Source organism: Flavimobilis rhizosphaerae (assembly GCF_014852685.1).
Taxonomy (GTDB): Bacteria; Actinomycetota; Actinomycetes; order Actinomycetales; family Cellulomonadaceae; genus Flavimobilis; species Flavimobilis rhizosphaerae.
Genome location: NZ_JACZDF010000002.1, coordinates 398,685 through 456,355, shown reverse-complemented (window position 1 = coordinate 456,355; position 57,671 = coordinate 398,685). Strand labels below are relative to the sequence as shown.

43 protein-coding genes, 1 pseudogene and 2 riboswitches (2 of these 46 cut by a window edge) are annotated in these 57,671 nt (G+C 70.5%); of the genes and pseudogenes, 15 read left to right on the top strand and 29 right to left on the bottom strand.

Annotated elements, in window-relative coordinates; all coding sequences use genetic code 11:
* The 3 genes from IGS67_RS05385 to IGS67_RS14310 all read right to left on the bottom strand — a co-directional run.
* Positions 1-193 carry the 5' portion of a DUF6541 family protein gene (locus IGS67_RS05385; protein WP_192278587.1) on the bottom strand. Its footprint begins 1,910 nt before the window's first position, so 193 of the gene's 2,103 nt are visible here — the first part of the coding sequence; its start codon is at positions 191-193; its stop codon lies beyond the left edge, outside the window.
* 25 nt (positions 194-218) lie between these two features.
* Positions 219-1,520 (bottom strand): nucleotide sugar dehydrogenase, encoded by a 1,302-nt coding sequence (locus tag IGS67_RS05380; RefSeq protein ID WP_192278585.1) that lies wholly within the window; start codon positions 1,518-1,520, stop codon positions 219-221.
* A 121-nt stretch (positions 1,521-1,641) separates the two neighbouring features.
* On the bottom strand, positions 1,642-2,709 hold the full coding sequence (locus IGS67_RS14310) for a glycosyltransferase (protein WP_192278583.1): 1,068 nt from the start codon (positions 2,707-2,709) through the stop codon (positions 1,642-1,644).
* A 36-nt stretch (positions 2,710-2,745) separates the two neighbouring features.
* Here IGS67_RS14310 and IGS67_RS14305 point away from each other — a divergent pair, with 36 nt between their 5' ends.
* From IGS67_RS14305 to rocD, 3 genes are all read left to right on the top strand, one after another.
* A complete protein-coding gene (locus tag IGS67_RS14305) occupies positions 2,746-3,750 on the top strand; it encodes a glycosyltransferase family protein (RefSeq protein WP_192278580.1) in 1,005 nt (334 codons plus the stop codon).
* A gap of 26 nt (positions 3,751-3,776) precedes the next feature.
* Positions 3,777-4,883, top strand: a complete 1,107-nt coding sequence (wecB, locus tag IGS67_RS05365; protein WP_192278578.1) for a non-hydrolyzing UDP-N-acetylglucosamine 2-epimerase — start codon at positions 3,777-3,779, stop codon at positions 4,881-4,883.
* 103 nt (positions 4,884-4,986) lie between these two features.
* Entirely contained in the window at positions 4,987-6,171 is a 1,185-nt protein-coding gene (gene rocD / locus IGS67_RS05360) for an ornithine--oxo-acid transaminase (RefSeq protein ID WP_192278576.1), read from the top strand.
* Positions 6,172-6,181: 10 nt separating this feature from the next.
* Here rocD and IGS67_RS05355 read toward each other — a convergent pair whose 3' ends face one another.
* From IGS67_RS05355 to IGS67_RS05330, 6 genes are all read right to left on the bottom strand, one after another.
* Positions 6,182-7,036 (bottom strand): exodeoxyribonuclease III, encoded by an 855-nt coding sequence (locus tag IGS67_RS05355; protein ID WP_192278574.1) that lies wholly within the window; start codon positions 7,034-7,036, stop codon positions 6,182-6,184.
* Between the two features lie 93 nt (positions 7,037-7,129).
* Positions 7,130-12,484 carry an ExeM/NucH family extracellular endonuclease gene (locus IGS67_RS05350; RefSeq protein WP_192278572.1) on the bottom strand — a complete coding sequence of 1,785 codons (5,355 nt, stop codon included), beginning with the start codon at positions 12,482-12,484 and terminating at the stop codon, positions 7,130-7,132.
* A 595-nt stretch (positions 12,485-13,079) separates the two neighbouring features.
* Complete coding sequence (locus IGS67_RS05345) at positions 13,080-13,961, bottom strand: bifunctional methylenetetrahydrofolate dehydrogenase/methenyltetrahydrofolate cyclohydrolase (protein WP_192278569.1); 882 nt, start codon at positions 13,959-13,961, stop codon at positions 13,080-13,082.
* A 59-nt stretch (positions 13,962-14,020) separates the two neighbouring features.
* Positions 14,021-15,301 carry a serine hydroxymethyltransferase gene (gene glyA, locus IGS67_RS05340; protein ID WP_192278567.1) on the bottom strand — a complete coding sequence of 427 codons (1,281 nt, stop codon included), beginning with the start codon at positions 15,299-15,301 and terminating at the stop codon, positions 14,021-14,023.
* Positions 15,302-15,385: 84 nt separating this feature from the next.
* Positions 15,386-15,477, bottom strand: a riboswitch (ZMP/ZTP riboswitch).
* Positions 15,478-15,943: 466 nt separating this feature from the next.
* A complete protein-coding gene (locus IGS67_RS05335) occupies positions 15,944-16,342 on the bottom strand; it encodes a hypothetical protein (RefSeq protein ID WP_192278565.1) in 399 nt (132 codons plus the stop codon).
* A gap of 31 nt (positions 16,343-16,373) precedes the next feature.
* A complete protein-coding gene (locus tag IGS67_RS05330; protein ID WP_192278563.1) occupies positions 16,374-17,057 on the bottom strand; it encodes a hypothetical protein in 684 nt (227 codons plus the stop codon).
* Positions 17,058-17,289: 232 nt separating this feature from the next.
* On the opposite strand from IGS67_RS05330, the gene IGS67_RS05325 reads away from it, so the two are divergent.
* On the top strand, positions 17,290-17,652 hold the full coding sequence (locus IGS67_RS05325; protein WP_192278561.1) for a hypothetical protein: 363 nt from the start codon (positions 17,290-17,292) through the stop codon (positions 17,650-17,652).
* 159 nt (positions 17,653-17,811) lie between these two features.
* On the opposite strand, the gene IGS67_RS05320 is transcribed toward IGS67_RS05325, so the two are convergent.
* On the bottom strand, positions 17,812-18,300 hold the full coding sequence (locus IGS67_RS05320; RefSeq protein WP_192278559.1) for a GNAT family N-acetyltransferase: 489 nt from the start codon (positions 18,298-18,300) through the stop codon (positions 17,812-17,814).
* 119 nt (positions 18,301-18,419) lie between these two features.
* Here IGS67_RS05320 and purU point away from each other — a divergent pair, with 119 nt between their 5' ends.
* The gene (gene purU / locus IGS67_RS05315; RefSeq protein ID WP_192278557.1) at positions 18,420-19,310 is read left to right on the top strand and encodes a formyltetrahydrofolate deformylase; all 891 of its coding nucleotides are present in this window, start codon (positions 18,420-18,422) and stop codon (positions 19,308-19,310) included.
* An 18-nt stretch (positions 19,311-19,328) separates the two neighbouring features.
* Here purU and IGS67_RS05310 read toward each other — a convergent pair whose 3' ends face one another.
* From IGS67_RS05310 to IGS67_RS05295, 4 genes are read right to left on the bottom strand one after another with little or no spacing between them, the layout of a single operon-like run.
* Complete coding sequence (locus IGS67_RS05310; protein WP_192278555.1) at positions 19,329-20,498, bottom strand: ABC transporter permease subunit; 1,170 nt, start codon at positions 20,496-20,498, stop codon at positions 19,329-19,331.
* Entirely contained in the window at positions 20,495-21,322 is an 828-nt protein-coding gene (locus IGS67_RS05305) for an ATP-binding cassette domain-containing protein (protein WP_192278553.1), read from the bottom strand. Before IGS67_RS05305 ends, IGS67_RS05310 begins: the two co-directional genes overlap by 4 nt.
* A complete protein-coding gene (locus IGS67_RS05300; protein WP_210767067.1) occupies positions 21,319-22,419 on the bottom strand; it encodes a substrate-binding domain-containing protein in 1,101 nt (366 codons plus the stop codon). The genes IGS67_RS05305 and IGS67_RS05300 overlap by 4 nt, the downstream gene beginning before the upstream one ends.
* Positions 22,416-23,594 (bottom strand): ROK family transcriptional regulator, encoded by a 1,179-nt coding sequence (locus tag IGS67_RS05295; RefSeq protein WP_192278551.1) that lies wholly within the window; start codon positions 23,592-23,594, stop codon positions 22,416-22,418. Before IGS67_RS05295 ends, IGS67_RS05300 begins: the two co-directional genes overlap by 4 nt.
* Positions 23,595-23,830: 236 nt before the next feature.
* Here IGS67_RS05295 and IGS67_RS05290 point away from each other — a divergent pair, with 236 nt between their 5' ends.
* The 3 genes from IGS67_RS05290 to IGS67_RS05280 all read left to right on the top strand — a co-directional run bounded on the left by IGS67_RS05290 (position 23,831) and on the right by IGS67_RS05280 (position 26,970).
* Positions 23,831-25,108 (top strand): ABC transporter substrate-binding protein, encoded by a 1,278-nt coding sequence (locus tag IGS67_RS05290; RefSeq protein WP_192278548.1) that lies wholly within the window; start codon positions 23,831-23,833, stop codon positions 25,106-25,108.
* Between the two features lie 84 nt (positions 25,109-25,192).
* Positions 25,193-26,092 (top strand): carbohydrate ABC transporter permease, encoded by a 900-nt coding sequence (locus IGS67_RS05285; RefSeq protein ID WP_192278546.1) that lies wholly within the window; start codon positions 25,193-25,195, stop codon positions 26,090-26,092.
* Positions 26,089-26,970: a carbohydrate ABC transporter permease gene (locus IGS67_RS05280; RefSeq protein ID WP_192278544.1), complete on the top strand. Its 882-nt coding sequence runs from the start codon at positions 26,089-26,091 to the stop codon at positions 26,968-26,970. The genes IGS67_RS05285 and IGS67_RS05280 overlap by 4 nt, the downstream gene beginning before the upstream one ends.
* A gap of 209 nt (positions 26,971-27,179) precedes the next feature.
* On the opposite strand, the gene pulA is transcribed toward IGS67_RS05280, so the two are convergent.
* From pulA to IGS67_RS05265, 3 genes are all read right to left on the bottom strand, one after another.
* Entirely contained in the window at positions 27,180-34,475 is a 7,296-nt protein-coding gene (gene pulA, locus IGS67_RS05275) for a pullulanase-type alpha-1,6-glucosidase (RefSeq protein ID WP_192278542.1), read from the bottom strand.
* A gap of 276 nt (positions 34,476-34,751) precedes the next feature.
* Positions 34,752-35,744 carry a malate dehydrogenase gene (locus IGS67_RS05270; RefSeq protein WP_192278540.1) on the bottom strand — a complete coding sequence of 331 codons (993 nt, stop codon included), beginning with the start codon at positions 35,742-35,744 and terminating at the stop codon, positions 34,752-34,754.
* Between the two features lie 140 nt (positions 35,745-35,884).
* On the bottom strand, positions 35,885-37,102 hold the full coding sequence (locus IGS67_RS05265) for an NADP-dependent isocitrate dehydrogenase (RefSeq protein WP_192278538.1): 1,218 nt from the start codon (positions 37,100-37,102) through the stop codon (positions 35,885-35,887).
* A gap of 233 nt (positions 37,103-37,335) precedes the next feature.
* Between IGS67_RS05265 and IGS67_RS05260 the strand changes: the two genes are divergently transcribed.
* The gene (locus IGS67_RS05260) at positions 37,336-38,301 is read left to right on the top strand and encodes an MIP/aquaporin family protein (RefSeq protein WP_192278536.1); all 966 of its coding nucleotides are present in this window, start codon (positions 37,336-37,338) and stop codon (positions 38,299-38,301) included.
* A 149-nt stretch (positions 38,302-38,450) separates the two neighbouring features.
* Here IGS67_RS05260 and IGS67_RS05255 read toward each other — a convergent pair whose 3' ends face one another.
* Entirely contained in the window at positions 38,451-38,843 is a 393-nt protein-coding gene (locus IGS67_RS05255) for a DDE-type integrase/transposase/recombinase (RefSeq protein WP_192278534.1), read from the bottom strand.
* Between the two features lie 217 nt (positions 38,844-39,060).
* Here IGS67_RS05255 and IGS67_RS05250 point away from each other — a divergent pair, with 217 nt between their 5' ends.
* The 3 genes from IGS67_RS05250 to IGS67_RS05240 all read left to right on the top strand — a co-directional run bounded on the left by IGS67_RS05250 (position 39,061) and on the right by IGS67_RS05240 (position 41,010).
* Positions 39,061-39,354, top strand: coding sequence for a hypothetical protein (locus tag IGS67_RS05250; RefSeq protein WP_192278532.1), 294 nt, complete (start codon positions 39,061-39,063; stop codon positions 39,352-39,354).
* 418 nt (positions 39,355-39,772) lie between these two features.
* The gene (locus tag IGS67_RS05245) at positions 39,773-40,558 is read left to right on the top strand and encodes a hypothetical protein (RefSeq protein ID WP_192278530.1); all 786 of its coding nucleotides are present in this window, start codon (positions 39,773-39,775) and stop codon (positions 40,556-40,558) included.
* 242 nt (positions 40,559-40,800) lie between these two features.
* Entirely contained in the window at positions 40,801-41,010 is a 210-nt protein-coding gene (locus IGS67_RS05240) for a hypothetical protein (RefSeq protein WP_192278944.1), read from the top strand.
* Positions 41,011-41,385: 375 nt separating this feature from the next.
* On the opposite strand, the gene IGS67_RS13640 is transcribed toward IGS67_RS05240, so the two are convergent.
* Both IGS67_RS13640 and IGS67_RS13635 read right to left on the bottom strand, forming a co-directional pair.
* Complete coding sequence (locus IGS67_RS13640) at positions 41,386-41,616, bottom strand: hypothetical protein (protein ID WP_210767065.1); 231 nt, start codon at positions 41,614-41,616, stop codon at positions 41,386-41,388.
* Positions 41,617-41,753: 137 nt separating this feature from the next.
* Positions 41,754-42,323, bottom strand: coding sequence for a helix-turn-helix domain-containing protein (locus IGS67_RS13635; RefSeq protein WP_210767064.1), 570 nt, complete (start codon positions 42,321-42,323; stop codon positions 41,754-41,756).
* A gap of 185 nt (positions 42,324-42,508) precedes the next feature.
* Here IGS67_RS13635 and IGS67_RS05230 point away from each other — a divergent pair.
* A pseudogene (locus IGS67_RS05230) lies at positions 42,509-43,615 on the top strand (IS110 family RNA-guided transposase).
* Positions 43,616-43,653: 38 nt separating this feature from the next.
* Here the strand turns inward: IGS67_RS05230 and IGS67_RS05225 are convergent.
* The gene (locus IGS67_RS05225) at positions 43,654-44,064 is read right to left on the bottom strand and encodes a DUF3017 domain-containing protein (RefSeq protein WP_192278528.1); all 411 of its coding nucleotides are present in this window, start codon (positions 44,062-44,064) and stop codon (positions 43,654-43,656) included.
* Positions 44,065-44,196: 132 nt separating this feature from the next.
* Between IGS67_RS05225 and IGS67_RS05220 the strand changes: the two genes are divergently transcribed.
* A complete protein-coding gene (locus IGS67_RS05220) occupies positions 44,197-45,666 on the top strand; it encodes an FAD-dependent oxidoreductase (protein ID WP_192278526.1) in 1,470 nt (489 codons plus the stop codon).
* 79 nt (positions 45,667-45,745) lie between these two features.
* On the opposite strand, the gene purH is transcribed toward IGS67_RS05220, so the two are convergent.
* The gene (purH, locus tag IGS67_RS05215) at positions 45,746-47,365 is read right to left on the bottom strand and encodes a bifunctional phosphoribosylaminoimidazolecarboxamide formyltransferase/IMP cyclohydrolase (protein ID WP_192278524.1); all 1,620 of its coding nucleotides are present in this window, start codon (positions 47,363-47,365) and stop codon (positions 45,746-45,748) included.
* A gap of 35 nt (positions 47,366-47,400) precedes the next feature.
* Positions 47,401-47,491, bottom strand: a riboswitch (ZMP/ZTP riboswitch).
* 110 nt (positions 47,492-47,601) lie between these two features.
* On the opposite strand from purH, the gene IGS67_RS05210 reads away from it, so the two are divergent.
* Positions 47,602-48,120: a ferritin gene (locus IGS67_RS05210; protein ID WP_192278522.1), complete on the top strand. Its 519-nt coding sequence runs from the start codon at positions 47,602-47,604 to the stop codon at positions 48,118-48,120.
* 154 nt (positions 48,121-48,274) lie between these two features.
* Here IGS67_RS05210 and IGS67_RS05205 read toward each other — a convergent pair whose 3' ends face one another.
* The 7 genes from IGS67_RS05205 to pcrA form a co-directional block, all read right to left on the bottom strand.
* On the bottom strand, positions 48,275-48,538 hold the full coding sequence (locus IGS67_RS05205) for a hypothetical protein (protein ID WP_192278520.1): 264 nt from the start codon (positions 48,536-48,538) through the stop codon (positions 48,275-48,277).
* Positions 48,539-48,639: 101 nt separating this feature from the next.
* The gene (gene purN / locus IGS67_RS13795; RefSeq protein WP_328741599.1) at positions 48,640-49,305 is read right to left on the bottom strand and encodes a phosphoribosylglycinamide formyltransferase; all 666 of its coding nucleotides are present in this window, start codon (positions 49,303-49,305) and stop codon (positions 48,640-48,642) included.
* A 125-nt stretch (positions 49,306-49,430) separates the two neighbouring features.
* Positions 49,431-50,897 carry a cell division protein PerM gene (locus IGS67_RS13790; RefSeq protein ID WP_235977741.1) on the bottom strand — a complete coding sequence of 489 codons (1,467 nt, stop codon included), beginning with the start codon at positions 50,895-50,897 and terminating at the stop codon, positions 49,431-49,433.
* Positions 50,898-51,045: 148 nt separating this feature from the next.
* Complete coding sequence (sucD, locus tag IGS67_RS05195) at positions 51,046-51,936, bottom strand: succinate--CoA ligase subunit alpha (RefSeq protein ID WP_192278518.1); 891 nt, start codon at positions 51,934-51,936, stop codon at positions 51,046-51,048.
* A gap of 33 nt (positions 51,937-51,969) precedes the next feature.
* Positions 51,970-53,148: an ADP-forming succinate--CoA ligase subunit beta gene (gene sucC, locus IGS67_RS05190; protein ID WP_192278516.1), complete on the bottom strand. Its 1,179-nt coding sequence runs from the start codon at positions 53,146-53,148 to the stop codon at positions 51,970-51,972.
* 337 nt (positions 53,149-53,485) lie between these two features.
* Positions 53,486-55,543: an acyltransferase family protein gene (locus tag IGS67_RS05185; RefSeq protein ID WP_328741595.1), complete on the bottom strand. Its 2,058-nt coding sequence runs from the start codon at positions 55,541-55,543 to the stop codon at positions 53,486-53,488.
* A gap of 164 nt (positions 55,544-55,707) precedes the next feature.
* Positions 55,708-57,671 carry the 3' portion of a DNA helicase PcrA gene (pcrA, locus tag IGS67_RS05180; protein WP_192278512.1) on the bottom strand. It continues 556 nt past the right edge of the window, so 1,964 of the gene's 2,520 nt are visible here — the last part of the coding sequence; its start codon lies off the right edge, out of view — the gene reads right to left on this strand; its stop codon occupies positions 55,708-55,710.

Genomic DNA, 57,671 nt, shown 5'->3' with positions numbered 1-57,671 from the left:
GGGCCCACCCCCACGGCACGCCGAGCATGCCGGCGAGGAAGGCGCTCACGCCGACGAGCGCGACGGAGACGGGCGCGGCCCCGCCGAGCGCGAGGAGCCCCCGCACCCCGGCACAACGCAGCAGCGTCCACCCGGGCACGACGAGAAGCGCCGCGAGCACACCCGCGGGGACGAGGGCGGCAGCCCAGCTCATGCGCGTCGTGGGCGCGCGGACGCGGTCACGAGGCCGTGCCCTGCCCGACGACGACGCGCGGCGTCCCCGTCCACAGCGCGGCGTCGGTGATCCGACGTCCGTCGACGAGGAGGCGGACGCCCGGCACGTCGGCCGGGGCCAGCGTGCGGTAATCGGCGTGGTCCGTCTGGACGACGACGAGGTCCGCACCGTCACCGAGGTGGTGGGCGGCGAGGCCGAGCGCGGCGAGCTCGTCGTCGGAGTAGAGCGGGTCATGGACCGTCACGGACGCGCCGCGCGCCTCGAGCGCGGCGACCGTCGCGAAGACGCCCGAGAACGCCGTCTCCTTGACGCCGCCGCGGTAGGCCGCACCGAGGACGACGGCGCGCAGGCCGTCGAGGCTGCCGAGGAGGTCCGCGGCACGGGCGACGGTGCGCTCGGGCATCGCGGCGTTGACCGCGCGCGCCTCGCGCACGACCGACGCGTCCGGGTCGACCGAGAGGTAGAGACGCGGGTAGACGGGGATGCAGTGCCCGCCGACGGCGATACCCGGCCGGTGAATGTGCGAGTACGGCTGGGAGTTGCACGCGTCGATGACCGCGTAGATGTCGATGCCCGCCTTCTCGGCGAACGCCCCGAACTGGTTGGCGAGGCCGATGTTGACGTCCCGGTACGTCGTCTCGGCGAGCTTGGCCATCTCCGAGGCCTCCGCGGAGCCGAGGTCCCACACGCCGTTGGGGCGCGGCAGGTCCGGGCGCTCGTCGAACGTGAGGACGGCCTCGTAGAAGGCCGTCGCGCACGCCGCACCCTCGGCCGAGAGCCCACCGACGAGCTTGGGGTACTTGCGCAGGTCCGCGAAGACACGTCCCGTGAGGACACGCTCAGGCGAGAAGACGAGGTGGAAGTCCACACCCTCCGTGAGGCCCGAGCCGGCCTCGAGCATGGGCTTCCAGCGACCACGCGTCGTACCGACCGGGAGCGTCGTCTCGTAGGAGACGAGCGTGCCGGGCGTGAGGTGCCGCGCGAGCTCGGTCGTCGCGGCGTCCATCCAGCCGAAGTCCGGCTGGGCCGTGGCCTCGTCGACGAAGAGCGGCACGACGAGCACGACCGCGTCCGCTCCCGGGACCGCGTCCGCGTAGTCGGTCGTCGCGCGCAGGCGGCCCGCGGGGACGAGCTCCGCGAGACGCTCCGCAAGCTCCGCCTCCCCCGGGAACGGCTCACGCCCCGCGTTGACCGCGTCGACCGTCGCCGGGTTGACGTCGACGCCGACGACGTCGTGCCCCATGCTCGCGAACTGCACCGCGAGCGGGAGTCCGATCTTGCCGAGGGCGATGACTGCGATGCGCATGGGGGTCCTTAGGACGAGGTCGCGGGGTGCGGGCGGCGCGTGGCCGGCCATCCCCGAGCATATCGACGCACCGCGGCCCGTGGAGCGGCGGCCGCGTCGTGTCCGGGCAGCGCCTGCGACCTCAGCGGACGAGGACCGACGCCGCCATGAGTCGTAGCGGAGCCTCGCGTGCGAGCGCGCAGCGGAGGTCGCGCGGCACGAGCGTCGCGGGCGTGCCGTGACGGCGGCGCCGGTCGGAGAGCCGGACGAGCTGCTCGGTCGTCGCGCCGGCGGCGATCGCGTCGAGGAGGTCGCGCTCGGCGCGCGAGAGCACGTCGAGCACGGTCGGAGCGAGCGCGACGACCGCGTCGGCCCCCTCCGCGAGCGCGGCCCGGTCCGCGTCGTCGAGGCCCGTCGTCCGACGGTTGTGGACCGCCGCGAGGATGTGGATCCGCACGAGCTTCGCGGCGACGGCGGCGCGCACGCGCGCGTCGGCGGCGCGCAGCGCGGGACGTGCGACGAGGTCGAGGACGGGCGCGAGGTCGTCGGCGACGGGCCGCACCGTGAGCGTCACGCGCTCGGCGGCGTCCGCGCCGATGACGTAGGCGGGACCTCGCCGGTCGAACGCGACGCCGCGCGCACCGGCCCACAGGAGCGTCGACGGGGCGAGGTCCTCCCCCGACGGCAGCCCCGGCGTCATGCGCAGCCCGAGCCGGTCGAGCGCTGCGCGCGAGAGCAGCCCGAGCGGGGCTGTGCGGTACGCGAGGCGGTCCCGCACGAGGTCGAGCCCGCGCGTCCGCCGGGGCCGGGCGGGCGGCGTCGGCACGACCGCGCCCTCGGCGTGCCGCAGCCGCGGCAGGACCGCCTCCGCGCCCGTGCGGGCCGCGAGAGCGAGCCACGAGTCGATCGCGCCGACCTCGAGGACGTCGTCCGAGCCGAGCACCGACACCCACGGGGCGGTCGCCGCGTCGAGCCCGGCGTTGAAGGGCCCTGCAGGGCTCGGCACACCGTCGACGTACGGCAGGAGGCGCACGCGCGGGTCCTCCGCGAGGACGCCGAGCCGCTCCGCGATCGGCTCGAGCGGCGTCCCGTGGCACACGACCGTCACCCGCACGGGGGCCTCGGTGAGGACGACGGAGAGGACGGCCCGCTCGACGCGCCGCTCGGGCGTGTGCACAGCGACGACGACATCGACCTCGGGCTCGTTCACGTCCCCAGGGTAGGGCGTGCGACTACGCTCGGGGGCGTGCCCGCCTCTCGTCCCGACGGTCCCGCCGACGCGGCCCGGCCCGTCGCCGGCCCTCGTGCGCTCCACGTCAACGACGTCGCGGGCGTCGCGACGACGCTCGTCTCGACGGCGCGGGCGCGCGGCCTCCCGTGGGACCTGCGGCGCATCCCCGCGGGGCGGGGCGCGCCCGCGCCGGTCGTCGCGGCGCGTCGTGCGCTCGACCTCGCCGGGGCCGTCCGGCCGCTCGCGCGCGCCGACGTCGCGCACCTCCACTACGGGGTCACCGGCTACTACGGCTGGGTGACGCGCCGCCCCGTCGTCCTCCACCTGCACGGCACGGATCTGCGGGTCGACGCGCGCTCGCGCTGGCTCGGTCCCGTCGTGCGCGCCGCGGTGCGCCGCGCGGACCTCGTCCTCGTCGCGACGCCCGACCTCCTCGACCTCGCGCGTGAGCTGCGTGACGACGCGATCTACCTGCCCAACCCCGTGCCCGATGCGCTCTTTGCGGCGCCCGCCCCGACTCCCGACCCCGCGGGGCCGCCGCGCGGCACGCGTGTCGTCCTCAACATGCGGTGGGACGACGCCAAGGGTGGTACGTCTCTCGTCACGGCGGCACGCGCGCTCGTCGCCGACGGGCTCGACGTCGTCGGCCTCGACTGGGGCACGTACGCGGCCGACGCTCGCGCGGCGGGCGTGCGGCTCGTGCCGCTCCAGGACGCGGCCGGGTTCCGGGCGCTCCTCGCGGGCGCCGACCTCGTCGTCGGGCAGCAGCGCGCGGGCGCGCTCGGCATCTCCGACCTCGAGGCGCTCGCGCTCGGGCGGCCGCTCGTCGCGCACGTGTGCGGCGACGAGCCCGTCGTCACCTCGGACGAGCGCACGCTCGTCGACGTCGTCCGCGCGACGCTCGCGGCGGGGCCCGACGACTCCGCCGCGGCTCGCGCCGCACGCACGGCGTGGGTGCGGGAGCAGCACGGGGCCGAGCGCGTCCTCGACCGGCTGCTCGGGCTCTACGCGACGCTCTGACCGGCTCGCGCCGGTAGGCTCGCGGCGTGAAGATCCTCTCGGTCGTCGGTGCCCGTCCGCAGTTCGTCAAGCTCGCGCCGGTCGCGCACGCGGCCGCCGCGGCGGGCGTCGAGCACGCGATCGTCCACACGGGTCAGCACTACGACCCGATGCTCTCCGACGTCTTCTTCCGCGACCTCGGCATCCCCGCCCCGGACCGTCACCTCGGCGTCGGCTCAGGCGGCCACGGCGCCCAGACCGGGCAGATCCTCGCCGCGATGGACGACGCGATCACGGAGCTCGCGCCCGACGTCGTCCTCGTCTACGGCGACACGAACTCGACGCTCGCGGGCGCCCTGTCCGCGGTGAAGCTCCACGTGCCCGTCGCGCACCTGGAGGCCGGGCTGCGCTCGTTCAACCGGGCGATGCCCGAGGAGATCAACCGCGTCCTCACCGACCACGCCGCCGACCTCTGCCTCGCGCCGACGGCCGTGGCCGTCGAGCACCTTGCCGCCGAGGGCCTCGCGGGCTCGACCGTGCTCGTCGGCGACGTCATGACCGACGTCCTCCTCGAGGTGCGCGAGCGCGCCCTCGCCGACACCACGGCGGTCGACGCCGTGCTCGCCGCGGCCGGGCTCGCCCGCGGCGAGTTCCTCGTTGCGACCCTCCACCGCGCCGAAAACACCGACGACCCCGCTCGGCTGCGCGCGATCGCCGCCGAGCTCATGGCGCTGCCCGTGCCCGTGCTGCTGCTCGCGCACCCGCGGCTCGTCGCACGCTCGGCCGAGGCCGGCGTCGAGTGGTCGGGCGCCGTGCGCCTCCACGCGCCGCTCGCCTACCCCGAGCTCGTCGGCGCGGTCCTCGCATCGCGCGGCGTCGTCACCGACTCGGGCGGCCTCCAGAAGGAGGCGTTCCTCCTGCGCGTGCCCTGCACGACGGTCCGCACCGAGACCGAGTGGGTCGAGACCGTCGAGCTCGGCTGGAACTGCCTCGTCGACCCGCGCGACCCGTCGGGCACGGCCGGCGGCACGTCGCTCGGCGCGGCCGCCGCGCGGCCCGCGCCCGCCCCGACCGAGGCGACCCCGTACGGCGACGGCCATGCCGCGCCCCGCACGATCGAGGCGCTGCGCGCGCTCGTCGCGCGACGCGCCTGACGTTCGGTCTGCTCGCCGACCCCTTCGGCTGCCCGCAGGGCTCGCGCTACGCTCGGGTGACCGGGCGTCGGTCCACCGGCTCCCCTGGTTCGGGAGGTCGACGATGTCCGCGCTGGTCCACAACTACGAGCCCCTGCACGTCGTCCTCTCCCGCGGCGAGGGGGCGTGGGTCCACGACACGTCGGGCCGCCGATACCTCGATCTGCTCGCCGGGTACTCCGCGCTGAACTTCGGCCACCGCCACCCGGCTCTCGTCGCCGCCGTGCACACGCAGCTCGACCGGCTCACGCTCACGTCGCGCGCGTTCGAGCACCCGCTGCTCGAGCCGTTTGCCGACGCGCTCACACGCCTCACAGGCACCGAGCGGTTCCTGCCGATGAACACGGGTGCCGAGGCCGTCGAGACCGCGATCAAGGCCGCGCGTCGCTGGGGATACCTCGTGCGCGGTGTGCCGGACGGCGAGGCGACGATCGTCGTCGCTGCGGGCAACTTCCACGGTCGCACGACGACGATCACCTCGTTCTCGACCGACCCGGACGCGCACGACCACTTCGGTCCGTACACGCCCGGCTTCCGCGTCGTCCCGTACGACGACATCGAGGCCGTGCGGGCCGCGATCGACGCGACGACCGTCGCGGTGCTCGTCGAACCGGTCCAGGGCGAGGCGGGCGTCGTCGTGCCGACGCCCGGCTACCTGCCCGCGCTGCGTGCGCTGTGCGACGTCACGGGCACGATGCTCGTGCTCGACGAGGTGCAGTCCGGGCTCGGGCGTACGGGCACGACGCTCGCCGCGCAGCTGAGCGACGTGCGCGCCGACCTCACGTGCCTCGGCAAGGCGCTCGGTGGCGGGATCCTGCCGGTGAGCGGCGTCGTCGGGCGGGCCGACGTCCTCGACCTCCTCACGCCCGGCACCCACGGCTCGACGTTCGGCGGCAATCCGCTCGCGTGCGCGGTCGGCCTCGCGGTCGTCGGGCTGCTCGAGCCGGGCGACCTCCAGGAGCGCGCACGCACCCTCGGCGCCCGCCTGCACGACGGCCTCGACGAGCTGCGCCGGGCGGGGCTGCTCGACGCCGTGCGGGGCGTCGGGCTGTGGGCCGGCGTCGACGTCCCGGACGCCTGGGGCGTCACCGGGCGAGCCGTGTGCGAGGCGATGGCCGGCCGCGGCGTGCTCGCCAAGGAGACTCACGGTCGCACGCTACGGCTCGCACCGCCCCTGACGATCCGCTCCGAGGACCTCGACCACGGGATCGCGATCCTCGGCGAGTCGCTCGAGTCGCTGCGGCCCTAGATCCTGCGACTCAGATGTCGTAGACCGCCGTGAGCGGGGCGTGGTCCGACCAACGGGTGTCGTAGCTCGCCGCACGACCCACCTCGATCGACCGTGCGGCGTCCGCGAGCGCGGGCGTCGTGAGGTGGTAGTCGATGCGCCAGCCCGCGTCGTTGTCGAAGGCCTGCCCGCGGTTGGACCACCACGTGTACGGGCCGGGCACGTCACCCGCGAAGCGTCGGCCGAGGTCAACGAAGCCGAGCTCGTCGAACCACACGTCGAGGTACGCGCGCTCCTCGGGGAGGAAGCCCGCGCTCTTGAGGTTGCCCTTCCAGTTCTTGATGTCGTTGTTGCGGTGCGCGATGTTGATGTCGCCCGCGACGACCGTGAACCCGCCCGCCGAGGCGAGCTCACGCATGCGCGCCGTGACCTTCTCGAGGTGCGCGTACTTCTCGTCCATCTTCGGGGTGCCTGCCGTACCCGAGTGGATGTACGTCGAGACGACCGTGAGGGTCCCGCCCGACGGCAGCTCGACGTCAGCCTCGACCCAGCGTCCCGTGTCGACGTCCGGCTCGACCTCGGCGAGACCGATGCGCGCGGCCGACAGCGGAAGGCGCGACGCGATCGCGACGCCTGCGCGCCCCTTGACGGTGCACGCCTGGTGGACGACGTGCCAGCCGTCGCCGATGAGCGACCGCACGATGTCGTCGGGCGCCCGCACCTCCTGGATGAGCACGACGTCCGGCTCCTCCGTCGCGAGCCACGCGTCCATGCCCTTGCGGTAGGCGGCACGGATTCCATTGACGTTGACCGTCGTGACCTTGATCGACACGGGTCCTCCTGCAGGTACGGACGGGCGAGGCCGGGGTCGCCCGGCGCCCACCATCCTCCCCCATGCCTCCGACATCCCGCACGAGCGCCCGGAGCAGCACGGCGGGGCCGTGCGCTCGCGCGCAGGACCCCGCCGTGGAGAGCGGCGTCAGCGGATGACGCGTGTCACCTTGACGGTCTTGCTTGCAGTGCCACTCGTGCCGAGGTACTTCACCGTGTACGTGTGCCGGCCAGGACGCGGCTTCGAGAGCTTGACCGTCGCGCTGCCCTTGCGGAGCGTGACGAGCTTCGAACCTCCCTTGTCGACCCGCACGGACACCTTGCCCGTCGGCGTGTAGCCCTTCGCGCTCACGCGCACCGTGAGGCTCCGACCGTCACGAGCCACGGTGACGGACACCTTCGGCTTCGCCTTGACGACCCGGAGCGTCGTGGCCTTCGACGTGCCCGCGAGCGTCGTCGAGGTTCCTCCGTAGCGAGCCGTGAGACGGTGCGTGCCGACCTTGAGGGTCTTCGGCAGGGTCACGGTGACCTTGCCCGTGCGGCCCGACACCTTGAGCGTGCCGCGCGCGATGCGCTTCGAGCCGTCGTAGATCCCGACGACGCCCCGGGGCGCCGAGGTCTTCCCGACGACCGTGACCGTGACCTTCGCCGCGCGGCCGTAGTCGACGCGTGACGGTGAGACCTTCGCCTTCACCGTGACCTTCGACTTCTCGACGGGCTTCGCGGCAATCGTCACGAGGCTCGTCGCGGACGTCGACCCGGCGTACGCCGTCGGGTCAGTCGGCACGAACCGCGCGGACAGCCGGTGGACGCCAGAGGTAAGGCTCGACGTGCGGTACGTCGCGGTGCCCGCGGCGACCGTGACGCGTCCGAGGACCCTCGTCCCGTCGAGGAGCTCGACCGTGCCGGCCGCGACCGGCGTCACGCGTGCCGTGAGCGTGAGCTCGCGACCCTCGACCCGGTCACCCGTGACGCTGAGCGACGTGCTCGTGCGCACCGGGTCGACGACGACGGGGGCCGTCACCGTGAGCGGGATCTCGACGACGGTGCCCGACGGCGCAACCGTGAGGCGGAGCGTCGTCGCACCTGCGGCCCCAGCGGGGACCGTGCCGGCGACCGTCGACGCACCCTCGGTGACGGCGAACGTGCCGAGGCCGAGGCCTGCCGTCGGGAGCGTGCCCCCGTGGAACGTCGCGGTGATCTCCGTGTTGCGCTTCGCGCCGAGGCTCGTGAGGTCGAGGCCGCTGACGTCGAAGGAGAGCGCCGTGCCCGCCTCGACGGTCGCCGGGTTGCCCGTGACCCCGACGGCCCGCTCCGCGAACGACGGGCTGAGGCCCGGGTTCGCCGTGAGGTAGGCCATCCATGCGTCACGGTCGATGAGACCCGAGTCGACCGTGCCCGTGCCCTGAGTGAAGACGCGGAAGTTGTCGCCTCCGGTCGCGAGGAACGAGAACGTCCCGACGCGGAAGGAGTCCGACGCCGTGACGAACGCGCCGTTCACCGTGATCGACGTGATGCGGTCGCCGAGCGGACGCGACTCGTCGAACGTGTACGAGACGTTGTCCGACAGTCCGAGCTGCAGGTAGGACCGCGACGGGATCGTGCCGTCGGGGTTGGTCTGCCACTGCTGCTCAAGCAGCGTCTTGAGCTGCGCACCCGTGAGCGTCGTCGACCAGAGGTTGTTGACGAACGGGAGCACCGCGTTGGCCTCGGCGAACGTGACGATGCCGTCGGTGGCCTCCTCGCCGCTCTTCGCGAAGAGCAGGTCGCTGCGCAGCCCGCCCGGGTTGACGACGCCGATGTCGGCGCCGGCCTGGACGCCCGCGAGCGTGTCGCGAAGCGCGTTGGCGACGAGGTTGCCGAGGGTGGACTCGGCGCCACGGTTGTCACGGCCGTCGGTGACCTTCGGTCCCGGACCGACGTAGCCTTCGGGGCCGTAGGAACCACCGGAGAACGCGGTCGTGATGTCAGCGGTGACGGAGCCGACCTGCTGCTTGCCGATCTCGTTCGCCTCGGCGAGCGCCTTGTCGACGATCGACTTCACCTCGGCGACGCGCGGGAACTCCGCGACGAGCGCGTCGTCGGCCGTCGTCGACCGGGCGACGTTCCGTGCGGTCGCGTCGGTGACGTCGCCCGTCGCGCGGTCGACGGTGAGCTCGACGACGCCGACGTTCTCGCCGTAGCTGCCCGTCTGCACGATGGGGCGTGTTCCGCCGCCCGTCACGGGTGCGAGCCACGCGTACTTCTTGTGGGTGTGGCCCGTGAAGATGACATCGACCAGGGGCGACGTCTCGGTGACGATCTTCGCGAACGCGCCGCCCTTGGCCAGCTCGGCCTCGAGCGTCGTGCTCTCCGTGTCGCCGGCCGAGGCCCCCTCGTGGAACTCGGCGACGAGGACGTCCGCCTCACCGTTCGACTCGTCGCCGTCCGAGAGCTTGGCCGCGACACGGTTGACCGCGTCGACCGGGTCACCGAAGTCGAGGTTCGCGATGCCCGCCGGGGTGACGAGCGTCGGGGTCTCCTGCGTGACGACGCCGATGACGCCGACGGTGAGGCCGTCCTTCTCGACAAGCGCGTACTCGGGCAGCGCCGGGTTCGCCGTGCCCTTGGTGTAGACGTTCGCGCCGAGGTACGGGAAGTCGGCCGTGTCCGTGACCCGGCCCGTGAGGTCGGCGATGCCCTGGTCGAACTCGTGGTTACCGACCGCGGAGGCGTCGAGCCCGAGAGCGTTGAGGACCTCGAGCGTCGGGGTGTCCTGCTGGAACGCCGAGGCGAACAGCGACGCACCGATGCTGTCACCCGCGGAGAGGAAGAGCGTCGAGCCCTCCCCCGCCGCCTTGCGCAGCTGCTCGATCGTCCCCGCGAACTTCACGGTGTTGCTGTCGATCCGACCGTGGAAGTCGTTGATGTTGAGGAACGTGAGCTTCGACGTCGCAGAGGCATCGTTCGCCTGGAACGCCGCGATGACGGGGTCGTGGTCGGAGGAGCGGAAGGGGCTCGCGTCGTGGAAGAGCGTGCCGTGGCTGTTGTAGCGCGAGTACTCGAGCGCGATGGACTCCGGTGCGTTGATGTTCCAGATGTCCGCGCCGGTCGTGCGCGCGAGCATCGAGTCGTTGAGCAGGACGTGGTCGAGCGAGCCCGACAGACCCGAGAACGAGTAGGAGTACTCGGTTGCCGGGTTCTTCACCTGGGCGTTCGTGTAGCCCGCGTCGTGGAGGGCCATCATGGGGTCCTCGTGCGTGTAGGAGTTGAAGTCGCCGAGCAGCGCGACGTCGCTCACCGTGTGACCGGCCGTGGCGAGGTCGTCGAGGACCGTCGGGACCCATGACACGAGCGCGGCCGCCTGGGCCTTGCGCGAGGCGTTCGAGGAGCCCTGCCCGTCACCCGAGTCATCGTCGCCCGGCAGCGGGCCTGCCGAGCCCTTCGACTTGAAGTGGTTGACGACCGCGAGGAACGGCTCGCCGCTGCCCGCGGGCGCGAACGCCTGCCCGAGCGGCTCGCGAGCATTGACGAACGCCTCGCCCGTGCCGGACTGGTCACCGAGCGCGACGGACGGGCCCACGGGCGTGACCTCGTCCTTCTGGAAGATCAACGCGTTCGTGATGACGTCCTGCTCGCTCACGGGCGGCAGGTCGGCGGACGAGCGCACGTAGTCCCAGCGGTCCGTGCCCGCCTTCGCGTTGAGGGCGGCAACGATCGTGGCGACGGCCTCGTCGGCCGCCTCCCCGAGCTTCGCGGAGTTCTCGATCTCCATGAGCCCGACGACGCTCGCGTCGAGCGCGTCGATCGCTGCGACGATCTTCGCCTGCTGGCGGGCGAGGCTCGCCTCGTCCCACGCGCCGCGCGGCCCGTCACCGGGGCAGCTCTTCACCGTGATGCCGCGGCCTGCGCGGTCGGAATACGGCGTGCAGCCGGCGACGTCCTTGCCGAGCGTCGTGAAGTAGTTGAGGACGTTGAACGACGCGACCGTGAGGTCGCCGTCGCCGAGCGACGCGGCCGACGGCTTGTCGGTCCGTGTGTCCTCGAACGATGCGGTCTCGTGCCCGGGCGTCACCTGCGACGTCGGGTTGAGCTTCCACGTGCTGTTGCGGAAGTCGACGACGAGCGGGGCGTCGAACGTCACCTTCGCACCCACGCGCACCGGGTCAGCGAGCGAGACGTAAGGCGGCGTCTGCGACTGGTTCGCGGACGACGTGAAGTTCGTCGACGCACCGTCGTCGAGGACGACACCGCGCGCGGTGTTGTCGGCCGCGACCGCGGCGGCCGCTGCCGAGCCGGGCCGCGCCGCGTCGGTGGGCTGGCGCAGCGGCGTCGTGCCGACCGCGAGGCCGACCTCGCCGTACTGGTTCGTCGAGTACGTGTTCGAGACGGTCATGGCACCCTGCGGCGCGATGAGCATCGACTCGATCGCCTCACGATCCGCTTCCTTCTCGGGCCAGGCGATCTCGAGCGGGACGGCGTCGCCGGTCCCGTACGGGTCGGCCACGACCTTGAGCCCTGGGCCAGCGATCTGCGTGAGTCCGTTGAACTCGGCGGCCGTGCCCGTGACGATGACGTGGTCGCCGATCGCGTGGCCGCCCGCGCCGTTGCCGGAGCCGAGGTAGACGAAGACCGCGTCCGACCCGTCCGGGGTCGTGTCAGCGCCCGGGGTCTGGACGACGATGCCGTTGAAGCCGCCCGTCTCGTAGGCGGCCGTGACGACGCCCTTCGTGCGGACGAGCTTGCCGGCAAGCGGGGTCGCGTCGCCCGTGCCCTGGATCTCGGCGATCGTACGCTCGAGCGCGCCGTCGCCGGGGCCGCCGGTGGGCTCTTCTGTGGGCTCTTCGGTGGGCTCCGGGTCTGGCTCCCCGCCCGGCTCCGTCTCCCCCTTCGCGTTCGTCGGCGTCGGGGTGCCCGCGGTGAAGTCGTCAGCGTTGCTCGCGGTGTTGACGCCGTTCGTGCGGCTGATCGACGTGCTGTTCGAGGGGGCAGGTGCAGGCCCGGTGCCGGCGAACGCGGCGCCGGTGCCGAAGCCGACGAGGTCGACGACCGCAGCGTCGGTGGCGCACGCGGCCGCCTGGCAGCTGAGCTCGGTGGTCGAGCTGACGAGCGCGACGTTGCCCTTCGACCCTGAGAGGTTGAGGGTGCCCGTGGCGTCGGCGGCCGGGAGCGCCGCCCCGGTGGCGCCGCCCGACGCGAGCTGCACCAAGAACGTGGCGCCGACGGGGATCACGCCGGAGAGGATGAACCTGTTGTTCCAGGCCGTGCCCGCGGCGGCCGCGTACTGCAGGCTCCAGCCGCTGAGGTCCGCCGGCGTGGTGCCGGTGTTCTTCAGCTCGACGAAGTCGTGGCTGAGGACCGCGCCCGAGTTCCCACCACCTCCATAGACCTCGTTGATGACGACGGACGCCTCGGGCGAGACCGCGGCGGTGGCCGCTCCCGCCGTCACGAGACCAATGGTCCCGATCATCGAGGCGCTGGCGAGCGTCGCGACGACGCCTGCCCTCACCGGGTGCTCACGCATGAAAAACCCCAATCTCGCACGTGCGCCGTTGCACGCGCTGGTCGACGGTGGGGACAGGCTCAGCCTGTTCCACGCCCGTCGCCATCGCACACGGCGCCCTGGACGTTCTCAGAGAACTCCGCGAGGGTGTCCGCGCTGGGGTCGCGGGGTGAACGTCGGCGGGCGGGTGCATGTCGGGTGGTGCACGTCGGCGCAGGTCAGCGAGGCTCGCCGCCCGCCGACGGACGTGGCGCCCGCAGGCGGCGACGTGGACGGGCGCCGCTTCGCGTCGCGGGGGTGAGCACCGGGGTGACCTTGGGAACGGTCCCGCCATGCGGCCGCTGGTCTCGCGCCATGGGACGAGCGTCCCGGTGCGCAACCCTCGCATCCACGACGAACGACCGGCCATCCCGGGCTTCGGCCCGGCCCAACCTCGGCGCTGCCCCCGGCCCAACCTTTGACCCCGGCGCCCTCGATAGCCGATCGTCACAGCTCACGCGGACGGATCCGCTATCGAGCATCGCCGCCCATGTTCCGATAGCCGATCGAGTCGCGACACGTGCACGGATCGGCTATCGGAACACTCCGGTTGCCTGGGGCTCAGCGTGCGAGGGGCTCAGCGTGCGAGGCGCTCCGCGGTGTCGACGACGTTCGCGAGCAGCATCGCGCGGGTCATGGGACCGACCCCGCCGGGGTTCGGCGAGATCCACGACGCGACCTCCGCGACGTCCGGGTGGACGTCACCGAGCAGGCGGGCCTTGCCGGTGGCAGGGTCCTCGACGCGGCTCACACCGACGTCGAGCACGATGACGCCCGGCTTGAGGTCCGCGGCGCGCACGACGTGCGCGACGCCCGTCGCCGCAACGACGACGTCCGCGCGACGCAGGTGCTCTGCGACGTCGACGGTGCCGGTGTGCGTGAGCGTCACGGTCGCGTTGACGTCCTTGCGCGTGAGCAGCAGGCCGATCGACCGGCCGACGGTCGTGCCACGCCCGAGGACGACGACGTGCTTGCCCGCGAGGCTGAGCCCGTGGCGGGCCACGAGCTCGAGGATGCCCGCGGGCGTGCACGGCAGCGGCGAGTCGATGGTCTCGCTCACGCGCAGCACGAGCCGCCCGAGGTTCGTCGGGTGAAGGCCGTCGGCGTCCTTGTCCGGGTCGATGAGCTCGAGCACGCGGTTCGTGTCGATGCCCTTCGGCAGCGGCAGCTGGACGATGTACCCGGTGCACGCCGGGTCGGCGTTGAGGCGCGCGATCGCGGCCTCGACGTCCGCCTGGGTGGCGTCGGCCGGGAGGTCCTCTCGGATCGAGGCGATGCCGACCTCGGCGCAGTCGCGGTGCTTGCCCGCGACGTACGCCTTCGAGCCGGGGTCCTCCCCCACGAGGACGGTGCCGAGGCCGGGCGTCACGCCACGCGCCCGGAGGGCGGCGACACGCTCGGCGAGCTCGGACTTCAGAGCGGCCGCGGTGGCCTTGCCGTCGAGGATCTGTGCGGTCATGGGTTCTCCTCCCACGCGCGACCGCCCGGCCGGGAGACCCGGCCGGGCGGTGCGGTGCGTCAGTACTGCTGCAGGTCCGGGTAGAGCGGGAAGTCGTCCGCGAGACGCTGCACGCGAGCCCGCAGAGCGTCGACGTCCGCGCCGCCCTTGAGGGCCGTCGCGATGATCTCGGCGACCTCGGTGAACTCGGTGTCGCCGAAGCCACGGGTCGCGAGCGCCGGCGTGCCGATGCGCAGGCCCGACGTGACGCGCGGCGGGCGCGGGTCGAACGGGACGGCGTTGCGGTTGACGGTGATGCCAGCCGCGTGGAGGAGGTCCTCGGCCTGCTGGCCGTCGAGGTCGGACTTGCGCAGGTCGACGAGCACGAGGTGGACGTCGGTGCCGCCCGTGAGGACGTCGACGCCGGCCGCACGGACGTCGTCCGCCGTGAGGCGGTCTGCGATGATGCGGGCACCCGAGAGGACACGCTCCTGGCGGGCCTTGAAGCCCTCGCTCCCGGCGAGCTTGAACGACACGGCCTTGGCCGCGATGACGTGCATGAGCGGGCCGCCCTGCTGGCCCGGGAAGACGGCCGAGTCAAGCTTCTTGCCGTACTCCTCGCGCGCAAGGATGAAGCCCGAGCGGGGGCCGCCGATCGTCTTGTGGACGGTCGAGGAGACGACGTCCGCGTGCGGCACCGGGTTGGGGTGCAGACCTGCGGCGACGAGGCCCGCGAAGTGCGCCATGTCGACCCAGAGCTTCGCGCCGACCTCGTCGGCGATCGAGCGGAAGGCCTCGAAGTCGAGGTGACGCGGGTACGCGGACCAGCCGCCGATGAGGACGTCGGGACGCTCGGCGAGCGCCTGCTCGCGGACCTTGTCCATGTCGAGGCGCATGGTCTCGGGGTCGACGCCGTACGCGGCGACCTCGTAGAGCTTGCCGGAGAAGTTGATCTTCATGCCGTGCGTGAGGTGGCCGCCGTGCGCGAGCTCGAGGCCCATGATCTTGTCGCCCGGCTTGATGAGTGCGTGGAGGACCGCGGCGTTCGCGGTGGCACCCGAGTGCGGCTGGACGTTGGCGTACTCGGCGCCGAAGAGGTCCTTGGCACGCGAGAGCGCAAGCTCCTCCGCGATGTCGACCTGCTCGCAGCCGCCGTAGTAGCGGCGGCCCGGGTAGCCCTCGGCGTACTTGTTCGTGAGGACGGAGCCCTGCGCCTGGAGGACGGCGCGCGGGACGAAGTTCTCCGACGCGATCATCTCGAGGGTGCCGCGCTGACGCGCGAGCTCACCGTCGAGGACGGCGGCGATCTCCGGGTCGACCTCGGCGAGGCCCTGGTCGAGGACCGGCTCGTGCTGGCTCATTCTCGTCTCCTTCGGACGTGGTGGACGTGCAGTCAGGTGCATGTCTGCGCGGGCGCCGGACGGGCACGCGCACGACGGTGCGGTGACCGGGGCCCAGGCGAACGACCCGAAGTCGGAGAAGAAGATGTCGCTCCCCGGTGGTGACCCACCTGAATGCGCCAGTCGCGACCCGCACAGCCTAGCAAGATCGAGGGGCGCTGCGGGGCGTGGCGTGAGGCACGTCGGGACGCGACCGTGGCTGTACATCCACCACCCGGGCCGGTTCAGATCTCCGGGTCATCCCCGAGGAAGTTGTGGTGCCTGCGCGATGAACCTCCGAGCCGGCGTTCGCCGCCGCCTGCTGCATCTCGGAATCGACGACCATCCGAGCCTTCTGCGACTTCGCATACCGACGCAACGCGCCCCGCACCGCACGCTACTGCGGCTTCGTCGCAGCGAACGGCTCCGCCGAGAGTTTCGTGGAGCGACTGGCGCGCTCGGTGCGTGGAGCGGCCACCTCGCCGATCGACTGCGGCCCGCGCGACCTGGCGGCGCTGCGCGCGCAGGTCCCCTGGCTCGACGGCGTGCACGCCTACGACGAGCACCGACGCCGACCCCGAGGCGAGATCTCACGCGATCACGCTCCGGGGTCGGCGGTACCTGTCATTCAGGCAGCTCAACCTCATAGCCGAGCGCTTGACGGACCAGCTCGATGATCGGGCGCTCATCGATCCATGGCCCGGAAACGGCGTCGATGACACCTGGATGATCACTGATCCCGGGGCCGAGTCGCGTGAGGAATGCCTCGAGGGAACGTCCGGTGTGATCCTTGAGCGGAACTTGAGCCAGGAGGGCCAAGGGCGCACGGGGATTTGTCGCCACCCGGCCGCGAATCACCGGGTCGGCAACGCGCTGGTACAGCATCGCGAGATTATCCTCTGAGAGGTTCGCGTCCGCGATAGTCCCCACGACGAACACATGGTCTTCCACGATGATCTCGAGCAGTTCCGGCGCTACGGGCCCTGGGTGGGTCGCCCACTCCGCTCGCTGCTCGATCGTCAACGACAGGTAAGTATCACGGTCCATCGGATCATCACCACTTGCAGGTGGGAATGGACGCCTTGCTGCACGCACCGTACTCCGTCCGGCCGGGCCTGACCTGAAGTCGAGTCCCGCCAGAAAGGTAGTCCGCCCGCAGGTAGTAGGCGAACCCGTTGCCCTTGATGCTGAAGTAGTTGGCGCTTGTGTTTTTCGTCGGCGCCAGAGTCTCAGGGAGGTGACGGAAGAAGTTGTTGTACGCGAAGGTGCCGTTCTGGAGCCCGTCGACGTAAATCGTCATATCCGTCAGCCGGCCCGTGCTGGGAAAATACAGCGTGTCAGTTGTTACGCGGGTCAGCCACTCACTTGGATCGATCGTGACTCTCACCCTCCTGCGATCCTTCAGGGTGCACGCCATGCCCAGCACCTTGCACTCGGAGTGCTCAACGACAACGTTGTAAGTCCACTTTCTCCTGTTCGTACCCGCAGCCACACCCCCTGCGACAGGCAGCCTGTTGAAGGCGGACTGTGAGATCCGAGAGGTGCTCGCAGGAGCACTGGTGTCCTGCGTGACCGGTGTCCGAATCTCGTCGATCGACTCGTAGAGCTCTGCGAGCTGTGCAGCGCTCAGTCCGGGCGCCTGATCGCTGGCCCTGTCGATGATCTCTTGCGTGCTCTCGGTTGAGTCGTAGGTCACCCCGATCGTCGTCGGGGGCACTGCCTCCCCAGCGACGGCCACTCAGGATCCCAGCAACGCAAGGGACAAGGCCCCGGCGGCGATCATCGATAACGTGCGCATTCTTCTCCCTTGAAGCCGGACAAGCCAGCATGAACGCTACCGATCTGGCTCGCGCAGCGCTAGAGCCGGGGCATTCGCGCCGCGCGTCGACGTCCGCACATAGGTCTGCCAGAACCACATCCGTCCAGACAGGAGACCAGCTGCGATGAGCGCCTACGCCGAACGAACCTCCGTGGACTCTGCGTCCTCGCGCGCCGAGATCGAACGGACCTTGCAGCGCTACGGCGCGACGGCGTTCACCTACGGATGTACGACTGACCGCGCGGCGATCGGGTTCGAGGCCTCCGGGCGCCGCGTCCGTTTCGAACTGCCGATGCCCGAGCGCGAGAGCCGGGAGTTCTGCCTCACACCTACGGGGCGAGAGAGGACCGCGGCGGCCGCGACGAAGGAGTACGAGCAGGCGGGCCGCCAGCGGTGGCGAGCCCTGGCGCTGGTCATCAAGGCCAAGCTCGAGGCGGTCGGCACCGGCATCGTGACGTTCGAGGAGGAGTTCCTCGCACACATCGCGGGACGAAGCCCCTTGGGAGGACCCTGAAGCCAGCGGCTCCCGGCGCGAACGGTGTCCCGAGCCACCCTGGCACCGCGACCATTGACGCGGAGCGGCTCGCCGAGCTCACGAACCTCGCGCGTGACGAGGGACAACCCACGGACGTGACCGACCGCAGGTGCGTGAAGCCGGCGTCCCGCGAGGACCTCAGCCCTCGACGTCCTCCCCGAGGATGCGCCGCAGGTACGCGTACGTGAGGTCGCCGACGGTTTCGTCGAACTGGTGCTCGTAGCCCTGGTTCTGGTACATCGCGAGGTTCTGCTTGGAGTCGCGGCCCGTGAAGACCCAGATCTCCTCGGTCTCCTCCGGCAGCATGGGCGCGACCGTGAGCATCATCTGCGTGCCGATGCCCTCGCCCTGACGGTCGGGCGCCACGGCAAGGCGGCCGAGCGTCGCCTTCGACCCCTCGAGCTCGACGCGCACCGAGCCGACGAGCCGCGGGCCGTCCCACGCACCGAGGGTGATGACGCCCTCGGCCTCGAGGTCCGCGCGGAGCTCGTCCAGCGTCTGCGTGAGCGGCGGGATGAACGGGTCGTCGTACGTCTGCGCCTCCGTGACGAACGCGGCGCGCCGCAGCGTGAGGAGCTCGCCGGCGTGCTCGAGGGTGACGGGACCGATGCGGAGGGCGTCGTTCATATCCACATCGTGTCAGGTCACGTCGGGTGCCGCACGCGTCGTCCACCCCGCGTCGCGCCACGGCGTCCGTCAGGCGCGCTCCAGCACCCTTCCGGCAGCCGGTGGACTACCCTCGGCCCGTGACCACCGCCGCCTCCAGCGCCTTCGGCGCGACGCCCGAGCCCGACCCGACGCACTGGGTCCTCACCCTCTCCTGCCCCGACCGCCCCGGCATTGTCCACGCTGTCTCGGGGCTGCTCGCGGAGCACGGCGGCAACATCACCGAGTCGCAGCAGTACGGCGACCCCGAGACCGACCGCTTCTTCATGCGTGTCCAGGTGCGCACCGCGGCCGACGAGGCAGTGCTCAAGGACGCCATCGGCGACCTCGCGGCACGCTTCGACATGACGTGGACGCTCGACGTCGTCGGACGCCCCGTGCGCACGCTCGTCCTCGTCTCCAAGGCCGCGCACTGCCTCAACGACCTGCTGTTCCGGCAGCGCTCGGAGGGGCTCGAGATCGACGTCGTCGGCGTCGTCGGCAACCACACGGACCTCGCGACGCTCGCCGCGTTCTACGGCAAGCCGTTCCACCACATCCCGGTGACGAAGGAGACGAAGCCCGACGCCGAGGCCGCACTCCTCGCGCTCGTCGACGAGCTCAACGTCGAGCTCGTCGTCCTCGCCCGGTACATGCAGGTGCTCTCCGACGACCTCTGCCGGCGGCTCGAGGGGCGGATCATCAACATCCACCATTCGTTCCTGCCGTCGTTCAAGGGCGCGAAGCCGTACCACCAGGCGCACGAGCGCGGCGTCAAGCTCATCGGTGCGACGAGCCACTACGTCACCGCAGACCTCGACGAGGGACCGATCATCGAGCAGGACGTCGAGCGCGTGGACCACTCACGCTCGACCGAGGAGCTCGTCGCGCTCGGGCAGGACGTCGAGCGGCGCGTCCTCGCCCGCGCGGTCCGCTGGCACTCCGAGCACCGCGTGCTCCTCAACGGGCACCGTACGGTGATCTTCCGCTGACCCGCGGCGCGGGAGCACCTACGCCCGGCCCCGGCCGCCCTCACGTTTGCCCGACGCATCGATCGCGACGGCGACGACGAGAACGACACCGAGGATGAGGTACCGCACCGACGCCTCGGCACCGAGCATCGCGAGGCCCGTCGAGATCGACTGGACGACCGCGACGCCGAGCACCGCCGACCACGCGCTCCCGCGCCCGCCATAGAGGCTCGCCCCGCCGATGAGCGCGGCCGCGATCGCCGTGAGGCTCAGCTCCGCACCGCCCGTCCCCTGGTTCGCGGCCGCGAGCCGCCCCGCCGCGAGGACGCCGCCGAACGCCGCGAGCGACGAGCACAGCACGTACACCGAGATGATCGTGCGGTCGACGCCGAGCCCCGCCCGCCGGGCCGACTCGACGCTGCCGCCGATCGCCCGCACGTGGCGACCCCAGCTCGTGCGCCGCAGGCAGACGTCGACCACCATGACGACGACGAGGAACAGGACGAACATCCACCCGACGCCCCGAGCCGTCGACAGGTAGAGGGTGCCGCCGAGCAGCAGCGCCGCGAGCAGGCCCGTCCGCGTGCCGATCCGCACCCAGCTGTCTCCCGCGAGACCGGCGCGGTCGCGCCGACGCCGCTCGTGCGCCCCGAGGAACCCCACGACTACGACAACGAACGCCCCGACGCCGAGCGCGACCGGGGTCGCCACGTATGCCTGCTGCGCGAACCGCACGAGCCCCGTCTCGAACGGGAGGTTGACCGCACCCGTCCGGCCCAGAACCTGCAGCTGGAGGCCGAGCGCGACGAGGAGCCCCGCCAGGGTGAGGACGAACCCGGGCAGCCCGAGACGCGTGCTGAGCAACCCGTAGGCGAGGCCGAGGACGACGCCCGTGAGGACCGCGAGGAGGATCGCGACCACCTCGGGCAGACCGTGCTGGACGACGGCGACCGCGACGGTCGCCGATCCCAGCCCGGAGACCGCCCCGACAGAGATGTCGAGGTGCCCGATGAGCATGACGAGGACGACCCCGAGCGTGAGCATCCCCGTGACGGCGGACTGCTGCGTGACGTTGACGAGGTTGTCCGCGGAGAGGAAGCGTGGCGTCGCGACCCCGAGGACGATCCACACGACGGCGAGGGCCGCGAGGCCCCCCGCGGCCCGTCGACCTGCGAGGTCCCGCAGGCGGGAGAGGTCGAGCCCGCTCATCGCTCGCCTCCCGTCGCACTACTGCGAGCGTCGGCCTCGTGCGACACGCGACGGGGCGGCCCCGCCGTCGGGCCCGGAACCCGCGCCCCCGTGACCGCGGCAAGAAGGTCCTCGTAGCTCGTCGTGCGCGCGTCGAACGTCGTGGCGTGCCGCCCGAGACGCAGGACCGCGATGCGGTCGGCGACCGCGTGGACGTCCGCCATGGAGTGCGACACGAGGACGACCCCGAGGCCCCGGTCCCGCAGCCGCTCGACGAGCGTGAGGACCTCGGCCGTCTGGGCGACGCCGAGCGCCGACGTCGGCTCGTCGAGGAGGACGACGCGCGGCTCCCCGTGGAGAGCGCGAAGGATCGCGACCGCTTGCCGCTGCCCGCCGGAGAGCGTCCCGACGGGGACGCGCACGGACGGCAGTCGCACCGCGAGCTCGCCGAGCAGCTCCCACGCGCGCCGCTCCATCTCGACCTCGTCGAGCAGCGCACCCGACCGCCGTCCACGCTCGCGGAGCTCGTGGCCGAGGAAGATGTTCTCGACGACGTCGAGGTTGTCGCAGAGCGCAAGGTCCTGGAACACCGCGGTGACGCCCGCGGCGCGGGCCGCCCCCGGCGTCGGGAACGTCACGACGTTGCCGTCGAGCTCGAGCGTGCCCGTGTCCGGACCGAGCACGCCCGCGAGGATCTTCACGACGGTCGACTTGCCTGCGCCGTTGTCGCCGACGACCGCGAGGACCTCCCCCGGGTGGACGGCGAGGTCGACGTCGACGAGCGCACGGACGGCGCCGAAGGTCTTCGTGACCTTGCGCAGGGCGAGGACGGGGGCGGGGGTCACGGGGTGCTCCTCGGCAGGAGGCCGGCGTCGGTGCAGGCCTGGACGAAGGTGGGGGTGCAGATGTCGTCGACGGCGAGGACGCCGCCTCCGACGAGGATGTTCGCGACGTCGTCCCGGCCGACCCCCGTCGGGGTGAGGAGGACGGCGGGCACGCCGTCGACGCGGGTCGGGACGACGGGTGGTTCGCCGCGCGCGATGCGCACGGCGATCTCGGCGGCGGTCCTGGCCTGCTGGGCGATCGCCTTGTAGACCGTCATCGTCTGCTGGCCCGCGACGATCCGCTGGACCGCAGCGAGCTCGGCGTCCTGCCCGGTGACGACGGGCAGGGGGTCGGCACCGGCCGCGAGGAGCGCGGAGATCGCGGCCGCCGCGAGTGCGTCGTTCGCGGCATAGACGCCCGCGACGTTCTCGGCACCGACGCGGGCGATCTGGTCGGCGACCCAGTCGCGGGCGAGGTCGGGGCTCCAGCCCGGCACGTCGATCTCCGCGAGGATCGTGTGCTCGGTGCCTGCGAGGGCCGCGTCGAGGCCGGCCCGGTTGTTGACCGCGTTGGGGTCCGACGCCGCGCCTCCGACGACGAGGATGCCGCCGTCAGCCTTCCCGCGGGCCGCGAGCTCGGCGACGAGCGCGTCGCCCTGGATGCGGCCGACCCGCCGCGGGTCGAACGACACGTAGAACGCGACGTCCGGGGAGGCGAGGAAGCGGTCGTACGCGATGACGGGCACGCCGCGCGACGTCGCCTCGGCGACGATCGAGAGGGCGCTCGCCCCGTCGACGGCGGTGAGGACGAGGACGTCGGCGCCGTCGGCGAGGAACGACTCGGCCTGCTCACGCTGCGCAAGCGCGTCCTCGCGCGCGTTCGCGTAACGGAACGTGCAGGTCGAGCAGCGTTGTGCGACGACGTGCTCCATCGTGGGGCGGTCGAGGTGCTCCCACCGCTCGGTCGTCGCGTCGGGCATGAGGAACGCGATCGTCGGACCTTCGTCGGCGGGGACGCAGCCCGCGAGGCCGAGGGCGGCCGCGGCGAGCACCGCCGCGAGCACCGCAGCGGCGCGGGTGCGGCGCGCGGCGCCGACCCTGCGCGAGACGAGGGTCATCGGGGACCCCCGCGTGCGATCTCGACGTTCTCGAGGGCGAGGAGGACGGCGCCGCGCAGCTCGGACTGCGTCCCGAACTCGGCGAGGACGACGGGCACGGGCCCTTCGTCGGACGGGACGGCGCGCCGCGCGAGCGAGGCCCGCAGCGGATCGAGCAGCAGCTCGCCCGCGGCGGCGACCTGGCCCCCGACGACGACGATCTCGGGGTCGACGAGGTTGCAGAGGTTGGCGACCGCGACACCGAGGTGCCTCCCCGAGTCCTCGAGGACGCGCACGCAGCCGAGGTCGCCGGCAGCGGCGCGGTCGAGCACGCCCTGCATCGAGAGGGTGCCGTGCGTGGGTTCGAGCATCGCGAGGAGCGAGGGCGCAGCGACGTACATCTCGAGGCATCCGCGGTTGCCGCAGCGGCACACGGGACCGTTCTCGTCGATCGTCGAGTGGCCGATCTCGCCCGCGGCTCCCGAGCGGCCGTGGTGGACGCGCCCGCCAAGGACGAGGCCGGCGCCGACACCGTTGGAGACGCGGATGTAGACGACGTCGCGGAACTCCCGCGCGGCGCCCTGGCGGGACTCGGCGAGGGCGCCGAGGTTCGCGTCGTTGTCGACGTCGATGGGGACGGCGAGCTGCTCGCCGAGGACGTCGGCGACCCGGACTCCGTCCCAGCCGCGCAGCAGACCGCGCGTCGTCACGCGTCCGTCGGCCGGGTCGATGGGGGCGGCGACGCCGACGCCGACACGCAGGAGCTCGTCACGGGTCGCGTCGACCTGCTCGAGCATCTCCTCGAGGAGGAGGGCGACGCGGTCGAGGCCGATGTCGGCGCGGTGGTCGGGCGCGAGGGGCATACGCTGCTCGGCGACGGTGCGGCCGGAGGTGTCGGCGAGGGCGACGCGCAGCGTGCGGATGCCGAAGTGGACCCCGCCGACGAGGCCGAGGGCGCGGGCGAGCGTCACCTGCTGGGCGCGCCGGCCCGAGCGGGACGTCGGGGAGGTTGCGAGGACCCCCGCGGCCGTGAGCTCCTTGACGATGTTCGAGACGGTGGCTGGGGACAGCCCTGTGACGCCAGCCAGCTCGACCTGCGTGAGGGCGCCGCGCTGCTGGACCGCTTTCACGACCCGGGCCCGGTTGGCTTCACGCAGTGAAGTCTGCGAACCCGGCGTCAGCCGGTCGATGCTCACGGTTGGTGATCCTACGGCATCCGTTCCTGTCAGCAGCGGAGGCCGCCGGGTTCTGGGCTGCCCGCGCCGCATCAACTCCACCTCCCGAAGCCCACATCACGATTGAACATCTCTTGCGTTCAAGACTTGACGCCAATGGCGGCACCGGCTTCTCTAGGACCAACGGCCCGGGCGCGACGACGCACCCACCCGACGCAACGACGCGCCGGAGGCCACTCACACGGAGGACACCCTTCATGCGCAGAGTCAGCAAGGCGGCCCTCACCGCGGCGCTCGCCGCCACCGCACTCACGTTCTCCCTCGCAGCCTGCTCCGACGACGAGGGCGACAAGCCCGACGCCGCCGGCAGCGAGGTCGAGGTCTTCACCTGGTGGGCGTCCGGCTCCGAGAAGCTCGGCCTCGACGCCCTCGTCAAGGTCTTCAACACCCAGCACCCCGACGTGAAGTTCGTCAACGGCGCCGTCGCCGGCGGCGCCGGCTCCGCCGCCAAGGAGCTCCTCCAGACCCGCCTCCAGCAGAAGAACCCGCCGGACACGTTCCAGGCCCACGCCGGCGCCGAGCTCACCGACTACATCAAGGCCGGCCAGCTCCAGGACGTCTCGAACCTCTACGACGAGTTCAAGCTCCGCGACGCGTTCCCCGCCGACCTCGTCAACCGCCTCACCGTCGACGGCAAGATCTACTCCATCCCCTCGAACATCCACCGCGCCAACGTCGTCTGGGCCAACCCCTCGGTCCTCACCGGCGCAGGCCTCGACGCCACCGCGACGTACGCGACCATCGCCGACTGGATGACCGCGATGGACAAGATCAAGGCCTCCGGCAAGACTCCCCTCTCCGTCGCGACGACCTGGACCCAGGTCCACCTCCTCGAAACCGTCCTCCTCGCCGAGCTCGGCGTCGACGGCTACTCCGGCCTCTGGGACGGCACGACCGCGTGGGACGGCGCCGACGTCACCGGCGCGCTCACCACCTTCCAGAAGCTCATGTCCTACACGAACACCGACCGCGACGGGCTCGACTGGCCCGAGGCCACCCAGCTCGTCATGGACGGCCAGGCCGCGTTCAACGTCATGGGTGACTGGGCGGTCGCCGCGTTCGAGGAGGCCGACAAGACGGCCGGCACCGACTTCACGTACTTCCCGGTGCCCGGCACGGACGGCGTCTTCGACTTCCTCGCCGACTCCTTCACCCTCCCCGTCGGGGCACCGCACCCGGACGGCGCCAAGGCCTGGCTCGAGACCGTCGGCTCGCTCGACGGCCAGACCGCCTTCAACAAGGCCAAGGGATCCATCCCGGCCCGCACCGACGCCAAGGCCTCGGACTTCTCCGAGTACCAGCAGACCGCCATCACGTCCTTCGGCCAGGACAAGATCGTCTCGTCGCTCGCCCACGGCGCCGCGACCCCGATCGCGTGGCTCAACAAGATCTCCGAGGCCACGAGCAAGTTCACGACCGGCGCGACCGACCTCGCCGGCTTCCAGGCCGAGCTCGCCACCGCGGCCCAGGGCTGACACCACGGGCGGGGTGCGCACCGACGTGCGCACCCCGCCCCTCCCCACGCACAGCCCGACCCGACGACCACGGAGGCGACACCCGTGCGCACGTACAAGCGGTGGCTCCCACCGCTCCTGCTCATCTCACCGACCCTCGTCCTGCTGAGCGTCTTCGTCTACGGCCTCCTCGCCGTCAACGTCCAGACGTCCATGACCGACAACCACACCTCCGCACAGGCCGCAGGCGTCGAGCCCTCCGTCTTCGTCGGCCTCCAGAACTACCTCGACCTCCTCGGGTCCGACTCGTTCCAGCACTCGCTCAAGAACCTCCTGCTCTACACGGTCGTCTTCCTCGTCGGCACCATGGCCTTCGGGTTCCTCTGGGCCTGGCTCCTCGACCGCCCCATGCGCTTCGAGGGCATCTTCCGCTCCGTGTACCTCTTCCCCATGGCCGTCTCGTTCGTCGCCTCCGGCGTCGTGTGGCGCTGGCTCCTCAACTCCAACCAGGGCGAGCAAGCTTCCGGCCTCAACCGGCTCTTCCAGATCGTCGGGCTCGACTTCCTCCAGAACAACTGGTGGAACAACAATTCCGTCGGCATCACCGCGATCGCAATCCCCGCGATCTGGCAGCTCTCCGGCTACGTCATGGCGCTCTTCCTCGCCGGCTTCCGCGGCATCCCCGAGGAGCTGCGCGAGGCCGCGCGCGTCGACGGCGCGACCGAGTGGAAGCTCTACCGCCACGTGCTCTTCCCGCAGCTCGGCCCCGTCGCGCTCTCCGCCGTCGTCATCATCGGCCACATGTCGCTCAAGGCCTTCGATCTCATCATGGCGATCTCGAAGCCTGCGAACTACCAGACCAAGGTGCCCGCAATCGACATGTACCAGCTCAAGGCCAGCTTCGACTATGCGAGCTCCGCAGCGGTCGGCTCGATCCTGCTCGTCATCGTTGCCGTGCTCATCATCCCGTACCTCGTCCACCTCGCACGGGAAGGCCGACGATGACCGCCTCGACCCTCACCGCACCCCCCGAACGCCAGGTCCCGCCCACCGCCACCCGCTCGCGCTTCTCCGTCGGGCGGACCGCCCGCTACGCGCTCCTGCTGTTCTTCCTCGTCCTCGTGCTCATCCCCGTCTACGTGCTGCTCGTCACGAGCTTCAAGGGCGCGGGCGACGCCGCACCGTCGCGCGCCTGGAACCTCCCCCAGGTGTGGACGCTCGAGAACTGGCAGCTCGCCTGGGAGACGCTCTCCCCTGCGATCGTCCGCACCCTCCAGATGGTCGTACCCGCCGCGCTCATCTCGTCGTTCCTCGGGTCGATCAACGGGTTCGTCCTCTCACGATGGCGGTTCCGCGGCGCCGACCTCGTCTTCACACTCATCCTCTTCGGCATGTTCATCCCGTACCAGGCCGTGATGATCCCGCTCTCGCAGCTCGTCATCGACCTCGGCATCCCCTCGGGCATCCCGTCGCTCATCCTCCTCCACGTCATCTACGGCCTGCCCATCACGACGCTCATCTTCCGGAACTACTACGAGTCCGTGCCGAACGAGCTCATCGAGGCCGCGCGCATCGACGGCGCCGGCATGCTGCGCACCTACGGGTCCGTCGTCCTGCCGCTGTCGATCCCCAGCTTCGTCGTCGTGCTCATCTGGCAGTTCACGTCAGCGTGGAACGACTTCCTCTTCGCCGTCTTCTTCTCCTCGAGCCAGAACGGCCCCGTGACCCTCGCGCTCAACAACCTCGCGAACGGCGCGCTGCTGCAGAACTACGGCGTCTCGATGTCGGGCGCACTCCTCGCGTCGCTGCCGACGCTCCTCGTGTACATCCTGCTCGGCAAGTACTTCATCGGCGGACTCATGAGCGGCTCCGTCAAGGGCTGACCCGCCCCGTCCCCTCACCCCGTCCCCGTCCCCCGTCCCGCGAATCCGCGTAGATGGTTACTCCCAGTAACCATCTACGCGGATTCCTCGTCGCGAAAAGCGCGCGGTGGGCGGGCGGGCTGGCGCGGCGCGGGTGCGCGGGTGCGGGGACGGCGCAGGGCGCGCCCTCCGTGAGGAGGACGCGCCCTGCGCCGTGCCGCCGTGCGGGATCAGCGGACGGTCATCGTGGTGCTCGCGCTCGCCTTCGCGAGCCGCGCCGAGCCGCCGTACGTCACCGTGATGTCACGGTCACCCGGGCGGAACGCGACGACGCGCACCCTCAGCGTCGTCGACGTCGAGCGGCCCGAGAGGCGCACCGACGCGATCTTCTTGCCGTCGAGACGCACCGTCACCGTCCCCTCGGGGCGGGCGTGCGCCGTCCCCCGGACGCGAACCGTGAGGTACGCCGAACGGTGGACGCGGGCGTCCGGAGCCGTCACGCTCAGCCGCGGCTTCGTCCGCACGACCTTGAGCGTCGTCCGGGTCGACGTCTTCGTGACCGTCGTCGAGCCCGAGTAGCGCACCGTGAGCCGCACCTTGCCGGCCTTCGCCGACACGGAACGCGGCAGGACGACCTTCGCGGAGCCCTTGACGACGCGCGCCGAGCCGACCCTGCGGTTGCCCTGGTAGACGGTGACCCGTCCGGCGGTCGAGCCCGCGGACGCGTTCACCCGCACCCTGAGGACGGCACGCTCGCCCGTGCGGACGGTCGTCCCCGTGACCTTGAGCCGCGCCTTCGCCCGGTTGACGACGAGCGCCCCCTTCGACGAGCGTGACGCTGCCGCGGTCGGTGTGCCGGAGAAGCTCGCGACGACCGACGTGCGCCCGACGCGGGCGACCGCCGTCTTCGAGAGCCGGACCTTGGCGACGCCACCTCTGACCTTCGCGGAGCCGAGCACCTTCGACCCCGCCTGGAGCGTCACCGTCCCGCCGTCGGTGCGCCCCGCCGAGGACACGCGCACGGTCCACACGGCCCGCGAGCCGAGCGTCGTCGTGAGCGTCGTCGGCGACAGGCGCGTCGTCGACTGCTTGGGGGCCTCGGTCGTCGGCGTCGGGGCCGGGGTTGTCGGCTCCTCGGTCGGCTCCGCGGTCGTCGGCGGGTCGGTCGGCTCCGTCGACTTCTCGACGAGAAGCGCGACGGTGCGGGCGGGGATCGTCACCGTGCCGGTCCGAGCATCGAACGTCGTGCCCTTGACGACCGCGTCCGAGCCCTTCGCCTGGATCGGCGAGAGCGCAAACGCACGGCCCTTGAGCGAGGCAACCGTCGTCGTGATCGGCGCCGGCGACGCGTTGAACGCGACGAGCGCGCCGTCGAGCGCCGTGTCGACGTCCGTGCCGACCGTGTCGTCGACCTGCATGAGGAGCAGGCCGGGCACGGCGTCGGCACCCGACCCCGGGAACGACACCTTCTGCTTGATGAGATCTGCGGAACCGAGACGCAGGAGCGACGTCGAGTACCGCAGGCGGAGCAGGTCGAGCGCCTGTGCGTTCGCGGTCGCGATGTCCGCGGCCGACGGGGTGAGCGCTGGGTCGGCGAGGAGCGGCGTCATGAGCGACCACTTCTCCCCGTTCTTCTCCTCGGGCGGGAGGCCCACGCCGAAGTTGTTGCTCTTCCCGGTCCAGTCGAGCGCGTTGAAGTGGTCGCCCGAGTTGTAGCTGTCACGGTCGAGGGACTTCGACCGCAGCAGGTCCGTGCCCGCGTGCCAGAACGTCGGCGTCTGGGCGAGCGTCGTCGTCGCGAGCGACAGCGTGTTCATGCGCACGCGGTCGGCCATCGACGTGTCCTTCGGCAGCTTGAGCGTGAGGATGTCGAAGAGCGTCTCGTTGTCGTGCGCGTCGACGTACGTGACGACCTCGTCGGGCTGGCTCGCGTAGCCCGCGGGAGCACCGCGGTAGTCGAGCTCGTCACCCCGCTGCGCTGTGCCAGCGGACGTCGTGAACGTGTAGTCCGCAAGGTTGCCCGCGAGGCCCAGGCGGACGAGGTCCGTCTGGTGGCGCAGGTCCGCGATCTCGTCGGCGGCACCCGTGTTCGTGCCGCCGTCGCCGCGCGTGCGACCGTTCGGGTCGGTGCCGAGGCCCGTGCCGAAGCCCTGGACGAACGTCGAGCCGCCGTCGACGGGCGAGCCGCCGTGGACCGCGTCGCGGAGGCGGTCGGAGAACGTCCCGATGCCCGTGCCGTTCAGCTGGCCCTGCGTCGCCTGCTCGAAGCGGGCGTTGTCCGCGACCTCGCCGAAGTTCCAGCCCTCGCCGTAGAGGTAGATCTTCTTCCCGTCGACGCCGTCCTTCGCGACCGTGAGCGCGTCGAGCGCCTCACGGACGGCGAGCATGTTCGCCTTGGAGTGGTGCCCCATGAGGTCGAACCGGAAACCGTCGATCTTGTACTCGCGCGCCCACGTAACGACGGAGTCGACCATGAGCTTCTGCGCGAAGGCGTTCTCCGTCGCCACGTTCGAGCAGCACGTCGAGTTCTCGACGCCGCCCGTCGCCGAGAGGCGCTGGTAGTAGCCGGGCACGACGCGGTCGAGGACGGACTTCGGGTCCTGGCCGGACGCCGCCGTGTGGTTGTAGACGACGTCCTGGACCACTTGGAGCCCGTTGCGGTGGAGCGCGCCGACCATCGTGCGGTACTCAGCGACGCGCTTGCCGCCGTCCTGGTTGCCCGTGGTCGCGTACGAACCCTCGGGAGCCGTCCAGTGCAGCGGGTCGTAGCCCCAGTTGAAGCCGTCCTCGTCCTTGATCGCGTCGACAGCCGCCTGCTGCTCCTCGGAGGCCGGCCCGAAGCTGGAGAGGTCGCCCGTCGTCTTCTGCTTGCTGCGGTCCTCCTCGATCGTCGCGATGTCGAAGGACGGCAGGAGGTGCACCGTGTTGAGGCCCGCTGCCGCGAGCTTGCGCAGGTGCTTGACGCCGTTGCCCTCGCCCGCGAAGGCGAGGTACGTGCCGCGCTGCGCCTCGGGCACCGACGTGTCGGTGATCGAGAAGTCACGGATGTGCAGCTCGTAGATCGAGCGGTCGACGGGCCGCGCGATCGCTGGCGGGGTGGCCGTCGCCCACGCGGTGGGCCGGTAGGCCGGGTCCGCGAGGTCGACGAGCACGGAGTGCGTCGAGTTGAGCGTCAGCGCGACCGAGTACGGGTCGGTGACGAGGTTGTGCTCGACCTTGCCGGTTGACGGCACGTAGACCTCGACGTCGTAGCGGAAGGCCTTGTCCTTCCACGCGGCCGTGCCCTGCGTCACCCAGGTTCCGTCGGCCTGGCGGGTGGCGGGGACCTCCGTCATCTCGCCCGTGGCGGTGCCATCACCGTCGAGCCACACCTGCGTCGTCACCGAGCGTGCGGTGGGCGCCCACAGCGTGAGCGTGGGGACGCCCGCGGCGAACGTCGCGCCGAGGTCGCGCTCGAGCGCGGCCGCGTAGACGTCGTCAAGGACGCCCGCGAGCTGGACACCCGTCGCGTACACGACGCTGCCGTCCTTCTCGGCGGACACGAGGAGCTGGCCCTGGAGCACGGACTCGACCGCGGCACGGTCGACACCCGCCGGGAGCTCGAGCGCCGCGTACGTCGCGAGGTGCGGGTAGGCGGTGCGGAGCGTTGCGGGCAGGCCCGTGCTCAGCGCGGTGAGCTCGTGGACTGTCGTGCCCGCGGGCGCGGCGATGCCGTCCTTCCTGGCGCTCATGCCGCCGTCGGCAGCGGCCCGCAGGGTCCAGGCCGCGCCGGCGACCGCGGAGGCCGGGACGGCGAGCGTGCGCTCGTCGAGCCAGTAGGCGCGCGAGCCCTCGCCCGCGACGGAGGTGTCGGCCGCAGCCGTGAACTCCTTCGTGGTGAGGTCGAGACGGAAGTTCATCGTGGCGTAGTCCTTCGGGACGGTGAAGCTGAGGTCGGAGCCCGGGTAGGACTCGGCCCAGCCGAGGTCGAGAGCTGCCTTCGCAGAGTACGACCCCTTCCTGAGGCGGTTGGTCTGCAGGACGTAGACCTGGCCGTCACGGTCGTGGTTCTGGAGCCACGAACCGAGGCACGAGGGCGCCCAGATGTCGGCGCAGCCCAGCTGCTGCTGAAGAGTTCCGGCGACGACGGCCGCACGGCTCGGGCCGCCCGCGTAGATCGCGTCGACGAAGTGCGAGTCGTCGTCGTAGACGAACGTCACGTCGGTCTCTTCGGTGAGCGTGAGCGGGATGTTGGGGCCGTTGTGCTGACGGTCGGACCCGTAGTTCTCGTCCCACGAGCCGTTGATCGTCACCTTGTACGCGTAGTCGCCCGCCGGGAGCGTGAACGTCCCTGAGAACACCGAGCCTGACTGCTGAGTGAGAAGCGACTCGTCGCACGCTTCCTTCCAGTCGCCCTCACAGCCCATCTCGGAGTTGAGCGATCCGGTGATCCGGACGTCGATCTCACGCTGCGGCTCCGGCCCCTCGACGGGCGCAGCGCCGGTCTCGACCGTGATGTCGCCCGTCGCAGGGTCGAACGTGACGATCGCCGCCGGGTGCTCCGCGGTGATCTCGAACGCGACGTTGGGGCCCGTCGCAGGGAACGAGGTGGACCAGTCAAGACCTTCGACGACCTTGAGCGCGTAGTCGCCCGGCGTGAGGCCGTCGAGCACGTAGCGGTAGGTGCCGTCGTCGCGCAGGTCCATGAGCGTGCGAAGGCACGCGTCAGACCAGGGCGCGGCGCAGCCGAGCTGCTCCTGGAAGTCGCCCGCCACCGTGAGGACCCTGCTCTCGGCGGTCGTGGCTCCGAGCTTCGTCACGGGGTCGAAGTAGAACGTCACCGGACCACCGGCATGCGTGTAGCTGTAGTTGAGCTTGCCGCCGAGGACCCCACCGGGTCCGTAGGCGCGGTCGTCACCCGTGCCGTACGCGAACTTGAACTCGTAGGTCCCGGCCGGGATGTCGAAGGTGCCCTCGTACGTGCCGTCGGACTGGAGCGTGAGCGCGGTCGACTCACAACCGAAGTTCCAGTCGGCGCAGCCGCCGATCTCGGAGGCGTGGTCACCAGGGATCGAGACTCGGAGGTCGGGATCGTTCGCGGCGTCGATGCCGACGCCGTGGTCGTCGCCGACGACCGCGGTCGTCGTCGTCTGCGAGAGGCCGCCTGCGGCGTCGCGCACGACGGCGCGCACCTCGAGGAGCGAGCCCGCCGCGTAGTCGTCGGTGTCGAGGAAGATGCGCGGCGTCGTCGTGTCGTCGGTCCCGAGGAGGGTCCACTCGTCGGCTCCCGCGAGCCGGGTCCAGAACGTCGTCTCTGCGTAGCGCTCGGTCCCGAGGTCGACGGAGATCGCGTTGAGCGAGCGGGTGTCGGGCGGTGTGTTCGCCTTGACGGGGCCGTCGAGGCGTAGGCCCGTGCCTGCGACGAGCGACAGCTCGGGCGCGATCGCGTCGGTGTCTGCGACGAGGTCCGAGCCTGCCGTGAGGACGACCGCGGAGAGCGCGGGCACGGTGAGCTCCACGGTGCCGTCGGACGCCGACGTCACCGAGCCGGACAGGCCGTACAGGGCCGTGAACTCGGCGTCCGGCGTGAGCGCCGTGAAGGTCGCAGTGTCCTCGGCCGTCGAGTTGTTCACCGCGACGAGGTACTCGCGCATGTGAGTGGCTGCGGTGTCGACGCGCGAGAAGGCGTAGATCCCCGCCCCGGAGTCGGCGAACTGCTCGATCTGCGCGCCCGAGCCGAGTGCCGGGTGAAGCTTGCGGAGCTCGGCGAGCTCGGCGATGTGCTTGTAGAGCACGGTGTCGGTGTCGTAGCGGTCCTTCGTGCCGGCGGGCGTGCCGTCGAGGAGGTTCTGGTCGGCAAACTCTGCGACCTGCGACGCGAAAAGCGACTGACGCGCGTCCTTGTCCTTGCCCTCACCCTTGTCGCCGACGAAGCCCTGCTCGTCGCCGTAGTAGACGACCGGCTGGCCGCGTGTGAGGTACATGAGCGAGTGCGCGAGCGCGGATCGCTTCTCCCGGGCGGACGAGTCCTTCACGTAGTGGCCGATACGGCCCATGTCGTGGTTGCCGAGGAAGGTCGGCAGCGAGTGGGCGTTCTTCGTCGCGGTCGTGTAGTAGTCGTCGCCGGCGAAGAGCGTCGAGAGGTTCGAGGCGTTGCCGCCCTTGGCCCAGACGGCCGCGGCGTCCTGGAACGTGAAGTCGAGGACCGAGTCCATGTCAGAGTCGCGCAGGTACGGCGAGAGCTTGACGGGGTCGGCGTCGTAGACCTCGCCGAACATGAAGAAGTCGGGGTTGCTCGCGGTCGCCCTCTTGATGGCTGTCGTCCACTGCTGCCAGAACGAGAAGTCGACGTGCTTGGCGGTGTCGATGCGGAAGCCGTCGATGCCGCTCGTCGCCCACGCCTCGTAGATGTCGATGAAGCCCTGGACGACCTCGGGATTTGTCGTGTCGAGGTCGTCGAGGCCGTCGAAGTCACCGAGGATCGCGGACTCGCCCTTCCACGTCGAGTTGCCGCGGTTGTTGTAGAGCGAGGTGTCGTTGAGCCAGGCCGGGACCTTGATGTCCTTGAGGCCGACGGGGATGAACGGCGTGTACGGTTCCTCGGTCGAGGGCCGGTACGTGTAGACGCCCTCCTTGTAGTCGATGATGTCCGCGGTGTGGTTGACGATGATGTCGAAGTACACCTTGATGCCGCGCTCGTGCGCCTCGGCGATGAGGGCTTCGAGCTCGTCGTTCGTGCCGAGGTGCGGGTCGATCTGCGTGAAGTCCGTGATCCAGTAGCCGTGGTAGCCGGCCGACTGGTCCGCGCCCGTGCCCTGGACGGCACGGTTCTTGAACGACGGCGTCAGCCAGATCGCAGTCGAGCCGAGGCCCTTGATGTAGTCGAGGTTGTCACGCAGGCCCGCGATGTCGCCGCCGTGGTAGTACGCCTTGTCGGCCGGGTCGAAGCCGTGCTGGGCCCGGTCGCCGTCGATGCCGCCGAGGTCGTTGCTCGCGTCGCCGTTGGCGAACCTGTCGGTGAGGACGAAGTAGAACTGCTCGTCGGAGCCGGGCTGGCGCACAGGGCGCGGGGCGTCGGCGCTGGTCGGCGGGGTGACGGTCGTGCCGAGCGGCGCGATCTGCACCTTGCCGGAGTCGGAGTCGAAGGTGAAGCGGAACTCGGAGTCGCCGCCCGTCGTCAGGCGGATGTTCTTGGCGTCAGGTCCGGTGGAGCCGGCGCGACCCCAGGCCTGGGCGTCCCAGGTGTCGCCCGCGAGGACCTTGAACTCGTAGGAGCCTGCGGGGAGCTCGGCATCGATCGACCATCCGGTCGACGTACCCACCTGGGCGAGGGTGCCGAGGTCGCAGTCGGGCAGCCAGTCACCGGCGTTGTCACCGCCCGTGCACCCGAGCTCGGACTGGAGGCTGCCGACGAGCCGGTAGCCCTCGGGGTCGGCGGCGAGGGCGGGCGCGGCACCCGCCACGATGCCCGACGCCGCGAGGGCGAAGGTCGAGAGGTAGGCGGCGGCTCGCCGCCTCCTCACCCCGGGCTGACGACGTTCCTGCATCTCATGACTCCTTCGTCGGTGCGACCGCTGTGTCGCTGCTCACGTCTGCGCCGAGGGTAGTCGTTGCTGAAACTTGCTGCAACAGTAGAAACGCCGGCCTCAACATGGGATGACATTCGCCGCGCAAAGGGCCCACGAAGGGACGAAAGTGGCCGTGTTCTTGCAGAAGAGATCACGACAAGGTCTCGGCCGCGGACACCAAGTCCACGCACGACGACGCCGCCCCGCCGACCGGGAAGGTCGACGGGGCGGCGCAGACGTACGGAACGAGAGAGGTCAGACGAGTCCGAGGCCTGCGACCGCGTCACGCTCCTCGAGTAGCTCGGCGACCGACGCGTCGATGCGCTCGCGCGCAAGGTCGGAGACCTCGAGCCCCTCGACAACCTCCCACTCCCCGCCGCTCGACGTCACCGGGAACGACGAGACGATGCCCTCCGGCACGCCGTAGTGCGATCCGTCCGACATGATCGCCGCACTCGTCCACTCCCCCTCCGGGGTGCCGAGCACCCAGTCATGCACGTGCTCGATCGCCGCGTTCGCCGCCGAGGCCGCGCTCGACGCGCCGCGCGCCTCGATGATCGCCGCACCACGCTTCGCAACCGTCGGCACGAACTCGTCGAGGTACCACGCCGCGTCCGCCGCCAGCTCCGCACCCGGACGCCCCGCGACGTCCGCGTGCGCGATGTCGGGGAACTGCGTCGCCGAGTGGTTGCCCCAGATCGTCACGTTCCGCACCTGCCCGACGGGCACCCCGCCACGCGTCGCGAGCTGCGAGAGCGCACGGTTGTGGTCGAGACGCGTCATCGCCGTGAACCGGCTCGCCGGGACGTCGGGCGCATGCTTGGCCGCGATGAGCGCGTTCGTATTCGCGGGGTTGCCGACGACGAGCACCCGCACGTCGTCCGCCGCACCCGCGTTGATCGCCGCACCCTGCGGACCGAAGATCCCGCCGTTCGCGGCGAGCAGGTCGCCACGCTCCATGCCCTTCGTCCGAGGCCGAGCCCCCACGAGCAGCCCGACGTTCGTGCCGTCGAACGCCGCCGTCACGTCGTCCGTCACGTCGATCGACGCGAGCAGCGGGAACGCGCAGTCGTCGAGCTCCATCGCTGTGCCCTCGGCGGCGCGCACGCCCGCCGGGATCTCAAGCAGCCGCAGCCTCACCGGGGTGTCCGGTCCGAGCATCTGCCCCGACGCGATCCGGAAGAGCAGCGCATAGCCGATCTGGCCCGCAGCGCCGGTCACCGTCACTGTCACGGGTGTCGCAGTCATCGTCCCAACTCCTTCGTCGTCAGCTTCCTGCGTACGTCCAATGGTGCGTCACCAGCGGCGACGTCGCACAGGACCATCGTGCACGACGGCCCGCCAGGATCTGTCCTGACGGGCCGTCGAGACCACGCACCGAGCGCTTCTCAGCCGAGACGCGCGGCGAGGTTCTCGTCGAGCGCCGCGAGGAACTCCTCCGTGGTGAGCCACGGCTGGTCCTTGCTGATGAGCAGCGCGAGGTCCTTCGTCATCTTGCCGGACTCGACCGTCGAGACGACGACGTCCTCGAGCGTCTGCGCGAAGTTCACGACCTCCGGCGTGCCGTCGAGCTTGCCGCGGTGCATGAGTCCGCGCGTCCACGCGAAGATCGACGCGATCGGGTTCGTCGACGTCGGCTTGCCCTGCTGGTGCTGGCGGTAGTGACGCGTCACCGTGCCGTGCGCAGCCTCGGCCTCGACGGTCTTGCCGTCAGGCGTCATGAGCACCGACGTCATGAGGCCGAGCGAGCCGAAGCCCTGCGCGACCGTGTCCGACTGGACGTCACCGTCGTAGTTCTTGCACGCCCAGACGTAGCCGCCCTCCCACTTCATGGCCGAGGCGACCATGTCGTCGATGAGACGGTGCTCGTACGTGAGGCCGGCAGCGTCGAACTGCTCCTTGAACTCCGCGTCGAAGACCTCCTGGAAGAGGTCCTTGAACTGGCCGTCGTACGCCTTGAGGATCGTGTTCTTCGTCGAGAGGTACACGGGGTACTGGCGCTGGAGGCCGTACGCGAACGAGGCACGTGCGAATTCCTTGATGGACTCGTTGAAGTTGTACATGCCCATCGCGACGCCACCCTCCTCGGGGAACGTCACGACCGTCTGCTTGATCTCCTCGGAGCCGTCCGCAGGCGTGTACGTGAGCGTGAGCGTGCCGGCGCCGGGAACCTTGAAGTTCGTCGCCTTGTATTGGTCGCCGTGCGCGTGGCGGCCGATGATGATCGGCTTGTTCCAGCCCGGCACGAGGCGCGGGATGTTCGAGATGATGATGGGCTCGCGGAAGACGACGCCACCGAGGATGTTGCGGATCGTGCCGTTGGGCGAGACCCACATCTTCTTGAGGCCGAACTCCTCGACGCGCGCCTCGTCGGGCGTGATCGTCGCGCACTTGACGCCGACGTTGTACTGCTTGATCGCGTTCGCAGCGTCGATCGTCACCTGGTCGTCGGTCGCGTCGCGGTTCTCGATCGACAGGTCGTAGTACTTGAGGTCGATGTCGAGATAAGGGTGGATGAGGCGGTCCTTGATGAACTGCCAGATGATGCGAGTCATCTCGTCACCGTCGAGCTCGACGACCGGGTTGACGACCTTGATCTTGCCCATGCGTGCAACGCTCCTGTGCTGTGTGGGGGGTGTCCACCCGCCAGGATACCGGATTTCTTGACGTCAAGATAGTTGACCGGGTGTCGCCCCAACCTCGTGCTCAGGTCCGCGAAGTGGCACACTCAGGGTTTGTCCAGCCTGGCACGGCAGCATCGCGAGAGCCGCCCGCCATCCGGGTGGATCGCTTTCTTCCGCGCTGCGCGGCCAACCATCACGAGACAGACAGGACCACAATGTCGCTCACTGACGACACCGCGCTCGACGCCGCGGACGCCACCCCCCTCGAGCCCCTCCCCCTCGCCCCCGCCCCCGTGGGCCCGTCCTTGCTTCTGCGCGCGGGCGCCGAGGTCTTCGGCACGTTCATCCTCGTGCTGCTCGGTGTGGGTGCGACGATCTATCCCGCCCTCGTCGTCAGCGGTATCTCGACGCTTGTCTCGATCATCGGCTTCGGTGCCGGCCTGACGATCGCCATCGCCACCGTCGGGCACATCTCCGGCGGGCACTTCAACCCGGCAGTGACCCTCGGCACGGCCATTGCTGGCCGCACCCGCTGGGCGGATCTCCCGGTCTACTGGCTCGCACAGGTCGTCGGCGCGACCCTCGCGGCCATCACTCTCTTCGCCATCGTCCCGAGTACCGTCACCGAAGCGATCGGAGCGACGGAGGGCGCGCGTAGCGTCCTTGCGCTCGGCGCCAACGGCTTCGACACGCACTCGACGTTTACGACCCCCATCCTCACGGGCCTCATCGTCGAGGTCATTCTCACGCTCGCCTTTGTCGGCCTGGTGCTCTCCGCCACAGCCAAGCCTCGGGCGAGCGCCGCTACCCCGGCCTTTATCGGCCTCGCGCTCGCGGTCACCCTCCTCGTCGCTGCGCCCTTCACAGGCGGCTCCGTCAACCCCGCCCGCTCCCTCGGTGTCGCGTTCTTCGCCGAGTCCTGGGCGCTCAAGCAATCGTGGCTCTTCGTTGTCGGCCCCCTCCTTGGCGCCGCGATCGCGGGCCTCGTTGCTCGTGTGCTTTCGCTGGGCGGCTCACCCGCCGTTCTCGAGGGCGCCTTCTACGCCGGCGAGCCTGGCGAGTTCGCTGAGTCCGTCGTCATCGACGAAGACGGCGAACTTCAGACCGCCGCGGTTGCCGAGGAAACCAACAGCGAGCAGGTCACGGACGAGATCGACGCCGTCAACTCCAACCGCGCCTGACAGGCACGACCCGACGGCCCGCTTCACCTTAGGTGGGCCGTCGCCGACGGCGATGGTTAGTTGCAGTTCCCGCTGAGGTTGTGAACGCGGCCGATGGGTGAGAGCCCACCGAAGCCGCCGTCGGCTCCGTGGTGATTGCATTCGTGGAGTCATGCTGGTAGGCGCGGCATGTTCGGACTCTGCCCCGTAGGGGCTAGCGGAAGCCCATTCTGAGGCCGGGTGCGGCCAGACTTCTCGGCCTTCCCGTTGGCCTGCGGTGGAGGCGGGCAAGTGAGCTTGTGCTTCACGCCGATGCCGAGCGCGTCTTGGAGAGCGTGCGAGCGGTAGCAGGACCCGTTGTCAGTGATCACGCGCATCGCAGCGATGCAATGCTCAGCGAAGAGCTCGCGGGCGCGTTCCCGGAACGCGCCCGCGAGTTCTTTGAAACCGTCGCCGAATATCTCGGAGTACACCAGCGGCGAATGATCGTCGACCCCGTGATGCAGGAAGGCGCCCTCGGAACGGACGATCTTCCGGTTCGAATGCCTCTGCTGACGGCTCACCACCCGCTGCCAGTCGCCGTTGGGGATGCGGCAGGGCTCCTGAAGTCAACACGCACCAGAACACCGGGATGCGCACGCTCGTAGCGGACAGGAGTGGAGCGGCGCCCTCGGCGAATAGCGGCCTCGGTGCTCCCGCGGCGAGCCGACCAGCAACGCTACCTACACAAGGACGACGGCGCGCGCCGGCCTGCGCGTCCTGCTGGCCGCCCGCGATCACATGACATCCGAGCGGACTGCGACCATCAACGCGTCGATTACGTTGCTACGCGTCCTCAGCCTCGGCATCGATGCCCGCAGACCGCAGACCGGCAAGCAGATCATCGAGGTCTCTATGCGGCGCTCCCGCACCAAGGCGGTCAGGTTGGTCATCGCACGAACCGAGGCAGTGCGGCTGGCTAAACATGTCCTCGACCTCGGCGAGGAGCTCGCTGAGAACACCAAGAGGATCGCGGCACTGCTCAAGCAGAGTCCGGCGCGCGTTCTCCTCGACAAGCCTGGGATCGGCCCGTGATAGTAGCCGTGGCAATGATTGCGTGATCTCACGACGGGCGCATGCACTCCGAGGCAGCGTTCGCCTCGCTCGCAGGTGTCAGCTCAACCCCGCGTCCTCTGGCAACACGGTGCGTCGCCGCCTCAAGCGCTACCTCGCCCAGCAGATCCATCGTGCGCTGACGACCGTGAACAGGGCCGACGAACGCGCCGCGAGCCCGATCGATACCACAGCCATCACGACTTGACAGCCATAGAAGGGTCACCTCCTCTGAGGCGACTACATCCGCGGAGGCCCACGCCAATCGCGCACAGACTCCGAAGTGTCCGACTACCGGAAACTTCTTGCATAAGCTCCGTTCGACCGCTAGCATCATGCCCCGTAGTCATGTCGCGCTGTGCAAGCGCACCAAGAACGGCACACAATGGAGCGTTGATCAATGATAAAGAGAACTCAGCGCATGGTCCTTTCGGCGCTAGCAATTGTCTTCCTGTCAATCAGCACAACTGCTGGGACCCCTGCCGTCACTACCGCACACGCGACTAGCTTCACTCCGGGCACACTGCTTTCGAGCGGGTGTTCAAGTTGGCTTGAGTGGCGCGGAAACAGTGGCGTCGATTTTACCTATCGGGTTTACGTTGGGGACCCGCGAAACTGGCCTCTAGACCGGAAGACCGGCACGGTCCGCTTCTGTGCATGGAAGTTCCGAATCGACAACGAGAAGGTAAAGGCCCAGGACTATTACTACGTAAAGGTCAAGACCGAGTTCGCCGGTTACGACAAAAAGTCTCAGGGATCCCGCGGCGGCCCCTGGAGCGTCTCCGTAAAATCCTCTCAGAACGCCACCTCGAACGACTACCATGCTTCGCCGACAGTAACCTCGCCATCCTCTTCACCGTGGAGTGTTTCCGTCGGAGCCGGCTGGGGATTTGCTAGCATAGGCGTCGGATATCAGTTCAAAGAAAAGGGAATCACCATTCGCCGAACTTCTAACACAGTGAACTCTGCGAGTTGGGGATCGAACGCAAAGGACATCACTGTGGCCGAACACGTCTATGCCCAAGCAGTAAAGGCAAAGACTGTACCGAAGTACACGGTCGTCGCGACGTATCCAAACTTTCGATACCGCTATCTTCGGAAATGCAGCACTGACCCGTGGTGCACCCGGCCAACTTTCAAGAAGGAGTCAACCCAGACCTCCACCAAGTGGACAGTAGTCCGCTAGTGCCGCGCCAAACAATACCGAGGTTACTTCTTCAGATACTAGCCTCAACAATTCTCATTTGTTCCTGCGCCGACGCTCGAAACCAAGAGGCGGACCTGCGCGACCAGAAGTCAGTTGCGGCAGCCCTTGAGTCCGCAATACGCAAGAACGACGCGACACAACTTCGAGGTATATTATCGATCCATCAAGGAGGCACATTCATACACGCAAGAGACACTTCCATGGAATGCGCTCAGGCATTTATGAACAAAATCTCCAGCCTCGTGGGCGAAAGCGTCCGGGCAACTGTCAACAAGCATGTCGATCAGGTGGTTGTTGATCCCGCGATTGGATCAGAGATGGTCTCGACGCCGTATGTTTCCCTAGATTCAGGAGCTGAGCACCTAGAGTTCGGGCTCGCGAAGGTGGAAGGCTCCTGGTTCTTGGTCATTGAACAGGGCGACTTCTGTTGATGCTCCCCGCCGCATCGGCCCTCGGACTCGGGGCTCAGGGGAGAATCTGCAGACGATGCTCGAAAACTGAACAGTTCCGCCGCGGTGGTTTCAAGTAATCGTCGCAACACCGGCGTCGAAGTGGAGGCTATCAGCGTCGGGAACCCTTCCGCCCGCTGCGGACTTTGCCGGGTCTCCCGTTGACCGCGCGCAGGTGTCCCTCAGGGTGGATGGTGAGGTCAGTGCCCTTGGGGGAGGTCCTCTCGCAGGAGTCCGATCGTCTGTTCTCGTTGCTGCCGCGTTGCTAGGGCGAGTGCGAGTCGCAGAAGTAGACCGCGACGCCGAGTGACTCTTTCACGTGGAGATGACGTGCTATTTCTGCGCCCTGGTCTCAGGTCATCGACTTGAGCATTCTCGGTGGACGTCGCTCATGCGCGCGACGAGCGCGTCGTGGAGTGCGTCGGCATCTCTGAGGGGCAGGTGGAGCAGCCGGGTGGTGCGGGACTGGCGTTCGACGAGAGTGCCGATCGCTGAACTCTGCTCCCTACCGATGATGAGGTCGCCTTCCCAGTGGCCGGGCTCGCTGCGGTCCTCGAGTGCGAAAAGCCGGTCGTGGATGGTCAGCATCGGTTGTTCGAACCGGGGACGGCGTCGGTCGGTCGCTGTTGCGCTCACCGGTGCTGGCGGCCCGTCCACAGCGGCGGTGGTTTCAGCGGGGCAAGCCGGGACGGTCGCGATAGCGGGGATCCTGGGCGATTGATGGCCTAGTAGATGCTCTCAGGACTTAGCCTCATTGACGGCTGCTTCGGGTACTTCTCTTCCAGGCGAAGGTTGATCTGCTCGGGGCTCCACCGTTGCTGTAGTAGCTCACCAACTGTGTCGAAGAGGTGACCGTCGTTGGCGATGCGGCGAATATGATTCCTCGCGCGGCGCGCGACGCTGTGGCGCTGGGCGTCGAACGGCCGGTAGTGATCGCGGCCGATCGAGTTGCGCGCCACCTCGCGGGCGATGGTCGAGGTCGAACGCCCCAACGTCGCGGCAATCTCGCGCATGCTGTTGCCGGAGTGGAGGAGGTCTGCGATGCGGATGCGTTCGCCCTCCGACAAGAAGCGCGCGCTGATCTCACGGACCGCGTGCCGCTCGAGCGGAGGGACGAGTCCGACGACGGCGCCACCGCGGTAGGTCTTGTATCCACGAGACCAGTTATGGCCGGCGGTCCGCGAAACACCCACCTCTCGGGCCGCCACCACGATACTCCCATTACCGTTCAAGTAGTCCCGCACCACGGGATCGGCCGCTGTGTCGGCATGACGGTCTTTCCCTGTCGTTCGCATGATCCGGGGAGTGTTGTCACCGACCGCACAGACGTCAGGTGACTGCTCATAGGGACGCGACCCCGTTCCGGCGGAGGCCTCTTTGTAATGTGGATGCCAGGACCAGACGTCACACCACCGATCTTCAGAACAGGCCGGACGAGGAAGTCTCTGTCACGACCACCACACTCGTTGACACCGGCCAGATCCAGATTTGGTGCGGACTCGACGTCGGCAAAGAAGAACACCACGCCTGCGCCCTTGACGCAGCCGGAACGAAGCTATTCGACAAACCCCTCCCACAAGACGAAACGCGTCTGCGAGAGGTTTTCGGGAAGCTCCTCGCTCATGGCCGCGTGCTCGTGATCGTCGACCAGCCCAACACGGTCGGCGCGCTCCCCGTCGCCGTCGCCCGAGACGCTGGCTGCGATGTCGCCTATCTGTCAGGTCTCGCCATGCGATAGGCCGCACAACTCATGCTCGGTGACGCGAAGACGGACGCGCGGGGCGCATTCGTGATTGCCAATACGGCACTTCGAATGCCGGACGCGCTCCGAGCGGTCGGCCGCTTCTTCACCGGCACGCGAGTGACGAACCAGCTCTCCCTCAATCTCCTCGCCCGCTACGGCGGCCCGACTGGACTCGCCAAAACGGGCTCTACTCGGGTGAAGTCCTGGGCGCGTAAGACTCATCACCGCGGCGTTGACTCCCTCATCGAGGACATCTTCGTCGCACTCAGCGAGCAAACGGTCATCGTCGTCGGAACTCAGGCCGCGGAATCGATCATTCCTCGCGTCGCGCAGCAGATCGCAGCACTCATGGCGCAGCGGCGCGAGCTGGCCTGCGAGGTCGAGGAGTTGCTTGACGCATTCCCTCTTCGTCTGGTCTTGATGTCGATGCCGGGAGTTGGCGTCAAGACCGCCGCCACGATTCTCCTGGCCATTGGCGACGGTTCCACGTTCCCGACCGCAGGGCACCTCGCCGCCTACGCCGGCATCGCTCCGGTCACCAGACGCTCAGGCAAGTCCATTCGCGGCGAGCATCCGGCCCGGTCAGGCAACAAGCAACTCAAAAACGCCCTCTTCCGCTCAGCATGGGTTGCCTCGACCCACGATCCGGAATCAGCGGCCTACTACCAGCGCAAGCAGGCTCAAGGGAAAGAGCACAACGCTGCTGTCATCTGCCTCGCAAGGAGGCATTGCGACGTGATGTTCGCGATGCTGCGCACGGGGACCCTCTACGAGCCCAGACACCGGTTGACCTGTCCCTCGCGGCTTGACAAGACCATAGGGACACCCCCTGCCCGGACCTGAAGCTCCACCCTGGACCCTTGACAAAACGAAACTACATATCAGTCGAGCGGGGCCGTCAGCGCGAGCGCGACGAGCGCCGTGGCCGCGCCGAGGTAGAACGTCACATCGAGCCACCGGCTGCGCACCTCAAGGCCCGCAACGGGTTCGCGGACCACGAGGCGCACGACGCCAGCAAGCGCCGATTGCGCCGCGAGCGCGATTGCCGCGGCCTTCGGTCCCATCGTCATGGCGAGCACACAGACGACGACCACGAGGCCGGCGTTCACCCAGATCCACACGTTGCGACGCGGCGCGATCGCGCGTGCGGCCTGCTCGGCGTCGTCAAAGTGCGCGGGGACGACGGAGTCGTCGGGCAACTGCGCCGCTGCCCCCGAGCCCTCGCGTCCGGCGCGACCTGCAAGGTCGCGCGCGACCGCCGGGTCCTGCCCGGGCTGCTCGGCCCCAGCCATCGGTCCTCCTTGCGACGTCACGATCCCCGAGCCTACCCGCGTCGCGCCGGTGGGGACGCGCAGTGGGTGTCGGGCGGTGAGAACGCGCTGCAGTTCACAGCGCGCGCTCCGGCGCGCGGCTACCGTGGGGGCGTGAGTTCGTCGTCGCCATCTCTTCTCCCGTCCGAGCCGCTGGCGCCGGAAGCCGCGGTACTCGTCGTCGGCGCGGGGCTCGCGGGCCTGCGGACCGCGGCGCTGCTGCGGGAGCACGGGCATGCGGGGCCCGTGTATCTAGTCGGGGACGAGCCGCACGCGCCGTACGACCGACCGCCGCTGTCGAAGCATTTGCTCGACGACGGCTGGCACGTTGACCTAGGCGCGGACCTCGGCATCGATCTGGCGGCGCTCGGGGTCGAGGTGCGGCTCGCGACGCGGGTCACGCGCATCGATATCGATGGCGAGCGCTTCCGGGCGGTGCTTGAGGGGCCGGGGGCGGACACACTCGTCGTCGACGCCGTCGTCCTCGCGACCGGGTCGCGCGCCACACGCGTGCCCGGGTGGGAGCACGCGCTCACGCTCCATACGTACGACGACGCCGCCCGCCTCCGCGCCGCCCTCGCTCGGCACTCCCAGCCGCGGCTCGTGTGCATTGGCGCAGGCTGGATCGGCGCCGAGGTTGCGGGCGTCGCGGCCGCCGCTGGGGCCGAGGTCACGGTCATCGAGGCCGCGCCGCACCCGCTCGCGGGCGCGCTCGGCGACGTCGGGGCACTCATCGCGCCCTGGTTCCGTGCCGCAGGCGTCACGCATCTCACGGGCACGGGGGTCGAGGCGATCTTGCCCGACGGCGTCGTCCTCGACGACGGTCGCCGGGTCGACGCCGACGTTGTGCTCGCGGCCGTCGGCGCGCGCCCGGCGCCGTTGCCCGACGGGTCTCTCGCGGAGCTCCTGCGTGCCCAGCCGGGGCGTGGTGTTGCGGTTGACGCTGGTATGCGGCCGACGAGCGCCCCGGCACCGACCGCGGGCCGCATGACGCTCGGGAACGACGGCATCGCCGAACTCAAGGAGGGGCAGCAACTGCTCGCGCGCGTTCGAGTCGTCGGTGACGCAGCGGTGCGTGCGTCGGCGCGCGGCGGCGTCGTGCACGGCGGGCACTGGGACGGTGCGCTGACGACGCCCGAGCTCGCGGTCCGGTCGCTGCTCGATCCCGCCGCCACGCTTCCCGATCCCGCGCCGTATGTCTTCTCGACGATGCTCGGCCACGAGGTCGCGATGTTCGGCACGCCCGACGCCTCCGTGGACGTCGTCCTGCGCGGCGATCCCGCAGGTGAGGAGGGGTGGGCGGCGCTGTGGTTCGCAGCACCGGATCCATCGGGCGCGGCGTCGGGCGGTGGATCGTCGGGCGCAGCGTCGGCCGGTGGAGCGTCGGGCAGTGAAGCGTCGGGCGCGAAATCGGCGGAGGCGTCGTCGGACACCATCCCGAACCTCGATCTGCGGACGCTCACCGGAATTTTCGTCGTCGACCGCCCACGCGATGTCGCCGCAGCGCGGCGACTTTTCTGCACGGCGACTCTGCCACGCCTCGACCCAACCCGAGCCGGTAACCCGGCCCTCCCCCTCCGTTAGCGGCCGACGCTTCAGCTCGATCGCCCGGATGCACGCGCGACGCGTGCATCCGGGCGATCGAGCGGGGCCCTGGGAAGGGTCAGTGGGCGAAGTGGCGCGTGCCCGTGAGGTAGAGCGTCACGCCGGCCGCGGCGGCCGCGGCGATGACCTCGTCATCGCGCACCGACCCGCCCGGCTGGACGACGGCACGCACGCCGGCGTCGAGCAGCACCTGGAGGCCGTCGGCGAACGGGAAGAACGCGTCCGACGCCGCGACAGCCCCGGCCGCGCGATCGCCCGCACGCTCGACCGCGAGGCGGCACGAGTCGACCCGGTTGACCTGGCCCATGCCGACGCCGACCGACGCGCCCCCGGCTGCGAGGAGGATCGCGTTCGACTTCACGGCACGCACCGCGCGCCACGCGAACGCGAGGTCCGCGAGCGTGGCGTCGTCGGCAGCCTCGCCGGTTGCGAGCGTCCACGTCGTCGGGTCGTCGCCCGCAGCGTCGAGGCGGTCGACGGCCTGGACGAGCAGCCCGCCGGAGATGGGGCGCGTCTCGACGGGTGCGGACGGCTCCGCATCGACGAGCAGGAGGCGCACGTTCTTCTTGGCGCGCAGGATGTCGAGGGCCTCGGGCTCGTAGCCGGGCGCGACGACGACCTCGGTGAAGACCTCCGCGATCTGACGTGCGGCCTCCGGCGAGACGACGTCGTTGAGGGCGATGACGCCGCCGAACGCGGACAGCGGGTCGCACGCGTGCGCCTTGGCGTGCGCATCGGCGATGTCGGTGCCGACCGCGATGCCGCACGGGTTGGCGTGCTTGATGATCGCGACGGTCGGCTGCTCGCCGTGGTCGTGCGCGGCGCGCCACGCGGCGTCCGCGTCGACGTAGTTGTTGTAGCTCATGGCCTTGCCGTGCAGCTGCGTGGCCTGCGCGAGGCCGTCCGTCGAGCCGTCGACGTAGAGCGCCGCGCGCTGATGGGGGTTCTCGCCGTAGCGCAGGACGTCGGCGCGCGTCCACGTGCCGCCCATCCACGACGGGAAGCCCGTCGAGACCTGCGCACCGTCGACCTCGACGGCGTCGGTCGGAGAGACGACCGAGCCCATCCACGACGCGACGGCGACGTCGTAGGACGCCGTGTGGATGAACGCGGCGGTCGCGAGCGCCTTGCGCTCCGCGTACGTGAAGCCGCCCGCGCCGAGCGCGGCGACGACCGAGCCGTACTGCGCCGGGTCGGTGACGACGGCGACCGACGGGTGGTTCTTCGCGGCCGCGCGCACCATCGTGGGGCCGCCGATGTCAATCTGCTCGACGCACTCGTCGGGGCTCGCACCGGACGCGACGGTCGCCGTGAACGGGTAGAGGTTGACGACGACGAGCTCGAACGGCGCGACACCGAGCTCGTCGAGCTGCGCGAGGTGGTCGTCCTTGCGGGTGTCCGCGAGGATCCCGGCGTGGACGCGCGGGTGGAGCGTCTTGACGCGGCCCTCGAGACACTCGGGGAAGCCCGTGAGGTCCTCGACGCCCGTGACTGCGATGCCCGCGGCGGCGATCGTGCCAGCGGTCGAGCCGGTCGAGACGATTTCGACACCCGCGTCCGCGAGCGCGCGGGCGAGGTCGATGAGGCCGGTCTTGTCGTAAACGGAGACGAGAGCGCGACGCACGGGGCGGCGGGCGTCGTCCGCAAGCGCGGGGGCGGGGGTGTGGGCGGCGGACATGAGGGGCTCCTCGGGGTTCGCTGACGGCGGGTGTGCCGGGACGCCCAGGCGGGCGGCGTACCACGATCGCGTTCCTCGGCCGCTCCCCGGTGGTTCACCCCACCTGCGCCAGTCACGACCGGGACCATCCTAGCGGGCGATGCTTCAGCGCCCCAGAGATGCGCGTCACGTCCTGGCGACGTGGCTGCGGTGCGTCTGCCTGGTGCGGGCGCCGCGCCGCGGCTAGCGTCGTCAGCATGAGCATCGACCCGCGTTTCGCCGCCGCCCTCGCCGACCAGATCACGCTCGAGCTCGAGTCGTCGATCGCCTACCTCCAGCTCTCGATTGCCCTCGAGAACCACGACCTGCCGGGCATGGCCCGCTGGATGCGCCTGCAGTCCGACGAGGAGCGCGTCCACGCCGCGAAGTTCACCGCGCACGCGACCGACCGCGGCCTCGCACCGCAGATCGGCGCGATCGCCTCCCCCGTCATCGACACGTCGAGCGTCGTCAAGTGCTTCGAGGCGTCCCTCGCGCACGAGAAGAAGGTCTCGGAGTCGATCCGCAACCTCTACCGCCTCGCGCAGGAGGTCGGCGAGATCGACGTCATCCCGCTGCTCCACTGGTTCATCGACGAGCAGGTCGAGGAGGAGGCGACCGTCGGGGAGATCCTCGGCCGTCTGCGCCTCGTCGGCGACGACGGCTCGGGCCTGCTGCGCATCGACGACCAGCTCGGTTCGCGCCCGGGCGCCGACGCGGCGGCCGAGACGCACTGACCGACTCCGGCTCCCGCTCCGCGCGCCGCAGCACCTTCCGAAAGCGACTCGTAGGCCCTCAGCACCGTTCGACGGTGCTGAGGGCCTGCGCGTCGCAGCCCCCGGCCGACCCGTAGCGCGGGTGCACGCTGCGTGCCGTCCTCGCGGGCAGCGGCTAGCGGACCTCGAACTTCACCTTGACGTCTGAGAGCCGCATGTCGTAGTTGCCGATCTTCACGTCCTTGGGGATCTTCACCGTGAGGTTGATCTCGCCCTGGGCGTCGGGCTGGACAGTCGCGAGCGTGTACTTGTCGTACCCCTTGAGCGTCAGCTCGAGGTCCGTGAGCGGGGCGCCCGAGGTGCAGCCCTCGAGGTAGCCGCTACCCGAGACGACGATCTCTTGCCCTGGCTTCGCGAAGTGGTGGTTGATGTTGAGCATCCGCTTGCCGTCACACTCCCCGTCTCTGTTGCTGCACGAGGCGAGCCCCGTGACGAGGAGCGCGCACGCAGAGGCGATGACAGCAGCCCGGATTAGGCTCCTCACGCGACGGCTCCGATGCGCGTGCGGCGTCCGTCGACGACGAGGCCTTCCCGCGCAATACGCCCGACCTTCTCGACGAGCATCGCCCGCTCAACAACCTTGATGCGCTCGTGCAGCGTCTCTTCGGTGTCGTCGTCGGTGACGTCGACCGCGACCTGGGCGATGATCGGCCCCGTGTCGACCCCGGCGTCGACGAGGTGCATCGTCGCGCCTGTGACGCGGGCCCCGCCCGCGAGCGCGTCGCGCACGCCGTGCGCGCCCGGGTACGACGGCAGCAGCGCGGGGTGCGTGTTGAGGGTGCGGCCGCCGAAGCGGGCGAGGAACGCTGCCCCGAGGATCTTCATGAAGCCCGCCGAGACGACCCAGTCGGGAGTGAAGACGCCGACGGCCTTCGCGAGCGCCGCGTCCCACTCCTCGCGCGAGCCGAAGTCGGCGACCTGCACGACCGCGGTCGGTACACCCGCAGCCCGCGCATGGTCGAGCCCGCCGATGCCCGGCCGGTCCGCGACGACACCGACGACGCGCGCTCCGTAGGCCGGGTCGTCATGCGCGTCGAGCAGCGCACGCAGGTTCGACCCGGTCCCCGAGACGAGGACGACGAGGCGGACGGCGTCGGTCCGTCCGGCGGCAGAGGGGTGAGGAACGAGGCTCTCGGAGTCGGTCACGGCACCACGGTAGCGGCGGCGCCGTGCCTCGGCAGCGGCGTCCGCGGGCGTCGCCGACGCCCGTGCTCTGCGCCCACCACGACCCGGCGCGCGCACCGACGGGTCCGTGCGTCGTGCGACGGGTCTCAGTCGGCAGACGGGGCGCTCGTGCTCGTCGTACCGCTCGCGGACGAGGTCGTCGAGCCGCCGGACGTCACCGTGCGGGTTGTCGGCGTCGTGAGCGTCGTCCGCGCCGTCCGGGCGCTCGGGCCCGTCCGCGCCGTCGCCGTCGTGCCCTGCCCCGCCGTGCCCTGCCCCGCCGTGCCCTGAGCGCGCCCAGCCGTCTCCCCGCCGTCGCGGCGCACAGCGCCGCGCACCCGACCCCCGACGCTGCGGAACCACGCGAGCGACGTCGGATGGAGGAGCACCGCCGCGAGCGCCGCCCCGACGAGCACCTCCCCCGCGACGACGAGCCCCACGACGAACGCGTCCGCGCCGACGTCCTGCATGCGCCCCGGGCCGACACCACCGGACGCGAGCGACACGAGCACGCCGACCGTCACGCCCGTCGTCCCGGCGACCGTGAGGAGCGCGCCGAGGAGGGTCGTCCACGCGCGGTCCGCCACGCTCCGGTGCACGAAGATCCCCGCGACGACGCCGACGAGCACGACCACGGCCGGCACCACGACCCACGCGGCGACCGGCTGCCCCGTGGGGATCGCCCCGACGAGCGGCACGACGGGCATCGGTCCGGCGACGGCCGTCGTCGGCGAGAAGAGCGTGCCCGTGCCGAACGAGAATCCGACGCCCGAGATCCACGCGAGCGCCCACAGCACGAGGTCGGCCGCGAACAACGACTGCGCGGCCGCCAGCGCAACCGCGTCGAAACCCGTGACGCCGAGCGACTCGACGATGTCGAGCGTCGGCCCCCGCCCCGCGAAGACCCACACGACGAGCAGCACCGTCGCGGCACCGACCCCGAGGGCCGTCGCGATGAACCCGGCGCGCATCCCGAGCCGGAGCCATGCGGGCAGACGCGACGTGAGCGGCTCGAGGACTCCCGCGAGCCGTGGCCCCTCCGGGTGCGTGACGTACCCGGAGCCGAGCCCGAGCGCCGCGACGACCGCACCGCCGAGGGCCGCCATGACGAGCTGCGGAACGCCGGCGAGGCCCGCGACGAGCACGAGCAGCACCGTCGCTCCCGCATACGCCGCGATGCCCGCCCCGTAGGCCGCGGCGGCGGGTCGCATCGAGCGGCGCGCGGACGCGTGGAGGACGAACGCGCACAGCAGCGACAGCCCGAGCGGCACCATGGAGATGGTCGTGCCTCCGACCGCGACGGGTACACCGTGCCCGAGCAGCCACAGCGCGAGCCCGACCTGCACCGACGAGAACCAGCCGACGTCGGTGTTCGACGGGTCGCCCGACGACAGCACGAAGACGACGAGCGCCGTCAGGGTGAGGAGCAGGACCGTGAGGACGCACGCCTGCGCGGCCGCGAGGACCCCCGACAGCCACGGGGAGTGCTCGGACCTGTGCGTTGTGGGCCCACCGTCGATGACGCGGCCGCGGCGGCGTCCGAGGACGGCGAGCGCTCCTGTCGGTGCGCTCATCCGTCCATCGTCGCCCACGCCCGCACCGCACGCCGGGGGCGACACGCGCCCCCGGCCGTGAGAACGACGACGCCCGTCCGGTCCACGTGGACCGGACGGGCGTCGTCGTCGTGCAGGTGCTCGGAGCGCGTCAGACGCGCCGGGCGCGTCAGGCCGAGAGGATCTCGCGCATGATCGCGGCGGTCTCCGACGGGGTCTTGCCGACGCGGACGCCGGCGGCCTCGAGGGCTTCCTTCTTCGCCTGGGCCGTGCCGGACGAGCCGGAAACGATGGCGCCGGCGTGGCCCATCGTCTTGCCCTCGGGGGCGGTGAAGCCGGCGACGTAGCCGACGACCGGCTTCGTGACGTGCGCCTGGATGTAGGCCGCGGCCCGCTCCTCGGCGTCGCCGCCGATCTCGCCGATCATGACGATCGCGGCGGTCTCGGGGTCGTTCTCGAACGCCTCGAGCGCGTCGATGTGCGTCGTCCCGATGATCGGGTCGCCACCGATGCCGATCGCGGTCGAGAACCCGAAGTCACGCAGCTCGTACATCATCTGGTACGTGAGCGTGCCCGACTTCGAGACAAGGCCGATCTTGCCGGGGCCCGTGATGTCGGCGGGGATGATGCCGACGTTGGACTTCCCGGGGCTGATGAGGCCGGGGCAGTTGGGGCCGATGAGGCGGACGCCCTTGGCCTGCGCGTGCGCGAAGAACTCTGCGGTGTCCGCGACCGGGACGCCCTCCGTGATGATGACGGACAGCGGCATGCCCGCGTCGATCGCCTCCATGACGGCGCCCTTGGTGTGCGCCGGCGGGACGAAGATGACGGAGACGTCGGCGCCCGTGGCGGCCATGGCCTCGGCGACGGTCCCGAAGACGGGGACGTCGACCGTGAGGTCACCCTGGGGGAACGTGACGGTCGTGCCGGCCTTGCGCGGGTTGACGCCGCCGACGATGGTGGTGCCCGACGCGAGCATGCGCGTCGTGTGCTTCTGGCCCTCGGAGCCGGTCATGCCCTGGACGATGACCTTGGACGCCTCGGTGATGAAGATCGCCATGATTCGTGGATTCTCCTGTGTCGGTGCGGCGGGTCAGGCGTTGGCCAGCTCGGCGGCCTTGTCGGCCGCGCCGTCCATCGTGTCGACGAGCGTGACGAGGGGGTGCGCGGCCTCGGTGAGGATGCGGCGGCCCTCGACGACGTTGTTGCCGTCGAGACGGACGACGAGCGGCTTGGTCGCCGCGTCACCGAGGATCTCGAGGGCCTTGACGATGCCGTTGGCGACCGCGTCGCACGCGGTGATGCCGCCGAAGACGTTGACGAACACCGACTTCACCTGGGCGTCTCCGAGGATGACGTCGAGGCCCGCGGCCATGATCTCGGCGGACGCGCCGCCGCCGATGTCGAGGAAGTTGGCGGGCTTGACGCCGCCGTGGCTCTCGCCGGCGTACGCGACGACGTCGAGGGTGCTCATGACGAGGCCCGCGCCGTTGCCGATGATGCCGACGGAGCCGTCGAGCTTGACGTAGTTGAGGCCGGCCGCCTTCGCCTTGGCCTCGAGCGGGTCGGCAGCCGCGGCGTCCTCGAGCTCGGCGTGGTCGGCGTGACGGAACTCGGCGTTCTCGTCGAGCGTCACCTTGCCGTCGAGCGCGACGATGTCGCCACCCTCGGTGAGCACGAGCGGGTTGACCTCGACGAGCGTCGCGTCCTCACCCTTGTAGACGTCCCAGAGCTTGACGAGGACGGGGGCGACCTTCGCGCCGATCTCGACCTCGAAGCCTGCAGCGGCGACGATCTCGGCCGCCTTGGCGGCGTCGATGCCGACACGCGGGTCGACGGCGACCTTCGCGAGCGCCTCGGGACGCTCGACCGCGAGCTGCTCGATCTCCATGCCGCCCTCGACGGAGCACATGGCGAGGTACGTGCGGTTGGCACGGTCGAGCAGCAGCGAGAAGTAGAACTCCTGCGCGATCGCGGCGCCCTCGGCGATCATCACGGTGCGCACGACGTGGCCCTTGATGTCGAGGCCGAGGATCTCCTCGGCGCGCTCGAAGGCCTCGTCGGCCGAGCGGGCGAGCTTGACGCCGCCAGCCTTGCCGCGGCCGCCGGTCTTCACCTGGGCCTTGACGACGACGACGGGGGAACCACCGCGTCCGAGCAGCTCTGCGGCGCCGTTGCGGGCCTCTTCGGGCGTGGTGGCGATGACGCCACCGAGCACGGGGACGCCGTGCTTCTCGAAGATGTCGCGCGCCTGGTATTCGAACAGGTCCACCCTGCTTCGTCCTTCCCTCGACCGGCATGAATGTCTCGACGTCGAGACATCAGCCCCAGCCTAGTCCGCCGCAGCCGAGCACGGGACCTCGGTCCCGTGTCACCCACCTCACACCGGGCGCTCTCGCCCACGTCCTCGCTCCCTCACCCGCACCCTCTCCCGCCGACGAATCCGCGCGGATGGTCCCTGGGAGCAGCCATCCAGGCGGATTCCCGGGACGGAGCGGGCTCGGCGGGGCGCAGCGGGCTCGGCGGGGGCGCAGCGGGGGCGCAGCGGGGGTGCAGCGGGGGTGCAGCGGGGGTGCAGCGGGACAGGACAGACCGGGCGCGGCGGGGTATCACGGGGCCTTCGGGACGCCCGCCTGCGCGAGAGTCCGCGCGAGAAGGTCCGCGAACGCCGCCATCCCCTTCATGCTCGCGTGCGTGCGGTCCGCGCCGAGCAGTCCCGGCGTCCGCGCGACGAGCGCGTGCCAGTCGGCGACGTACGTGCCCGGCCGCTCGGCGGCGATCGCCCGGAGCGCGTCGTTCGACGCGTCGACCCAGCGGCTCACGCCGACGATCGTCACGAGGACGACAGGTCGGTCCGGCCCGACAGCCGCGAGCGTCTCCCGCAGCGCGGCCTTCTGCGTGTCGTCGTGCAGGCCCGCGTTCGTGCCGAAGACGAGCACGACGTGGTCGCGCAGCGTGCCGGCCTCGGCCTGCGCACGCACGAGCGCTGTCGCGTCCTGCCACTTACGGATGGGCTTCGCGTCGATCGCGATGCCCGGCACCTCCGCGAGGACGCCCGGGACGACGCCCGAGAGCACGGAGTCACCGAAGGCGGAGACGACGCGGCCGTCGACGGGTCCCTTCGTAGCAGCCTTCGGCGGGGTCGTCGCGGGCTCCTCCGGCGGCGTCGGCTTCTCGGTCGGAGTACCGGTCGGATTCTCCGTCGGTGTGCCCGTCGGCGTCGGCGTCGAGGAGTCGGTCGACGTCGTCCCGCCGCCGCCCGTCGGACTGGGCGCCGTCGGCGCCACCGGCGGCGGCCCCTGCGCCGCGAGCCCCTCCTCGATCATGCGCTGAGCCGACGACATCGTCGGCGCAGTGACGAGCACGACGACGAGTGCGAGCGTCCACACGACCGGCAGCCCGACCGCGACCCGCGCGAACGCCGGACGCGCCGCGACGAGCCGCTCCCGCGCTGCACGCCACGCACCCCGGTAGCCGAGCGCCCGCACGGGCGTCTCGACGAACCGGAACGAGAGCTCCGTGAGCAGGACCGTCACCGCGAGCGCGAGGACCGCCGCAACATGCCAGCGTGCCGTCCCCGGCGTCGCACCGAGCGCGGCCGTCACGATGAGCAGCACCGGCCAGTGCCACAGGTAGAGGCCGTACGAGCGCTCGCCGACGATCCGCAGCGGCGTCGCGTCGAGCGCTCGCGTCCACCGTCCGGGGCGCGTCGCACCGAGGACGACGACGAGCGCGAGCGCCGACACGACGGCGATACCCCCGCGATACGTCCACAGCGCGTCGTCGCGGACGAGGACCATCGCGACGACGACACCCACGAGCGCGACCGGCGGCGCCCACGGCGCCACGAGCGGCCGGCCGCGCACCGCGCGCCACGCGAGCGCCCCCGCGACGCCGAGGAGCACCCCGAAGATGTGGGTGTCCGTGCCGTAGTAGACGCGCGTCGGGTCCGCTCCGTCGACGAGCACGGCCATCGCGACCGCGGACGCGACCGCGGCCGCGCCGACGAGCACGGCCCTCCCCCGCCACGTCGGGACGACGACGAGCAGCAGGACGAGCACGAGCGGCCACAGGACGTAGAACTGCTCCTCGATCGCGAGCGACCACAGCGGCTGCAGGAGCACGGGTGCGGTGCGGTCGAAGTAGCTGCCGCCCGACGCGATCTCGAGCCAGTTCGTCGAGAACGTCGCGGCCCCGAGCACCTGCCGTCGGATGCCGACGAGCAGGTCGCGCTCGACGAGCGCGGCCGCCACCGTGCTCACCGCGACGACGCCCACGAGCGCCGGCAGGAGCCGACGCGCACGGCGCAGCCAGAATCGCGGCAGGTCGATCTTCCCGTGGCGCTGCGCCTCGCGCAGCAGGAGCGTCGTGATGAGGAAGCCCGAGACGACGAAGAACACGTCGACGCCGAGGAACCCGCCCGGCAGCGTGCCGGGCCACAGGTGGTAGACGAGCACCGCGACGACCGCGACCGCGCGCAGGCCGTCGAGCCCGCCGAGGTGCTGCGACCCGGCCCGCTGCACGTCCGTCGGACCGCTGTGCGCGCGGGGCATCCCCCCGGCAGGAGCCGGGGCGACGGTGCGCACGGAGGTGCGCGGCGGAGGCGGGGGCACCGGTCCGGGCCCCGCAGGCCGCGGGTCGGCGTCGTGCAGATTGTCGTCGCGCACGGTACCTCCGTCCCGGGCGGTGTCCTCCGATGAGCTCCCCATGATTGTCACCCTCAGTGCCCCGACGACGTGCGCGCGGCACGCCGTCCGACGGCAGCGCTCGCCCGGGTTCTCGCCCCGGACCGCGCCGTGCCTGTTCGGAGGCGGTCGTCCGGGAGGGTCGGCTAGAGTTTCTCGACCGGGGCGTAGCGCAGCAGGAGGCGCTTGATGCCGTCACCACCGAAGTCGATCTTCGCGACGGCGTTCCTGCCCGTGCCCTCGACCGTGACGACCTTGCCCATGCCGTACGTGTCGTGCGTGACGCGGTCGCCGACCGCGAGGTCGGGTGCGGGGCCGTCGTTCTTGGTCCCGGAGCCGAAGGACGGCGAGGGCGGGTCTGCCCGTCGTGACGTCACGACGCTCGAGCGTGAGCCCGAGCCGCCCGGCCCCCCACCGTCGCCCCAGCCGCCTCGGTAGCCGTCGTAGTCCCGGCGTCCGCCGTGCGAGGAGCCGCCGTAGAGCGAGCCGCCGCGCAGCGTCGACATCGACGACTCCTTGCGACGCCAGTCGAGCAGCGGCTCGGGGATCTCGTCGAGGAAGCGGCTCGGCGGGAACTCCTGCGCCTGCCCCCACGCCGAGCGCACCGCGGAGCGCGTGAGGTAGAGCCGTTCGCGGGCGCGCGTGATGCCGACGTACGCGATGCGACGTTCCTCAGCGAGCTCGGCGTCGTCGTGGAGCGACCGGAGGTGCGGGAACGTGCCGTCCTCCATGCCGGTGAGGAATACGACGGGGAACTCGAGGCCCTTGGCCGTGTGGAGCGTCATGAGGGTGACCATGCCCTGCTCGACGACGGGCGCGCCGTCGCGGTCGCCGGCAGCGTCGTCGGCCGACGGGATCTGGTCGGAGTCCGCGACGAGCGAGACACGCTCGAGGAAGTCCGCGAGGTCGCCCTCGGGGTCGAGCTGGCTGAACTCGGTCGCGACCGCGTGGAGCTCGGCGAGGTTCTCGACGCGCGTCGCGTCCTGCGGGTCCTCGCTGCCCCGCAGCTCGGCGAGGTAGCCCGTGCGGTCGAGCACGGCGGCGAGGACGTCGGCGGGCTTCGCGCCCGACTCGGCGAGCGCGCGCATCTCGGCAAGGAGCTCGGCGAACGCTGCGAGCGGCTTCGTCGTACGGCTCGTGAGGCCCGGGATCTCGTCCGCGCGGGCGAGTGCCGCGCCGAACGAGATGCGCTCGCGCGCCGCGAGGTCCGCGACGACGGCCTCCGCGCGGTCACCGAGGCCGCGCTTGGGCACGTTGAGGATGCGACGCAGGTTGACGTCGTCGTCCGGGTTCGCGATGGCGCGCAGGTACGCGACCGCGTCCTTGATCTCGCGACGCTCGTAGAAGCGCGTGCCGCCGACGACCTTGTAGGGGATACCGACGCGGATGAGCACCTCCTCGAGCGCGCGCGACTGCGCGTTCGTCCGGTAGAAGATCGCGACATCACCCGGGCGGACGCCCTCGGTGTCGTGGAGGCGGTCGATCTCCTCGGCGACGAAGCGTGCCTCGTCGTGCTCGTTGTCCGCGGTCCAGCCGACGATCTGCGCGCCGTCACCCGCGTCCGTCCAGAGCTTCTTGGGGCGGCGGTCGGCGTTGCGCGCGATGACGGCGTTCGCGGCGGAGAGGATCGTCTGCGTCGAGCGGTAGTTCTGCTCGAGGAGGATCGTACGCGCCTGCGGGTAGTCCTTCTCGAACTCGAGGATGTTGCGGATCGTCGCACCGCGGAACGCGTAGATCGACTGGTCGGAGTCGCCGACGACGGTGAGCTCGCCCGCTGGCAGAGCGTGCGGGTGCTCGGCGTCGGGACCCGTGCCCGTGAGCTCCTTGACCAGCACGTACTGCGCGTGGTTGGTGTCCTGGTACTCATCGACGAGGATGTGCCGGAACCGCCGCCGGTAGTGCTCGGCGACGGCCGGGAACGCCTGGAGCAGGTGGACGGTCGTCATGATGATGTCGTCGAAGTCGAGCGCGTTCGCGGCCTGGAGCCGCGCCTGGTAGCGCGTGTAGGCCTGCGACAGCACGGAGTCGAAGGCTCCGCCGGGCGTCGAGTCGTCCTCGCGGCCTGCGCGCGAGGCGAAGTCGTCGGGGTCGACGAGCTCGTTCTTGAGGT

Bases quoted from the DNA above. Each gene is read 5' to 3' on its own strand.
- IGS67_RS05355 (WP_192278574.1), bottom strand. From the start codon at position 7,036: ATGGTGGGCGCCGGGCGACCCCGGCCTCGCCCGTCCGTACCTGCAGGA.
- IGS67_RS05260 (WP_192278536.1), top strand. From the start codon at position 37,336: ATGTCGCTCACTGACGACACCGCGCTCGACGCCGCGGACGCCACCCCC.
- IGS67_RS05245 (WP_192278530.1), top strand. From the start codon at position 39,773: ATGATAAAGAGAACTCAGCGCATGGTCCTTTCGGCGCTAGCAATTGTC.
- IGS67_RS05225 (WP_192278528.1), bottom strand. From the start codon at position 44,064: ATGGCTGGGGCCGAGCAGCCCGGGCAGGACCCGGCGGTCGCGCGCGAC.
- IGS67_RS13640 (WP_210767065.1), bottom strand. From the start codon at position 41,616: ATGCTGACCATCCACGACCGGCTTTTCGCACTCGAGGACCGCAGCGAG.
- IGS67_RS05345 (WP_192278569.1), bottom strand. From the start codon at position 13,961: ATGACCGCACAGATCCTCGACGGCAAGGCCACCGCGGCCGCTCTGAAG.
- IGS67_RS05280 (WP_192278544.1), top strand. From the start codon at position 26,089: ATGACCGCCTCGACCCTCACCGCACCCCCCGAACGCCAGGTCCCGCCC.
- IGS67_RS05380 (WP_192278585.1), bottom strand. From the start codon at position 1,520: ATGCGCATCGCAGTCATCGCCCTCGGCAAGATCGGACTCCCGCTCGCG.
- IGS67_RS05350 (WP_192278572.1), bottom strand. From the start codon at position 12,484: ATGCGTGAGCACCCGGTGAGGGCAGGCGTCGTCGCGACGCTCGCCAGC.
- sucD (WP_192278518.1), bottom strand. From the start codon at position 51,936: ATGGCGATCTTCATCACCGAGGCGTCCAAGGTCATCGTCCAGGGCATG.
- IGS67_RS05250 (WP_192278532.1), top strand. From the start codon at position 39,061: ATGACATCCGAGCGGACTGCGACCATCAACGCGTCGATTACGTTGCTA.
- IGS67_RS05205 (WP_192278520.1), bottom strand. From the start codon at position 48,538: ATGCTCAACATCAACCACCACTTCGCGAAGCCAGGGCAAGAGATCGTC.
- IGS67_RS05290 (WP_192278548.1), top strand. From the start codon at position 23,831: ATGCGCAGAGTCAGCAAGGCGGCCCTCACCGCGGCGCTCGCCGCCACC.
- rocD (WP_192278576.1), top strand. From the start codon at position 4,987: ATGTCCGCGCTGGTCCACAACTACGAGCCCCTGCACGTCGTCCTCTCC.
- IGS67_RS05210 (WP_192278522.1), top strand. From the start codon at position 47,602: ATGAGCATCGACCCGCGTTTCGCCGCCGCCCTCGCCGACCAGATCACG.
- IGS67_RS05300 (WP_210767067.1), bottom strand. From the start codon at position 22,419: ATGACCCTCGTCTCGCGCAGGGTCGGCGCCGCGCGCCGCACCCGCGCC.
- glyA (WP_192278567.1), bottom strand. From the start codon at position 15,301: ATGAGCCAGCACGAGCCGGTCCTCGACCAGGGCCTCGCCGAGGTCGAC.
- IGS67_RS13790 (WP_235977741.1), bottom strand. From the start codon at position 50,897: ATGAGCGCACCGACAGGAGCGCTCGCCGTCCTCGGACGCCGCCGCGGC.
- IGS67_RS05265 (WP_192278538.1), bottom strand. From the start codon at position 37,102: ATGGGCAAGATCAAGGTCGTCAACCCGGTCGTCGAGCTCGACGGTGAC.
- IGS67_RS05320 (WP_192278559.1), bottom strand. From the start codon at position 18,300: ATGAACGACGCCCTCCGCATCGGTCCCGTCACCCTCGAGCACGCCGGC.
- pulA (WP_192278542.1), bottom strand. From the start codon at position 34,475: ATGCAGGAACGTCGTCAGCCCGGGGTGAGGAGGCGGCGAGCCGCCGCC.
- IGS67_RS05240 (WP_192278944.1), top strand. From the start codon at position 40,801: ATGAACAAAATCTCCAGCCTCGTGGGCGAAAGCGTCCGGGCAACTGTC.
- IGS67_RS13635 (WP_210767064.1), bottom strand. From the start codon at position 42,323: ATGCGAACGACAGGGAAAGACCGTCATGCCGACACAGCGGCCGATCCC.
- IGS67_RS05310 (WP_192278555.1), bottom strand. From the start codon at position 20,498: ATGAGCGGGCTCGACCTCTCCCGCCTGCGGGACCTCGCAGGTCGACGG.
- IGS67_RS05270 (WP_192278540.1), bottom strand. From the start codon at position 35,744: ATGACTGCGACACCCGTGACAGTGACGGTGACCGGCGCTGCGGGCCAG.
- purH (WP_192278524.1), bottom strand. From the start codon at position 47,365: ATGTCCGCCGCCCACACCCCCGCCCCCGCGCTTGCGGACGACGCCCGC.